The organism is Bradyrhizobium sp. CB82, from assembly GCF_029714405.1.
Lineage (GTDB): Bacteria > Pseudomonadota > Alphaproteobacteria > Rhizobiales > Xanthobacteraceae > Bradyrhizobium.
Genome location: NZ_CP121650.1, coordinates 9183845 through 9240160, shown reverse-complemented (window position 1 = coordinate 9240160; position 56316 = coordinate 9183845). Strand labels below are relative to the sequence as shown.

Here is a 56316-nt window from a genome sequence, read left to right as displayed (position 1 = left end):
GTTCGGCCAGTTCTGGAACGATATCCATCAGTCCAGCCAGCAGGCGTTCCGGACCTGGGTCGAGGCCAAGGCTCCATGGCTCTGGACCTCGGTGATCCGCCTGGTGCTGGACCAGCCGGTCTTCGCCGTGCTCGGCATTCTCGGAATCCTCCTGATGATCCTGTTCCGGCCGCGGAAACGCCTGATCGGCTATTCGCGGGATTGACCGCCCCTGGAAAGGAGGCGGCGTAACAGGGCTGCCTCTCCAAGCGTAAATGCCTATATTCAACTGGTATCGCGAGCACGTCGCCTGAGCGCCCTGCTTGGGCGACGGACAGCTCGTTTCGGAGATCCGACCATGCTGTTCATGCGCAAGACCACTGCACTCCCGAGCGCAGCCGAGGCGCTGCCGGGCCGTGCGCAGCCCTTACCGACCGCCACCACCCATTTCGTCAACGGCGCGACGCTCAAGCCGCCTTACCCTGCAGGTCTCGAGCAGGCCGTCTTCGGGCTCGGCTGCTTCTGGGGCGCCGAACGCAAATTCTGGGAGCTCGGCGAGGGCGTCTACGTCACCGCGGTCGGCTATGCCGGCGGCCATACGCCCAATCCCACCTATGAAGAGGTCTGCTCGGGCCGCACCGGCCACACCGAGGTGGTGCTGGTCGTGTACGATCCGAAGAAGATCTCTTACGAGCGGCTGTTGAAGGCGTTCTGGGAGAACCACAATCCGACGCAAGGCATGCGCCAGGGCAATGACGTCGGCACGCAATATCGAAGCGCGATCTACACGTTTGGCGATGCGCAGAAGAAGGCGGCCGACGAGTCCAGGGCGCTCTATCAGAAGGCGCTCGCCGCCAAGGGCCTCGGTGCCATCACCACCGAGATCGCGGCCGCCGGCGAGTTCTATTTCGCCGAGGACTACCACCAGCAATATCTCGCCAAGAATCCGGCCGGCTATTGCGGCCTCGGCGGCACCGGCGTGTCCTGTCCGATCGGCGTGGGTGTGAGCGCGTGATCTAGCCGCGCACTCTCAGCTCCCTCTCCCGCTTGCGGGAGAGCGAGCGCGCCGAGACTTTTGGTTGCATCGTCCGCCGCATCGCCTCGAAACGCTTTGTTAACCATAACGGGTGCAACACTGGAGCTATCTCGGTTCAAGGGATGGCTCCGGTGCGGGTTGCGCGCGCGTTTCGATGGTCGATCTTGGCAGCGTCCGCCGCGCTCGTCCTTGGCGGCTGCATGCAAACCGTCGGTCCCGTTGCGGTCGCACAGCCGCGCAGCGATCTCGATTACATGGCCTATGGCCAGCCCGCCGGGCCGCAGCCGGTCGCCGTCGTCGACAATTCCGGTGGCGGCGCCATCAGCGCGCTCCGCAATTCCTTTGCCGCAGCTCCCGGGCCCGTGGCGGTCGGCTATGCCGCGCCGATGCCTGCGCCCATGGCCGTGCCGGTGCGCTACGATGCGTCCTATCATCTCGATGCCGGCGACAAGCTGCGCGTCGTAGTCTACGGCCAGGAAGGTCTCACCAACACCTACGCGATCGATGCCGGCGGCGCGATCACCATGCCGCTGGTCGGCGCGGTGCCGGCGCGCGGTCGCACCACGGCGGGGCTCGCCTCCGAAATCGCCGCGCGCCTGCGCAACGGCTATATCCGGGAACCGTCGGTGGCGGTCGAGATCGAAGCTTATCGTCCCTTCTTCATTCTGGGCGAAGTCGCCGCGCCCGGCCAATATCCTTACGTGCCGAATATGACCGTCGAGAGCGCGGTCGCGATCGCCGGCGGCTTCTCGCCGCGCGCCAAGCGCGACGTGGTCACGGTGACCCGCAGCGATGCCGGTGGCGCAATGCGTGCCGTGGTGCCGCTCGGCACCCCCGTCGGCCCCGGCGATACGGTCTACGTCGGCGAGCGCTGGTTCTAATCTCATCTCGCCCGACGGGCGGCTCGGACGTGTGCCTCTTCACCAGGGCGGGCCGTCGCAGCACGAGACGCCTGACGCGCCGCCATCCCAAGGCAGTGCATCGTTTGCGGAGGTCGAGCGTGCCACCTATGAGGCGGCACTGGCGCGCGCCGGCGGCAATGTTTCGGCCGCCGCGCGTGCGCTGAAGATCAGCCGGGCCCAGCTCGACCACCGGCTGCGAAGGCTGGGCCTGCGCAGCTAACCAACGACGTCTGCGACGTCACGTCAAATGCGCCGCGAAGAACGCCATGCTGCGCGGCCAGGCGACGTCGGCGCTGGCCTTGTCGTAGCTCGCGCGCTCGTCGCAATGGAAGCCGTGCTGGGCGCCGGGATAGATGAACACCTCGACCTCCGGGCGCTTGCTCTTGATGGTCTCGACGTCGGTTAAGGGAATGCCGGCGTCCTTTTCGCCGAAATGCAGTTGCGTCGGCACCTTCGGCTTCTCATCGGCGAAGCGCACGACGGCGCCGCCATAATAGCCGATCGCGGCCGAGAGACCGGCGAGCCGCGCAGCCGCGACATAGGCGATGCTGCCGCCCAGACAGAAGCCGATGATGCCGACCGGGCCGACGGTCGTCACCGCATCGATCGCGGCCTGCGTATCGCGGAGCATCGCCGCCCAGTCGGGGTTGGCGACGAATTTGCGCGCCTCGGCGATCTCGTCGGGGGAATAGCCCGACTGGAAGTTTGGCGCGGTGCGATCGAAGATCGATGGCGCGAGCGCGACATAGCCTTCCCTGGCGAGCCGGTCGCAGACCGAGCGGATATGATGGTTGACCCCGAAGATCTCCTGGATCACCACCACCGCGCCCTTCGGCGCCCCAGTGGGATCGGCGCGATAGGCGCCGAGCTGGAAATTGTCGGAGGCCGTCAGTTTAATGTCGTGTCCCACGAGGTTGTCCTTCGTTGTTGGTTGTGGACTTGTCGTCTGATTCAAGAATCTCGCTCTCTCCCCTCATCCTGAGGAGCTTGCGAAGCAAGCGTCTCGAAGGATGAAGGCCGAGCTGCGAGAGCCGGGCGCTCATGGTTCGAGACGGCGCTTTCGCGCCTCCTCACCATGAGGATTGAGAGTTGCACCTACTCCCACATCCAGTTCTCGCCGTAGTCCTCTTTCCAGCCTGCGAGGCGACCGTGGCGGAATTGCAGGAACAGGCGGTGGCGGTACGGGATCAGCCGGCTGCCGCCGAGATTGCGCAAGGCGAGGTAGATCTCGTTGCCGGGTCGTCCGCGAACATATTGCAGCGGCTGGCCCAGCGCCTGCGCCGCCTGGGCGGCATCCATCCCGAACGCCAGCGGCGTGGTGTTCGACAAGGTCATGACGAAGGGCAGGCGCGGCGGCGCCCATTGCTCGGCTTGCGCCGCGGCCGTCGTCATGCCCAGCGCTATCGTGACAGTCGCCACCATCGTCGGCTTCATCATTCGGGGCCTTTCGCGGACTCCGCAGTGAATGGCAACTCCATCTCCGTCGATCCGTAGCATCGCGCCCACCCCTGTTCGCGTGAGCTCCATCCTAGCGTGGTGGGTTACTCGGAGGAAGCCAACAAACCATGATGGCATTTCATGATGGGATTCATGCGTCACGTGAACTCTGCCGCTTATTCCGTCAGGTGGTTGCGTCAGCGCCCTGTCGCAAACGCACAACATTCGCGCGAAGATGACGTTGGTTTCCATCAGTTCAGAAGCCGTGAAGGCGAACATGAAAGCGTAAGACCGGCCGCAATTTGCAATCGAGACGATCCGCCGGAGGGCAACCTCCGGCGGATTTTTTTGCTTGCGCGTATAGTTGCGTGAGGCGGTGCACCGCGTTCACATATTCGCTGTCATGCCCCGCGAAGGCGGGGCATCCAGTACGCGGCGGCCTCTCCGTATCTTCGCGCTGCCTCTGGAATACTGGATCACCCGCTTTCCGCGGGTGATGACGGCGGTGAGTTTGGCGGCGTCCCCCCATTTCTCGAAAGCCGCGGCAAAATCCCTCAAATTTGAACAATCCCCGCAGGTTCCCGTTCAGTAAGCGCATTAAGGGCCGGAGAACCTGATTGCAGCTAGGATGGTGCAATCGAGCGCAGCGCTCTTGCCAGTTGCTCTCAGTGCCTCTTGGGGAAGCCATGACCGCCTCAACCAAACCCGCCGCCAAACGCAGGCTCCTGCTGGCCTCCGACCGCAGCGACCAGAGCATCGAGCTTGCCGACATCCTGCAGTCGGTCGGAGAGGTCACGACGGTCTCGACCCAGGAAATCCCCGAGCAGCCGGCGCGCGATGTCTCCGGCATCGTCGTCGATATCAACCTGCGCGCGTCCGAGAGCGTGCAGCGGGTGCGCAACAAGCTGCGGGGTGATGCCTATCGTTCGATGCCGCGGCTGTTCGTGCTGGCGGATGCGCTTCACCACGGCACCATGCAGGCTTGGGCGCTGGGCGCCACCGATACGATCTCGCGGCCGCTGCAGCCCGAGGCCATTTTGCAGCGTATCCGCGCCGCGTTTCCGGACACCACCACCTACGACGCCTCTGATCGCGGCAAGACGTTGAACCGCGGCGTCGAGGCGGCACATGCGGTGCTGGCGAAGATGTTCGAGAAGCTGCCGCTCGGCATGCCCCTGACGCTCGACGACGTGGTCGCGGCCGAGAGCAAGATTCTCAAGGCGATCAAGCATTCCTCGCTGCGCGAGTGGCTCACCACCGTCGGCTGCCACCATGTCGGCAGCTACCGGCATTGTCTGTTCGTCACCGGCTTTGCAGTCGCCTTCGCGCAGCATCTCGGCATGCGCGAGGACGACCAGCGCCGCCTGACCCGCGCCGCTCTGCTGCACGATGTCGGCAAGGCCTTCGTGCCAACACAGCTTCTGGACAAGCCCGGCAAGCTCTCCGACGAGGAGATGGATGAGGTCCGCCAGCATCCGCGCCGCGGCTACGAGGCGCTCGCGGCGCAAGGCGGCTTCCCGCCGGAGATGCTTGACGTGGTGCTGCATCACCACGAATTTCTCGATGGCACCGGCTATCCGAACAAGCTCTCCTCGAACCAGATCAGCGACATCGTCCGCCTGACAACCATCGTCGACATCTATGCCGCGCTGGTCGAGAAGCGTGCCTATCGCATGCCCTTTACCCATTCCCGCGCATTTGCGATGCTCGAGAGCATGAGCGGCAAGCTTGACCAGCAGCTCGTGCAGGCCTTCCGCCCGGTCGCACTCGGATCGTTCTGACGAAACATTCTCCGCTGCCGTAGGGTGGGTTAGCGAAGCGTAACCCACCACTTTTCTCGCCCGTGGCGTGGTGGGTTACGCCTTCCGGTGTCGTGTGTTGAGGCAGCTACAATGTAGTCGGCTAATCTTACTGCGTCATAACCCGACCTACGAATTCTACCGGCCGCCGTCCTCTTCGCTGCCGGCGGTCAAATGGTCCGCGGCGAACCGCTCAACCTTGTCGGCATCGCGTGGCCGGACCTTGATCTTCTGGTTGCCGAACTGAAGCGAGGTCCGCGGCGCTTTGCCGCCGCCCGGGTCGAACACCCTCACTTCCATGCCGAGGATTTTGCGGTACCACTCGGCGGTGCGCGCGAGGTCGGCGACCTTGATGACAAGGGGATCGATGGCCTGGACCTTCACGGACATGCCTAATCCTTTCGTCACGATGCAGGGTGCGCACTTCTCGTCGCCGGGCGGCTTTGTTACAACGCGCCGCATTCAAGAACAACAAACTGGGAGAAGACTTCAGATGATCACACGCCGCACTGCGCTCGGCCTGCTCGCCGCCAGTCCGCTTGCAACCGCGCCGCTGCCTAAGGCCTTTGCGGCGGATTATCCGGCCAGGCCGGTGAAATGGGTCGTCGGCTATCCGCCGGGAGGCGCCACCGACATCCTGGCGCGGCTGATCGGCCAGCGGTTGTCGGAAAAGTTCGGCCAGCAATTCGTGATCGAAAACAAGCCCGGTGCCGGCAACAACATCGGGACCGAATCTGTCGTCAATGCCGAGCCAGACGGCTACACGCTGCTGCTGGTCAACCCGGCCAACTACATCAACGCGTCGCTCTACGCCAATCTCAAGTTCAACTTCGTGCGTGACATCGCGCCGGTTGCCTCGTTCCAGCGCGTGCCGAACGTGATGACCGTCAACAAGGACGTGCCGGCAAAGAACGTCGCCGAGTTCATCGAATACGTGAAGGCCAATCCCGGCAAGGTGAACATGGCCTCCTCGGGCAACGGAACCTCGGTGCATCTGTCCGGCGAGATGTTCATGGCGATGACCGGTTGCAAGATGCAGCACGTGCCTTATCGGGGTGCTGCGCCCGCGATTACGGACATGCTCGGCGGCCAGGTGCAGGTGATCTTCGACAACATGCCATCGATCATCCAGCACATCCGCTCCGGCTCGCTTCGGGCGCTCGGCGTCACCACGGCCGATCGCTCCTCGCAACTGCCCGACGTGCAGGCGATCGCGGAAACCGTTCCGAACTACGAGGCGAGCGCGCTGTTCGGCATGGGCGCGCCGAAGCACACTCCGAAGGAGATCATCGCCAAGCTCAACGGCGAGATCAACGCGATCATGAAGGAGCCCGACATGACCAAGCGCCTGGTCGAGCTCGGCGGCGAGCCGCTCGTACAGACGCCGGATGGGTTCGGCGACATGATCAGGGCCGAAACCGACAAGTGGAAGAAGGTCGTCGAGTTCGCCGGCCTGAAGGTCGAGTAGCGATCTCGGCTGGCGCATCACGGCGCTGACGAAGCCCGCCCCGAGGCGGGCCTTTCTTCGTGAGCGATCCAGAACGGGTTTCCAAGCCAGCGCGCGATCACGCACTCGTGCGGAGGATTATGCGTGCGTTCCCGCTTGACGGCGGGCCGCCTCCGCCTATACTAAACCACATGGTTAAGTATCAGGACAACACGCTGGACCGAACCTTTGCGGCGCTGTCCGATCCGACGCGGCGTGCGCTGCTGGCACGGCTCGGCGAGGAGGACAGCCTGTCGGTGAGCGAGCTGGCTGCGCCGTTTTCGATCTCGCTGCCCGCGATCATGAAGCATCTCGAGGTGTTGTCGGATGCCGGCCTGATCGTGCGGGAGAAGAACGGGCGGACCGTCGCCTGCCGACTCACCGCGCAGCCGATGGAGCAGGCGATGAACTGGCTCAATCGCTACGCGCGCTTCTGGTCCGACAATCTCGATCGCCTTGCAGCTTTTGTGGAGGAAGACCCATGGCCATCAACCAGGCAGCCACCCGCGCCGACGAGCGGCCGAGCCTCACCCTCACGCGCCGGCTCCGCGCGAAGCCGGAAAGGGTCTACGCCGCGTGGACGCAGGCCGAGCAGCTAGCGCAGTGGTTCGGTCCGCCGAACATGAAGCCCGCGACGGTGCAGGCCGAACTCGACGTCCGTAGCGGCGGCCGTTACCGGATCAGCTTCACCCGCGACGACGGCGAGTATTTCGAAGCCGGCGGGATCTACCGCGAAGTCGTGCCGAATGAGCGGCTGGTGTTCTCCTGGGCCTGGCACTCGACGCCGGAACGCGAGTCGCTCGTCACCATCTCGTTCAAGCCCGACAACGGCGGCACGCTGATGATCTTCCATCATGCCCAGTTCTTCGACGAAACCGCACGCGACAACCATCAGCGCGGCTGGAGCTCTTTCTTCGACAAGCTCGAGGCCTTCGTCGCCTGATCAACGGAGTTCATCATGCAGCAACATCAGATCGTTTCCCGCCAAGAGTGGATCGCGGCGCGCAAGGTGCATTTGGCGCACGAGAAGGAATTCAGTCAGGCGCGCGAGCGCCTCGCGCAGGAGCGTCGCCGGCTGCCCTGGGTCAAGCTCGACAAGACCTATGTGTTCGACGGACCGGCCGGGAAGGTTACGTTCGCCGATCTATTCAGGGGACGTCCGCAGCTCGTCGTTCAGCACGTGATGTTCGCGCCCGACTGGGAGGCGGCTTGCAAGAGCTGCTCGTTCTGGGCCGACGGTTTTGAGCGCATGGTGCCGCATCTGGCCGCGCGCGACACCACCATGGTCGCGATCTCGCTCGCACCGGTCGCAAAGCTCGAGGCGTTCAAGAAACGCATGGGCTGGACGTTCGATTGGGTCTCCTCGGGCGGCAATGACTTCAACCGTGACTTTGGCGTGACGTTCACGCGCGAGGAGATCGACAAGGGCGAGCCGAAATACAATTTCGGCACCACGCCGTTCTACGGTCCCGAGCTGCCCGGCATCAGCGTGTTCTTCCGTGACGAGTCGGGGGCCGTCTTCCATACTTACTCGTGCTATGCCCGCGGGCTCGACATGATGAATGCGGCCTACCAGTATCTCGATCTGACCCCGCTCGGCCGTCACGAGGAAGGTCTGCCCTATCCGATGGACTGGGTGCGCCTGCGCGACCAGTACCAGCCCGACGCGACGAAGGCGGGGTGTTGCCATAACTGAGCGATCTGGCCGGTCGCGCCAAAAGGAGCGAAGCGAAATCCGGGGTTCTCTCCCAGTGGCGCCAATCCCGGATTACGCTGCGCTCTATCCGGGCTAGAGCATTGTGCGCCCGCCTTATCGCTTCGCGTCGGCCTCTTCGGTTCCGGTGCACGTGATCAACATGGTGTAGGCGCGGGCGTTGCCGGCGATGTCGGTGGTCTTGAGTTCGCCTTTCGGCTCGGCGGTCTGATAGGGCACCACGGAATTGTCGAGGAAGTCGCGCAGCGCGCCGGTCTTGATCGCGAAGTTGATGTTCTCAGGGATGGTCCCGGTCGCCTTGATCACCGTCCTGGCATCGAGCTTCGCCACGACGACGCCGACCAGCTGACCGGACGTGTCGAACAGCGGGCCGCCGCTGTTGCCCGGCTGGACGGCCGCGCTGATCTGGAGGTGACGGGTGTCGTTGAGAATGCCGCTGAGAGAGCTCACGATCCCCGTCGTGACCGTGAAGTCGGAGGTCAAAAGGCCATGATAGGGAAAGCCGATCGCCACGACGGAATCGCCGGAACGGATTGAACGATCGCGGATTCTCGCAAAATCCTTGAACGTCGCCGTCGCGGGCGCCTGGAGCAGCGCCAAATCGTTGGTCGCATCACGCGACACCACGCGCAGCACCATCTGCGCTTCGCCAGTGAGGTTGCCCTTGATGTCCCCGACGCAACCGTCGATGACATGATGGTTGGTGACGATGTGCCCGCTGCCACTGACCACGAAGCCCGTGCCGCTGTAGGTTCCGGTCTTGCCGGGCTTGCCGCTGGGCGGTGTCGGCTTCTCGCCCGCTGCCGGCTTCGCCGCGACCTTGCTGAAATCGCCGGCCTTGCTGAGCCCGTCGGCCTTGATCTTGGTGACGCAGTTGGCCAGCGCTGCGATCACGGGCCCGCTTGACGTCAACTGGAATTGCAGGACGGTGCGACCTGCCGTTGCGACCATCAGGCTCGCCTTCTGAAACGAACGAACGACATTCGGCGGCATGATCGCGGTGAGCATGTCGGATTGATTGGCCGTGGCAAACACGCGCGCTTGCTCCTGGCCGTCGAAGGTTACGTCGATCGCTGCGTTCTCGCCCTTGTTGAATTTGTAGCCGGGACTGGCGAAGCTCAGCAGCCACGAGCCCGCCGCATTCTGGGCGACGACCAGAATGACGCCGTTGGCATAGGGCGCCGTTGCTGCGCAATGCGAGAACGCGCCGGACTCATCATTGCTGAACGCGCCGCCGATCCAGTTGCCGATCTTGATTGAGCCGAACGGTCCCGCGGCATTGGCAACCCCGACAAGAACAACCTGCAAGACGCACGCAACTGCCCACTTCAACATCGCAAAAGCCCCCGGGACGATTCCAGTGCCCGCATCTTACCCGCCCGGTCCGGCCGAGTGCAACCGGCAGTTGTCCGGCGCAAGCCGTCGCCCAACGGCCGCCCTTGCTTTTACTTTGCGGCGCGGTATACTTTGCATCACAAAGTAAGCGGCGTCGCCCCGAACGGGGGCGACGGTGGAACGAGGTTCGACGTTGCAGATGCGCGATCTCGACAAGGCGCTGGCGGATATTGTTGCGATCCGCAGCCAGATCGCAACCGGTACCGCCTTTCGCGGCTATGGCCCCGCGACGATGGCCGCAACCGGCGCGCTCGCGCTTATCACCGCCTTCCTGCAATATCTTTTCATCGACGACCCGACCACTAATCCGCTCGTATTCTTCCTCGGCTGGGGTCTGGCGGCGGCGCTCGCGGGCTCCATGATCTGGATCGAGATGCGCGCGCGCTCGCGCCGCCATCACTCCGGTCTTGCCGACGCCATGATCCATCAGGCGATCGAGCAGTTCTTGCCGGCCGGCGCCGCCGGTGTGCTGCTCGCGGTGGTGCTGTGGAAGTTTTCTGCCGAGACGCTCTGGTTGTTGCCGGGCCTGTGGCAAGTCCTGGTGTCGCTCGGCATTTTCGCTTCCATCCGTTCGCTGCCACGCAGCGTAGCGCTGGCGGGCGCCTGGTATTTCGTGTCGGGCTTTGCCGTCGCCGTGCTGGCGAGCCAGACTCACACGCTTTCGCCCTGGACCATGGGCCTGCCCTTCGTGATCGGGCAGTCGGTGATGGCTGTCATTCTCTATGTTGCGTCCGGAGACCTTGATGTCGAAGATTGAAAGCGCGCCCTTCTCCTATGAAGGGCTCGATCGCGTCATCCACGAGAAGGCGAGGCTCGGCCTGCTGACCTCGCTGATGGCGCATCCGAAGGGACTTGCCTTCGCCGATCTCAAACAGCTTTGCGGCCTGACCGACGGCAATCTCAGCCGGCATCTCGCCGTGTTGCAGGAGGCCGGCCTCGTCGACGTGACCAAGGGTTACGAAGGCAACCGTCCTCATACCACCTGCCGGCTGACCAAGGCCGGCCGGCGCCGCTTCCTCGATTATCTCACCGTGCTCGAACGTCTGGTGCGCGATGCCGCCAAGGCCGCCGGCCGCGAGGCCCCGCCGCTCGGCCGCCTCGGCATCATCTCGACCTGATCAGCCCTTTTTTGACCGGAGACTTTGCGATGCAAAGTGACGTCACGCTAGCCAACGAAATGCTTCACGTCGGCATCATCATGGACGGCAACGGAAGGTGGGCGACACGGCGCGGCCTGTCGCGCGTCCGCGGCCACGAGGCCGGCGTCGAGACGATCAGGCGCATCGTCGAAGCCGCACCCAAGCAAGGCATCGGCACGCTGACGCTCTATGCGTTCTCGACCGACAATTGGCGCCGGCCCAGGGCCGAGGTTGCAGCCCTGATGACGCTGCTCCGCTTCTATCTCGCCAACGAGGTGCAGAGCCTGGTCAAGAACGGCGTGCGGCTTTCCGTGATCGGTCGCCGCGACCGCCTGCCCGAGGGCATTGCCGCGGCGATTGCCGGCGCTGAGCGCGCGACCGCCCAAGGCAAAGTGCTGCATCTGCGCATTGCCGTCGACTATTCGGCGCGCGACGCCATCCTCAACGCCGCCGCGAAAGCGGCCGCGCTGACGAGCCTCACCCGCGAGGCCTTCTCGCAGCTCGTCACCGGCGAGGTCGGTTTGCGCGACGTCGATCTCATCATCCGCACCTCGGGCGAAAAGCGGCTGTCAGACTTCCTGTTGTGGGAGGGCGCCTATGCCGAGCTGCATTTCACCGAGCGGATGTGGCCCGAGTTTGATAGCTCCGATCTCGCCGAGGCGCTCGCCTCGTTCCACCGCCGCGAGCGCCGTTTCGGCGGCCTGCAGTCCCTGCCGCTGGAGCCCGCGCCGAGCCTGTGATGCACTGCGGTATGGTGCTGATGCCGAAGAGTTGAGCAAGCTCGCCGTTTTTATCCCTTCGACGCCGGCTGCGTCGGTGCCTAGTCTGACGCGGACGAGGATATCAACATGCGCACTGTGCTGGACTATTGCAGTGGTGGAACGCAGCAGCGAGTCGCAGCCGGGACGCTGATCCTCTCCGAGGGCGGCGCCTCGGGGCACCTCTACGTGCTGATGGAGGGCAAGCTCGAGGTGATCAAGGGCGGCACCGTGGTTGCGACCATCACTGAGCCCGGCGCCGTGTTCGGCGAGATGTCTGTACTGCTCCAACAGCCGCATACCGCGACCGTACGTGCCTGCGCCGATTCCGTCATCTACGAGTTCGACGATGCCGCCTCGTTCCTCATTCAGAAGCCCGAGGTCGCGCTGCTGCTCGCGCGCCTACTGGCGCAGCGGCTCAATGTCGCCAACGCCAGTCTCGCCGATCTCAAGCGCCAATATGCCGGGCAAGGCAACCATCTTGCGGCGCGGCACTGACGAGCCAGTCGAGCTGCGGTAGCTGTCCGGTATCGCAGGGCTGGATCTTCCCGGTGAAGTCTGATGACGTAACGCGGCCTCATGGCAGGTGATCGAATGACCTCGTTCAAAACCATTCGCGCCCGCGCCGAGAAGCGCAAGGGCGGGCCCAAGCAGTTGGAGAAGCTGCTGCCGGCGAAGCCTGATGCAAAGGCGCTGGCAAAACTGCCTGATGATCGCATCCTCGCGGAGATGACCAAGCGGGTGTTTTGCGCCGGCTTTGCCTGGAGCGTGATCGATTCGAAATGGGACGGCTTTGAACGGGCTTTTCTGCGCTTCCAGCCGGCCAAGCTGAGCTTTCAGCCCGAGGACTACTGGGAAGGCCTGATGCGCGACCCCAGCATCGTGCGCAACGGCGCAAAGATCCTGTCGGTGCGCGAGAACGCGGCCTTCGTGCAGGATATCTCAAAGGAGCACGGCAGCTTCGGCAAGTTCCTGGCGGAATGGCCATCCTCGGACGAGGTCGGCCTGCTCGATCTCCTCACCAAGCGCGGCAGCAGGCTTGGGGGCAACACTGGCCAGATGCTGCTGCGCTTCGTCGGCTGGGACGGTTTCGTCACCTCCAGGGACGTCGTCGCGTGCCTGCGCGATACCGGCCTCGACATCGCCGAGGAGGTGAAGTCGAAGGCCGATCTCGCCAAGGTGCAGGCGCAGTTCAATGCCTGGGCCACGGAAACGGGCCTGCCCTACGCGCACCTGTCGCGCATCTGCGCGCTGTCGGTCGGGGAAAGTCGCGGCGAGTGACGGCCGCCGCGCGAAAGCCCTAAGCAGCCTGGCCGCCTCGAGAAGAATAGAAAAGAACGTTCCAATATTGGAGCAATGAAGAGAGGGAGGAAGGCCATGGCAGGAGATCTGGAGGGGAAGGTTGCCGTCGTGACGGGGGCTGCGTCGGGCATCGGATTGGCGAGCACCGAGGTAATGCTGGCCGCAGGTGCGCGCGTGGTGATGGTCGATCGCGACGCCGCCGCGCTGAAGGCGATCTGCAACAGGCTCGGCGACGCCGCGACCCCGCTCGTCATCGACCTGCTCGATGCCGCCGACTGCGCCACCCTGCTGCCGCGCGTCCTGGAGAAGACCGGTCAGCTCGACATCCTGCACGCCAATGCCGGCACATATGTTGGCGGCGACCTCGTCGATGCCGACAGCAGGGTGATCGACCGGATGCTGAATCTGAACGTCAACGTCGTGATGAAGAACGTTCACGACGTGCTCCCCCACATGATCGAGCGCCGGACTGGTGACATCATCGTCACGAGCTCGCTGGCGGCTCATTTTCCGACGCCCTGGGAGCCGGTCTATGCGTCGTCCAAATGGGCGATCAACTGCTTCGTGCAGACGGTGCGGCGCCAGGTGTTCAAGCACGGCATCCGCATCGGGTCGATTTCGCCAGGTCCCGTCATCACCGCGCTGCTCACGGACTGGCCGGCCGAGAAGCTGCAGGAGGCGAGGGACTCCGGAAGCCTGCTCGAGGCCAGTGAAGTTGCTGATGTGGTGATGTTCATGCTGACGCGGCCACGTGGCATGACCATCCGCGACGTGGTCATGCTGCCGACCAATTTCGATCTCTGAAGCGAGATGAGATTGGTGTGAATCGTCATCGCGCTTCAGGTTGCTGTTTGAGCATGATCTCCGCGCAAACGCGTTCCGCGTTTGTCGCGAGCGAAAACCGCGGCGCACTTTGCGCTGACGCGGCGCTTGCGGTCCGCATCGTGCTCTAGCGTGTTGTGGCTATCCCGCGGCGGATCGTCCCAATCGTGCACATGGCACGGCAATCTCGTGCCATTAGCGCGACGAAAGCAGCTGCCGACTCCTTGGAACGCATCGTGCAGGAACATTTGCCCGCGCGCTTTGTTCGGGACTCTGAGCCGGGCGGACAGGCCTATGGGCCGAGGCCCGCCATGGACAAGCCGAAAACTGTATCAGCGCGAAATGGAGCGGCTCATGAAGCTGAATGCCATCCAGATCAAGGAGACCATGAAACAGTTGGGCGCCCAGGTGCTTCCAGATGGACACCCGGCCGTGCCTCAACTCAACAGCCTGTTCGGAGACCACACGTTCTTCGTTGACGAGAGCGGACTGAAGGTTTTGGAGCCCGCCGACTCACCCGAAATGGCGAGCCGGACCGGTGAAGTCATAAGTCTCGCCGACTGGAGCGATCCGGAACTGACGAGCCTTCGGGCGCACGAGCCGGAGCCCACCGGCGTGATCGTGGTGCTCGAACCGAGCAAGCACTGAGCGAGGCTTTGGGCGGCTCGATGGTGTTTCGGCCAGCCTGCCGGCGCGCCACTGCCGATGAAGATGGGCACTAATGTTTCGCCGTGGCGCTATGATGCAGGGGCCGCCGACGCGATCCGGATGATCAACGGACTGCGATCTTGCAGCTGCGCCTCATGGGCGAATGCCTGCCCGGTTTCACAGCTGTCCGCTCACCCGTCGATTGTGGCTATTTCGATCAGTCCTGGGAGCTGCGCCGGATCCGGAATGGCAATCGATCCGGCTTGCCGGGAATTGACGCGGCTGATGGCATTGCGGATGTTGCCAGCAGGGCTGCTGCCTGCCCGCGGCAAGGGAAAACTCCCACCTGCTCGATCTGAGTGCGCGTGTTCAACCACCTTCTTTCAGCCTGATTCAGCGGGTCGGGCGCTATGACGCTATGAAAGGAGGTCGCCATGACGACGTCGAAGTCCCTTCCTGCACGTCCCTCACTGGAATCACTGCCCGCCTGGGGCACGGCCTCCTCGCCATCCCGCAATCGCGCCGATCCGGCGCTGCCGCAAGCGCGCTCGCTACAAAAGAACACACGCGCTCGCACGTCCGCTGCCCGAGCCGGGTAACCAGGCGCCATATTCAACAAATAGGGAGAATTTTTCGTCTCTGACAATTACAGGTTGACTCGCGATCCAAACAATCTAGAGTTGATTTGCCAAGCAGATACCTCTCGCGAATAGGCGAAGGTAATGTCGATCCGCAGCCATCTGGAACAGCTTCAGCGTTCGCGCCGCGCACTGGGTGGCACCAGCGATGCCGCGCCCGGCCAGGACAAGCCTTCCATTCGGCCGCTGGGATCTTTCCCGCCGGAGGAAGTCGACTGGCAGTCCGTCCGTGCACATTTCGTCTTACCGCCCGGCATGATCTACATGAATTCGGGATCGGAAGGGTCGATGCCGCGTCCGATACTCGATCGCTATGCGAGCGACAATCTGACTTGGGCTCAGAATCCCAGCTATTGCTTCTTCGACAGCCCCCGGTTCGGGGAAAATCAACAACTCAACCGCGCCGCCATCGCGAAGTTCGTTGGCGCCGCTCCACTTGAAATCGTCCTGACCAACAACACCACAATGGGACTAGCCATGGCGCTGCTCGGGCTGCCATTGGCTGAAGGAGATGAGATCCTGACGACCGACCAGGAGCACTGGTCGCTGCTGGCGCCCCTCACACTCCTGCAGAAGCGCTGGAACGTCATCTTCAGGCAGCTCCCGGTGCCGACACCTTTGAATAACGCCGAGAGCGTCGTTGAGCTCTTCCGTAACGCCGTCACCCCGCGAACCAAGGTCATCGCGCTGTCCCACATCACCTGGACTACGGGCACCCGATTTCCGGTCGAGCAGGTCTGCGCGTTCGCCAGGAGCCGCGGGATCCTGACAGTCATCGACGGCGCGCATGCGCTTGGCACGCTCGCGCTCAACCTTTCGGCGATCGGCTGCGATTTCTACGCCTGCTCGGGGCACAAATGGCTGAACGGTCCTCCCGGCACGGGCGTGCTTTATGTGCGCGATGCCGTCCTGAACCCGACGAAGCTGTGGCCGATCCTGACGGAATACACCCCCGTCCTGGGTCAGTATCCGATCAGCACGGATCTTCAGATCCGCGGCTGCAACAACACCCCGGGGTTTGCTGCCATGGTGGAAGCAGCGAAGTTCGACGCTGATATCGGCCGCGAAGCGATCGAGCAGCACATTCTGGCAATGAATACCTACGCCAAGCGCCGGATCGTGGAGACCTGGGGAGAGACGGCCTTGTTCAGTCCCGCCGCCGAGCACCCTGAGTTGAGCTCGGGAATGGCGAGCTTCGTCCCGTCGGTCAATCCCGCGGCCGGGCTGGATTCGAATTTCATCAACGCCGTGGTCAGCGCCTTGTGGAGCAAGGATCGCATCTACGTGCGCAGCACCCAGTTTCCGGCTCCTCCCGGAATGTCCGGCTCGACGCTGTATGCAATTCGCGCGTCGACCAACATCTTCAACGATATGTCAGAGATCGACACCTTCATCGACGCGACCCGCACCATCGCCGCTTCGCTGGCGCCGGGTTAACCCTCCAAGGGAGGCAGTAGCATGCCATCCAACACCCCAAAAGATGATGCCAAGGCGAGCAGGGAAGCGGCCACAGGCGAAGCTGCGAAGAGCGCAGCCGAGACGCCGCCAGTTCAACCGCGGGATGCACCCGCAAGCAGCCAACCGACGAAGGAAGGGGAAGTGAACATGATGCACTCTGCGTGTGCTATGCCCACCGGTTCGGCCTGCGCAATGCCGATGTCGGCTTGCGCGATGCCCTCGGCCTGCGCACCGCCGATGTCCGCCTGCGCGATGCCCTCGGCCTGCGCACCGCCGATGTCCGCCTGCGCGATGCCTTCGGCCTGCGCACCGCCGATGTCCGCCTGCGCGGTGCCCTCGGCCTGCGCACCGCCGATGTCCGCCTGCGCGATGCCTTCGGCCTGCGCACCGCCGATGTCCGCCTGCGCGATGCCTTCGGCCTGCGCAATGCCGATGTCGGCTTGCGCGATGCCCTCGGCCTGCGCACCGCCGATGTCCGCCTGCGCGATGCCCTCGGCCTGCGCACCGCCGATGTCCGCCTGCGCGATGCCTTCGGCCTGCGCACCGCCGATGTCCGCCTGCGCGATGCCCTCAGCCTGCGCACCGCCTGCGCCGCAGCAGTCGATGTGGACGCGCGCGACCTATTGAACCGACCAAGCCCTGGAGCAAAAGAGATGGTCAGCCTGCGAACAATGTGGCTTGGCGATTCCGAATGCGTTCTGTTCAATTCCAAGCACAAGCGCATCTCCAACAGATGCCCGGCCGTGGTCGGCCGGGTTGCCCAGCGGGTCGAGCGGGGCGCCAATCTGTACGCCGCGATGCGCGAGGAGGCGGTGCCGCTGGCTGACCGGCCGCGCATCTTCGAGATCGTCAGATTTGTGATGGGAGACGTTCAGGACGAGGCGCCGGCGACTTTTCCGGAAGGCAAGTTCCACAATGTGCTGGTGCTGTGCCCGTCCTCACACTGCAACCTCAAATGCGGCTATTGCACCGGCATCACCGCGGAGGGACCAGGAGGGGTCGAGGGATGGATGACCCCGGAAATAGCCGTCGATGCCGTCGATTTCTATTTCGCCAACGCGGCCCCCTACCCGAGCTACACGTTGCAGTTCCATGGCGCGGGCGAGCCGTTGGTCAACTTCAAGGCAGTCAAGACCGCCGTCGAACACGCGCGAGCGGTTGCGAGCAAGCGGGGTGCCCAGCTGTTCTGCCGCGTATCGACGAACGGCGTCTATTCCCGCGAACGTGCCGAATGGGTAGCGGAAAACTTCGACCACATCAGCCTCTCCCTGGACGGGCCGCCTGAGATTCACAATCACCAGCGCCCGCGACAAAACGGCGGCGCGACGTTCGACAACACGATGCGGAGCCTCGAGATTTTCCAGGCGGCCGGGAAGCTCAAGCGGATGAACGTGGTGATCACGCCATTCAGCGTCGATCAGATGCACGAGATCGTGCATTTCCTCGGTGGAATCGGCGGCCTCACCCAGGTGCGCCTCTTGCCCATGGCCTATGTTACGGCCTGCTCGATGAACAACATGGACCCACTCAACCGCGAGCACTATGACCGGCTGTTTTCGGAAGCGGTGCCGATCGCCCAGACCTATGGCATGGAGATGATCGGGGTGACCGATGAGGTCGATTATTTCACCGATCTGTATTGCGGCGCCTGCGGACTCAATATGGTGGTCGGGCCGAACGGAAACGTCAGCACCTGCGTGGAAGTGCTGAACGAGCACAATGGTGTGCCGGAATTGCTGATCGGCAGCTACGACCGCGCGACAAGGAGCTTCAATCTCGACTGGGATCAGGTGGCGCGCCTGCGCACGCGCACACACGAGAATACGAACGAAAGCTGCAAGAGCTGCTCGTTCCGGACCAACTGCTCCAGCAGCTGTCTGGTTCGCGCCGCCCGTCACAACGGCACGGTCTTCTCGAAGGATCCCGAGAGCTGCGCCCAGACCTACCGCGAGCTCACGCACATTCTGTCGACGCTGGCGGACGGGAAGAGTTATGCCAACAAATATGGCGTAACCGATCTGGCTCCGACTGTCGGCGCGGGGGAGCGCGGAAATGAACTTTCGTCCGCACAATCCTGACGGCAATCTCGCGACGGGAACGCGCTTCGCCGACATGGTGGAGCTCACTCGCCAGGTGATTGCTGCGTTCGACCGGGTGCAGCGTCGTCCTTGGTCCGTCGAGGTCGCGGCGCTCGAGTTGAGCAAGCAGGTGGGTGATCTCGCGCGCCGAATTCTGACATTTGAACGCTACTACCTTCCGGACCGCGACCATCATCCGGCCTACGCGACCGACAAGGACGACGTTGCGAACGAACTCGCGGACATCCTGCATTGGCTAATTCGGCTGTCCCTGCACTACGGAATTGACCTTGAGCGTGCACATTACCAAGCGCGTTCCGCAGAGCTGGGCTATGCCGGCCACGCCTTGTCCCAGCTCGGGGCCGTCCACGCCGATCCGGCAACGCCAGGAGTTCTCAACATGGAGCCAGCGCCGACCGCTTTCCCGCCTACCTGCAGCGTCTCGGCACAATCCGTTGTCACCCATTACGACAAGCTGCTGTGCAAGTACTACGACTGGATGCTCGGCGGCTTCGACCAGGCGGCCGATGCATCGGCCAGGCTCTTTACCGAGTTGAAGATCATCGGCGCCGACGGCGCCACCGCGCTCGATCTCGGAGCCGGAACCGGAGTCCAGTCGGTGCCGCTCGCCACGGCCGGATTTTCGGTGACCGCGGTCGATCTAAGCGCATGCCTGCTGGCCGAGTTGGAGAAGCATGCCAAGGACCTGCCGGTGCAACCGGTCCAGGGCGACATGCTCAATCCGGCAACCTACGCCAAGGCCGCGCCGTTCGACATCGTCGTGTGCATGGGCGACACGCTCACGCATCTGGGCAACGAGCAGGAGGTGTACCGGCTGTTTGCCAACGTGATGTCGGTCCTGAAGTCCGGCGGGCCACTTATCCTATCCTGGCGCGACATGAGCGGGCCGGTCAGCCCGACGGGTGCGCCCCAGGCTTATCCCGTTCGGCTCGATCAGGACCGACTGTTCACGACCGTCATTGCCGAGGCGGGCCCGTATTTCGTGTCTTCGACCGACATCATCACGGTGCGCGGCGAGAAGGACTGGGAATTTGGGCAGGACAGCTACTACAAGATCCGCCTCGGCCAAATGCGCTGCGTTCAGATGCTGCTGGCCTGCGGTTTCTGGATCCAGACGGTGTTCAAGAGTGAACCCTTGACCTATGTGGTCGCAAGGCGCGGCTAGAGCGGGATCGGAACGGCGGAAACCGGTGTGGTGGAGACGGCGACATGGCGCGAGAAAACTTGGCAGCCCTGACTCTGACAGCTCCGGAATTCGGCCCGATTGCGTCCGCGGGACTTGCGGCGGACGCAAGCGCGCGGTTCGACGCTCTCCCTCTGGTCCAGGAGGGCGAGTCCAAGATTCTGCGTGAACTCGCGCCGGGCCTTGTCGCTATCAAGTTCAAGCCGACGATCTATTCGATGAGCGCCAATCGGTATGAATCGGTCGAGGGGACCGAGGCGCTGCGACTGTCCGCCAGCGCCATCCTGTGGCAAGTGCTGCGCGATGCGGGTCTCAGCATCGGAGTGCTCGACGTCGCCCATGACTGTTACGTCGCCCCCTATGTCGACGCGCCTCCGGTCGAAACCATCGTCAAGGCAGCCCTTGTCGGCACGCCTGTCCACCTCTACCACGGCATCACCGAGCATCGGACTCGCGACGGCCTGCCACTCCGGATCGGAGCACAACATCCGGCCTATGTGCGTTTCGATTGGCGAAATCCGCTGCCCCACAAGGACGAGTGCATGCCGCTCTGGCTGGCGAACCGGTTCATCGACATCGAGGCCGCCACGGAAACCGCGCTCGCCGCCTTCGGGGCGTTGCGCTCATTCCTCTCCAAGCGCCGGATCGAAATCCTGGATATCTGCTTCTTCATCGACGCCAGCGGACGCACCATTTTCGGAGAAGTCTCTCCCGACTGCATGCGTTGCAAATATTTGGGCAGCGACCTTGACAAGGATCTGTGGCGAAAGGGCCGCTCCCGGGCCGAAGTAAGCGACGGCTGGCGGCAATTTCTGGACCTGATCGCCGCATAGAGCGGCGGTCGGCGTGCCGCATTTTCCGATCATGCCATGCATCCACAGAGCATCATCATCGATGGCCATGCCGGCTCCGGCAAGACGACGCTGGCCCGTTCCATCGCCGCAAGCCTGGGCTTGGCCTATGTGAAGCCGTTTGATGGTGTGACGGGCGAGGTCAATGCGTGGCTTTATCGGAAGGGCCGGACCACCGATTTGCTGGCGTTCCGACGGATCATCAGCGATCACGCCGTTGAACAGAACGCGGAACGCCCGACGGTGTTCGATCGACTGATTCCCTCGACACTGTCCTTGCTCGATGGCAGCAACTGGCCCGATCGCCTACCATTCGCGGAGCGGACGGTGATTTGCTGGTCTCCAGCCGATCTGACGGTCGTGCGCTTAGCGGAGCGCGGCCGCGATATCTGGTCTGCCGAGGACCATGGGCGGTTCTGCAGGATATTTGCCGACATCGCCGCAAGGTACCGGCTGTTCATTGTGGACACCGGCACTCTTGGCCCGGATGCTGCGCTTGAGCGGGTTAGCCGACATTTCTTTTCGGGCAAGTGACAACGCGGCCGCGCAGCTTCTCGGTTCAACGCCGCTCGCAATGATCATGAGAGTTGGGGAAATGGCGCACCCGACACGATTCGAACGTGTGACCTTTGCCTTCGGAGGGCAACGCTCTATCCAGCTGAGCTACGGGTGCAGTGAGGCCTCATTTAGCCGATTGGCGCGGGGTGGGCAACCTCGGCTCGGCGTTCTTGTCTGCCCCGGCCGGACCTGCGCGCCGCCGGGGCCGGAACCCCCCGAATCCCGCGACGAGGCGGGCGAATTCGGCCAGCATGGCTTCGGCGGAGATGACGGGGTTACGGCCGCCCCGAGCTGCTCGGGCAGATCGGGGCGACGAGATCAGCCAGGCAATAGCGCCAGGCAATAGCACTTCATCTCGTGGAAGGCTGCCAGAGCTTGCTTGTCCGGTCATTTCGGAGGCGGCAACGCCGGCCGGGCGCGCCGCTGGTCTCCGCCGAACGCGTCACGCCTTCTTGGTGCCGGCATTGCGCAGACGTCCGACCACGCCGGTCGGAAAGAAGTAGACACTCGCAATGAACAGCAGCCCGAGCCACAGCAGCCAGCGATCCGGGTGCAGCAGACCCGGCAGCAACGGCAGGCCGGCCTCAGCCGCGGCCTTCGAGGCAACGCCCATCAGCGACTGAAGATAGTTTTGCGCGAGGATGAAGATGGTCGCGCCGATGATCGCGCCGTAGATCGTGCCCATCCCGCCGATCACGACCATCAGGAGAATGTCGAGCATGATCGAGAAGCTGAGCGAGGTGTCGGGCCCTGCGTAACGTAGCCAGAGCGCATTCAGGATGCCGGCACTGGCGGCCACCAGCGCCGCGAGGCAATTGGCATAGGTAAGGTGGAAGACGGTGCGGAAGCCGAGCGCCTCGGCGCGAAAGCGGTTCTCGCGGATCGCCTGGAGCACGCGGCCGAACGGCGAGTTCACCACGCGTAAGAGCGCGAGGATCATCAGGGCCGACGCGGCGAAGACGAGGTAGAAGGTCAGGGTCCGGCCGTTGAACTCGAAGCCGGCAAGACTCTTCGGGATCAGCACGGTGCCCGGCCGCAGCAATTCCGGAAGCTGAAAGCTCCGTCCGTCCTCGCCGCCGGTCAGCCAGGAGAGCTGCGAAGCGAGCACCTGGAAGGCGGAGGCGACCGCGAGCGTGATCATGGCAAAGAAGATCGCCGCGACGCGCAGCGAGAACAGCCCGATTGCAAGCGCCAGCAGCGCCGCGAGCGGCAGGCCGATGACGAAGCCGGTTGCAACCGCGCCCCAGTTCGGTCCCATGGAATAGAGCGCGATCGCGATCGCGTAGCTGCCGATGCCGTAGAACATGGTGTGGGCGAACGACACCGTACCGGTGTAGCCGAGCAGCAGGTCGTAGGAGGCAACGAGCGCCGCAAAGATGCAGATCTTGGCCGCGACATTCATCGCTTTCGCGCCAGGAAACAGATAGGGCGTCGCCGCCAGCGCCAGGATGATGACGACGAGAATGAGGGTGAGAACGCGGCTCCGCGGCGGGTCGCCTGACAGGATCATCATCGGCTGGTCACCGCATAGAGGCCGCGCGGCCGCCACATCAGAACGGCGACCATCAGCAGGATGTTGGACACGAGGGCGAGCTTCGGCACCAGGAAGCCGCCGTAATTGGCGACCATGGCGACCAGAAGCGCGCCGATGAAGCAGCCGCCGATCGAGCCTAAGCCGCCGATGATGACGACGATGAAGATCAGCACGGTGAGATCGTCGCTCATGGAGGCGTGGACCTGTTCGCGATAGAGCGCCCACATGATGCCGCCGAGGCCGGCCAGCGCCGATCCCGTCATGAACACGCCGAGGAACAGGCGGCGGATGCGATAGCCGAGCGCCTCCACCATCTCGCGGTTCTCGACGCCGGCGCGGATCAGGAGGCCGAGCTTGCTGCGGTTGAGCACGAGCTGGATCGCGACGAACACGACGAGGCCGACCAGCATCGCGAGCAGGCGGTATTTTGCGATCGCGACGTCGCCGATGATGAACGAGCCGCGCAGCGAGGTCGGCAGCGGCAGCGGGATGATCTGCGGGCCCCACGCGGCATAAAGCGTCTGCTCGGCGACGATCAGGCCGCCGGTCGTCATCAAAATCTGCTTCAGGTGCTGGCCGTAGACAGGGAGGATCAAGACGCGCTCGACGACCAGGCCGAGGGCGCCGGACACCGCCATCGAGAGCAGCGCGGCCGGCGTCAGCACCGCAAGGTTCATCAAAAGCGAATCCGCCTGCATCGCGGCCGCGAACGGCAGCAGGATCAGCGTCGCCACATAGGCGCCGACCGCGATGAAGGCGCCGTGGCCGAAATTGAGCACGTCCATCAGGCCGAACACCAGCGTCAGCCCCGAAGCCATGATGAAGATCATCATGCCCATGGCGAGACTCGCGGCGGTCAGCGTCAGCCAGGAGCTGGTCGAGCCGACGAAGGGGATCATGGCGAGCGCGAGGGCAATCGGCAGCAGGATCGGCGCGATGTCGCGCCTGGGCTTCGGCAGCGGATCGGTTGCGGCAAGGTCGGTCATTGATGCGCCTCCAGGCTCAGGCCGAGCAGCCGCTCCTGGAGCGGTACGTCGGCGGCGAGCGCCGCCATCTCGCCGCGATGGACGATGGTGCCGTTGTCCATCACCAGCACTTTGTCGCCGAGCTCGCGGGCGGCAAAGAAATTCTGTTCGACCAGGAGAATCGTCGCGCCCTTGCGCTTGATCTCCTTCAGACACTCGATCAGCGCCACGACGATGGCGGGCGCGAGCCCCTTGGTCGGCTCGTCGATCAGGAGCAGCTTGCGCGGCTCGATGATGGCCCGCGCAATCGACAGCATCTGCTTCTGTCCGCCCGAGAGACTGCCGGCCCGCGACAGCCAGAAGCGGCGCAGCGCGGGGAAGAAGCCAAAAATCCAGTCGAGCTGGGTGTCGTCGAGCGGGCCATCGCGCGCCGCCAGCACCAGGTTCTCCTTCACCGTGAGATCGGAGAACACCGCCATGCTTTCCGGCACGTAGCCGACGCCGAGCCTCGCGATATCGGGCGTGGCGCGACCCTCGATGCGCTCGCCGGCGAGGCTGATCTCGCCGGAAGAGGCCTGCCACAGGCCCATGATGGTGCGCAGCGTCGTGGTCTTGCCGGCACCATTGCGGCCGAGCAGCATGGTGGTCTGCCCCTGCGGGACCTCGAGGTCGATGCCCTGAAGGATGTGATAGCGCCCGATATGGGTGTGCACGCCGGACAGTGTCAGAAGGTCGGTCATACTGCGCTCTCATGTCGCTTTCTTGGGGGCGACGCCGAGATAGGCTTCCTGCACGATCGGCGAGGCGATCACCTCGGCAGGCATGCCGTCGGCGACGAGCTGGCCGTTGTGCAGCACGATGATGCGGTCGGCGAGCGAGCGCACCACGTCCATCTTGTGCTCGACCAGGAGGATGATCCTGCTCCTGTCCTGCTTGAGCTGTGCGATGAGATTGAGCACCACCGGCACCTCGTCGATGCTCATGCCCGCGGTCGGCTCGTCGAACATGAAGACCTTTGGCTCCAGCGCGATCATCAGCGCGACCTCGAGCTTGCGCTGGTCGCCGTGGGACAGCGCGGTCGCGGTGACGCCGCGACGGCTGCCGAGCGCGACCTGGTCGAGGATGCTATCGGCGCGCGCGATCAGGTCGCGCCGCACCATCCAGGGACGCAGCATGTCGTAATGCGTGCCGTTCGCTGCCTGCACCGCGAGGCGGACATTCTCTTCCACCGTCAAGTTCGGAAACAGGTTGGTGAGCTGGAACGCGCGGCCCAGACCCGCGCGGGTGCGCAGCGGCGCCGAATGCTGGGTGATGTCGGTGCCGTCGAACAAGATGCTGCCGCTCGAGGCGCGCAGCTGGCCCGAGATCAGGTTGAAATAGGTGGTCTTGCCGGCGCCGTTCGGGCCGACGATGGCGGTGAGCTCGCCCGGGCGGAAGCTGCAGCTCACATTGTTGACCGCGACATGGCCGCCGAAGCGGATGGTCAGGTCGCGGGTTTCGAGGGTGAGAGACATTGAACGTCTGGAAATGATGAAACTGGATTGATCCGCGGTCGCGGTGCGCCCCCCCGCTTGCGGGGGAGGGCAGGGGAGAGGGTATCTCCGCAGGCGAGAACCCCCAAGAGGTGAGAGGCCTCTCCCGGCCTCTCCCGCAAGCGGGAGAGGTGCCGTAAGACACCTACCGCTTGTTCTTAACCGGAACGTCCATGTCCTCGATCTTGAGCTCGCGCACCGGCTCGAGGATGGCCCAGGCGACGTTCGGATCGACCTTGACCCTGAAGTGATACATGCTCTGGAGCGCCTGATGGTCTTCTTTCCGGAACACCATCTTGCCCTTCGGCGTGTCGAACGCCATGCCTTCCATCGCCGCGATCAGCTTCTCGGTGTCGGTCGACTTCGCCTTGGTGACGGCGGCGACGACGGACATCGCGGCCGCAAAGCCGCCGGCGGTGAAGAAGTCCGGCGGCGCGTTGAAGCGCTTCTGGTGCTCGGCGACCAGCCAGTCGTTCACCGGGTTCTTCGGGATGTCATAGTAGTAATAGGTCGCGCCTTCCATGCCGGGCAGCGCTTTGTAGGCCGCGAGTGCCGGCAGGATATTGCCCCCGGTCGAGAGTTCGATGCCGTATCGCTTCGGATCCATGTCCTGGAGTTTTGCCAGCGGATTGCCGGCGCCGGCCCAGATCACCCAGATCACCTTGCGGCCCGGCTTGTCTTTCAGCGCGTCGAACAGCCGCTGGCCGACCGCGGTGAAGTCGGTGGTCGAGGTCGGGGCATATTCTTCCGCAGCTAATGTCGCGCCGGTCTTGGCCAGCGCCTCTTTGAAGGCGGCGACGCCGTCGCGGCCGAAGGCGTAGTCCTGCGCCAGCGTCGCAACGGTGACGCCAGCCTTGCCGATCGCGACCGCGTTGGAGATTGCGTCCTGCGAGGAGTTGCGCGCGGTGCGGAAGATGTAGCGATTCCACTTCTCGCCGGTAATCTGGTCCGCGACGGCGGGCTCGACGATCAGTATCTTCTTGTTCTCTTCGGCAACGGGCAGGATCGCCAGCGCCGCGGCCGACGACGTCGTGCCAATGGCGATGTCGGCCTTGTCGTCCTGATAGGCTTCGGCGAGCGCTGCTTTCGCGAGGTCCGGCTTGCCCTGGTCGTCCTTGGTGATGATGACGATCTTGCGACCGTCGAGCGTCATGGTGCCCTTGGTGGCATATTCAAAACCCATTTGCAGGCCGGTCTCGGTCTGCTTGGCATAGGCCTCCAGCGGGCCGGTCTTGCCGTAGATCAGCGCGATCTTGAGGTCATCTGCGCGCGCTGTGGTGGCCGCTGCGAGGCCGAGAATGGTTGTTGTTATGATGACTGGTAAACGCAAGATGATCCCTCCTGATTCATTTTGTTGGGCAATAGCGATTTGCACAGCGCGGCGAACATTGCAATTCAACCTTCCGCCTGAGGGCGCGCACGCGAGGTCTGCATCATTCTTGAGCCTGCCGCGCGCCGCGTGGCGCGCCATCGTCCTGTGCGTCAGTCCCTTCGACCTGCCGCCAATCCGACTGCGCCTCGGCGGCGCTCTCGAAGATGTGCGGCGCCACGCCGCGCTTCTCCAGGGCCTCGCCGAGCTTGATGCGCAGGAACCCTGACGTCGTGTAGCGCGACACGCCGGAATAGAAGCGGTCGACAAGGCTGCGGACCATGGCCGAATAATCGTCCATCAGCTCGGGGAGGATGGAGAAATTGTCATAATTGACGATGGCGTAGACGCGGCGGCCGTGCGGGGCGAGCCTGGCCTCGACGATGCGCGCGATGGCGTCGATATCGGCCTTGCTGCGCAGCGGATAGCGTTCCAGATTGACGAAGAACAGGTTCTGCTGCTCGTCCAGCGTGAAGCGCTGGTCGAGCGGGATGGTCAGAAGCCGCTCGCGCAGCTCCATCAGATCGTCGCGGAAGATGCGCGCATCCATCACGGCGGGATCACGCGGGATCAGCGGCTTGAAATCCATCAGGCGCAGGATGTCGCGCTCGATGTCGATGCCTGGCGCGACCTCGACGAGCTCGAGGCCGTCGGGACGCAGCACGAAGACGCAGCGCTCGGTGACATAGAGCACGCGCTGCCCGCGCGCCGCCGAGACGGCGCCGCTGAAGGTGACATGCTCGACATGATCGACGAACTTGCGCGACGTCGCCTCCGCGACGATCGACAGCTTGCCACCCTCGACCGCAATGCTCTGCTTGCCCGCGCCGAAGGTGCCGACGAATACGACCTCCTTGGCGTTCTGGCTGATGTTGATGAAGCCGCCGGCGCCGGCAAGCTTCGGTCCGAACTTGCTGACATTGAGGTTGCCTGAGCGGTCGACCTGGGCGAGGCCGAGGAAGGCGGCATCGAGCCCGCCGCCATCATAGAAATCGAACTGGTAGGGCTGGTCGATCACCGCCTGCGTGTTGATCGCCGCGCCAAAGTCGATGCCGCTGGCGGGAATGCCGCCGATCACGCCGGGCTCGGCCGTCAGCGTGATGAGGTCGATGATGCGCTCCTCGTTGGCGACCGAGGCGATGCCCTCGGGCATGCCGATGCCGAGATTGACGACGCTGTTGGCCTTCAATTCGAAGGCGGCGCGGCGGGCGATGATCTTGCGCTCGCTCATCGGCATTGTGGGCAGCGATGCGGCACGCACCCTGATCTCGCTGGAGAAAGCCGGGTTATATTGCGTGCCAAACGTCTGCCAGTGGTGCTCTGGTCTCGCCACCACGACGCAGTCGACGAGGATGCCGGGGATCTTGACCTGGCGCGGATTGAGGCTGCCGATCTCGGCGACGCGCTCGACCTGGGCGATGACGATGCCGCCGGAATTATGCGCGGCCATGGCGATGGCGAGCGCTTCCAGCGTCAGCGCCTCCTTCTCCATGGTGAGGTTGCCGTCGGGATCGCCGGTGGTGGCGCGGATGATCCCGACATGGATCGGGAACGTCCTGTAGAGCAGGCATTCCTCGCCGCCGATTCTGATCAGCTCCACCATGTCCTCGGTGGTGCGCGCATTCAGCTTGCCGCCGCCATTGCGTGGGTCGACGAAGGTGCCCATGCCGACGCGGGTAACGTGGCCGGGCCGGTGCGCCGCGATGTCGCGGAACAGGTGCGTGATCACGCCCTGCGGCAGGTTGTAGGCCTCGATCTGGCCCGCGATCGCGAGCTGCTGCAATTTGGGTGCAAGCCCCCAATGCCCGCCGATCACGCGCCGGACGAGGCCTTCATGCGCGAAATGGTTGAGGCCGCGATGCTTGCCGTCGCCCTGACCCGCCGCATAGACCAGCGTCAGGTTGTGCGGCTTGCCTTGGGTGTAGGGCGCGTCGCCCTCGTTGGAGAGATAGAGCTCCTCGAGCGCGATCGCGATCTCCTCGGCAAAGCCGATGCCGACGAAGCCGCCGGTGGCGACCGTGTCGCCGTCGCGGATCAGCATGACGGCTTCCGCCGCCGTGACGATCTTGCCCTTTTCGGAATTGCGCAGGTAAGGCAGAGCTGGGTGCTGGCTCACGGCGTTCCTCCCGATCCCTGGACCGCATGCCTGTTGTTCTTTGCGTCGATCTTATCGCGAGGAGCGGCCCTGTAACAGGCCGCTCCTCGCGGCGCGAGACGTGACCCTCGCCAGTCAGGCCTGAACTATCTTGCGTGTTTCGGTCGCGAAGTAGACCGACACGATGGTGATGATCGCGAGCGCGATCATGTACAGCGAGATCGGCCAGGTCGCCGGCGCAAAGGTCGTCATCAGGCCGGTCGCGATCAGCGGCGACAGGGCGCCGGCGAAGATCGAGGCGAGGTTGTAGCCGAGCGAGACGCCGCTGTAGCGCACCTTGGTACCGAACAGCTCGGACAGGAAGCTCGCCTGCGGGCCGTACATCGCGGCGTGACCGATGGCGAGGCCCAGCACGATCGCGATCCAGGCAGCCTGCGGATTCTTGGTCGACAGCAGCATGAACAGCGGGAACGACATCAGCGCGGAAAAGACCGCACCGAAGATGTAGATCGGCCGTCGCCCGACGCGGTCGGAGAGCGCGCCGAAGACGGGAATGGTGAAGGTCTCGATCGCGGCCGCGATCAGGACGCCGTTCAGCATGTCCTGCTTGTTCATGCCGAGCGATTGTGTCGCATAGGCGAGCACGAAGGTGGCATAGATGTAGAAGAAGCCGTTCTCCGCAAAACGCGCGCCCATCGCGAGCAGGATGTTCTTCGGATACATCCGGATCGCGTCGACGATCGGCATCTTCACTTCCTGCTTGGTGTCCTTGACCTTCTGGAACTCCGGCGATTCCGCGATGGTGAAGCGGATCCACAGTCCGACCAACACCAGCGCGATCGAGAACAGGAACGGGATGCGCCAGCCCCAGGCATAGAGCTGCGCGTCGGTCAGCAGCGACGACACCACCGAGAACACCAGCGTGCCGAGCACGAGGCCGAGCGGCGCCCCGAGCTGCGGCCAGCTTCCATAAAAGCCCTTCTTGTCCTCGGGCGCATGCTCGACTGCCATCAGCACCGCGCCGCCCCATTCGCCCCCGAGGCCAAAGCCCTGGATCAGGCGGCAGGTGACGAGCAGGATCGCGGCCCAGATGCCGGCGGTCTCATAGGTCGGAAGGAAGCCGATCGCCGCGGTCGCGGCGCCCATGATCAGCAGCGTGAGGTAAAGCATGGTCTTGCGGCCGATCTTGTCGCCGTAATGGCCGAACACGACGCCGCCGAGCGGGCGCGCGATGAAGCCGAGCGCGTAGGTCGCAAAGGCCAGCAGCGTGCCGACCATGGGGTCGAAGGTCGGAAAGAACAGCTTGTTGAAGATCAGCGCGGCTGCGGTGCCGTAAAGGAAGAAGTCGTACCACTCGATCGCCGTGCCGATCAGGCTCGCGGTGGCGACGGTGACGTGCGACGGTTGTCGTGCTTGAAGCTGATTGACTGCGATCGCTCCACTCATCTGGCGTCCTCCTGGTTTGCGAATGCGCATGTGCAGCATGCGTCATTGTGCAAAGCGAAAAGCAAGCTCCGCGCCAGATGCGGTAGAGATGAGCAAAGTGGCTGAAAACCCGGCAATTCGCGCATTCGCGCCGCGGAGGACGCGGCGCGTATCCTGTCTGGAGTCTGAGATTCCGGACGCTCTCCGTCTCGAAACTCAGACGGAGGCCGGTCCCGAGGCGAGGCCGAACTTGGCGAGCTTCTTGTAGAACGTCGCACGTGAGATCTGGAGCATTTTGGCGGCTTCCGAAATCTGGCCGTTGCTGGCGGCGAGCGCCTGTTCGAGCGTGTGCTTCTCGAATTCGGCCTCCGCTTCGGCATAGGGGATGACAGTGCCGCCAGTCCGGACCTGCGCCACGGGTCTGGTGTCGACCCCGACGGGCAGGATGCGGGCAAAGTCCTCGCCGGTCAGCCGTCCCGAGTCGCTCAGGATCAGCGCGCGCTCCAGGATGTTGCGGAGCTCGCGGACGTTGCCGGGCCAGTCGTAGCGGGCAAGGGCGGCGAGCGCGCTCGGCGTGATCCTGGCGTTGACATAGTCGCCGGTGGCGCTGATGTCCTCGAGCAGCCGCGCGCAGATATCAGGAAGATCGTCGAGGCAGTCGCGCAAGGGGGGCAGGCCGATCGAGAGCACGTTGAGCCGGTAATAGAGATCGGCGCGGAAGGCGCCCTCGCTGACGCGCTTGTGCAAATCGACGTTGGTCGCGGCGACCACGCGCACGTCGATCTTGGTGACCTTGTCGGAGCCGAGCGGCTCGATCTCGCGCTCCTGCAACACGCGGAGCAGCTTGGCCTGGAGCTGGAGCGGCATCTCTCCGATCTCGTCGAGGAACAGCGTGCCACCATCGGCGATGCGGAACTTTCCCTCGCGGCCCTTGCGGTCGGCCCCGGTATAGGCGCCGGGCGCCGTGCCGAAGAATTCCGACTCGATCAGCGTGTCGGGAATGGCGGCGACGTTGACGCTGACGAACGGCTTTTCGGCGCGGGAGGAGGCGTTGTGGATGGCCTGCGCCAGCATCTCCTTGCCCGTTCCGGTCTCGCCGGTGAGCAGCACGGTGACGTTCTGACGCGCGGCGCGCGCGGCCAGCTCCTTGGCCTGCGCGATGCCGGACGTCGTGCCGACGTAGTCGGCAAAAGTGAAGCGCGCAGCGCGGGGGTGAGACAATTGCCGCCGCGCCAGCCGCAGATCGTTCTCGAGCTGGGCGACGCGGGCAAGCAACGGCTTCAGGCCTTCGAGGCGGTCATAGAGCACGAAGCCGATGGCGCCAATGATGTTCCCGCGCTCGTCCTCGATCGGCATACGGGTGACGACGAGCTGCTGGCCGCCGAGCTCCATGATGTCGAGGATGATCGGCTCGCCGGTCTCCACGACCCGCCGCAACAGGCTGTTGGGAATGATCTCCTCGATCGGACGTCCCAGCGCCTCGGATTCATGCGAAAGGCCGATCGCGGTGACGTATTTCTCGTTGACATAGACCACCCGCCCGTTGCGATCGACCGCAATGGCGCCCTCGCACAGATGCTCCAGCCGCTCGAACAGCGTCTCCATGGCGCGGGCGCGAATATAGGCGGGATCGCTGACGACGGAGGAGGGAGCGGACATGGCGTACCTCGGTGGCTGCCAGGCGAGGCAAGCCCGGACGTTCGCCTGCTTCTTAGCAAAAGGCCAGCAATTTCAAAGGGCGAAAACGTGGTTCGGGGGTGGCACGATTGGTCCGCTCCCTCCCCCGCTTGCGGGGGAGGGCTGGGGAAAGGGTGGTTCCGCATCGAGAGCCTTCACGTGGAGAGAGCCCCCACCCGGCGCTTCGCCATAGAGAGAGTACGGCCGCCGAAGGCGGCCTATGCCTCCCCCGCAAGCGGGAGAGGTGCACCGAGTTCGTGGCTCGGTTGGGCTCTATGAAAACTACCGCCGGTATCCGCCCGCGCGTGAATAGCCCTGCCTGTTCTGCTGCGCCGGGCGGCTTGCGATGCTGACCCGTGCTTCGCTGGCCGCGGGCGTCGCGAGCTTCAGCTCCTCCAGGAAGATCGGCCGGGCGAAATAGTAGCCCTGCGCATAGCGGATCTTGGTCGCGGCCTGCAGGTAGGCCAGCTCCTCATAGGATTCGAGACCTTCGGCGATGACCGTCATGCCGAGCGCTTCGCTCAAGGATTCGATCGCCCGCAAAATGCCCTGGCTGCGCGGGCGCTTATGGATGTCGGTGATGAACGAGCGGTCGATCTTGATCTCGTCGGCCGTGACGTCGGCAAGGGCCGAGAGTGAGGAAAAGCCGATGCCGAAATCGTCGATGGAGATGCCGACGCCGAGCTTGCGGAATATCGGCAGGATCTCGGACTGGAAGTGATTGGTGGCGACGAAAGCGTCCTCCGTCACCTCGATCATGAAGCGTTTCGGGAAGCCGGTCTGCTCGAGCGCTTTCGCGAAGGAGCGCATGAATTCGGGATTGCCGGCCTGCTTGGCGGCGACGTTGATGCTAATGCTCGCTTCGGCACCAAAGGTGTCATTGATGAGGTCGATCGACCTCACGATCTCGGTAAGCACGAGATGGGTGAGCTCGTCGATCAGCCCGAGCTCGACCGCGAGGTTGATGAACGAGCCCGGCGCCTGGATCACGCCCTCATCGTCGCGCAGGCGCACCAAGGCCTCGATGCCCTTCACGGCCTGGGTCCTGATGTCGACCTTGGACTGGAAAGCGCAGCAGAAGCGCTTCTCGAGGATGGCGAGCCGCAACGACTGCTCGATCTTCATGCGCGCGAGCGCCTCGCGCTCCATGCCGGAGTCGAAAAACGCGGCGGAGCCCTTGCCGCCGTTCTTGACGCGGTACATCGCGATGTCGGCATTCTGACGCAGCACCTCGAAGCTGCGGCCGTGATCCGGATAGAGGCTGACGCCGACCGAGGCGGAGCCGAAGATCTCGGAGGAGTCGATGAAGAAGGGCGCGGTGAGGCGCTTCAGCGTCGCCTGGATGAATTCGGCGACCTCCTCTTCGCTCTTGATCGGCGAGAGCAGCAGCAGGAATTCGTCGCCCGAGATCCGCGACAGCATGTCGGTCTCGCGCAGGTCGCGGCCGAGCCGCTTCGACAGCTCGACCAGCAGCGCATCGCCGACCGAATGGCCGTAATAGTCGTTGATGTGCTTGAAATTGTCGATGTCGAGAAAGGCGAGTGCAAAACGTTCGTTGCTGCGCTCGTGCGCCAAGATGCCGTTGACGCGATGCTCGATCACGCGCCGGGAGGGCAGGCCGGTGAGCTCGTCGAAATAGGCCGAGCGAAACAGCTGGTCCTCGAAATTCTTCTGCTCGGTGATGTCGGAGGAGGCGGAAAGGAGGAGGTCGCGGCCGGCAAGGCGGATCGGGCGATGGGTGGTGAGCAGAACCTGACGCGCGGTGCCGTCATGGACGGATTCCTCGGCTACCACGGGGTGGCCGGCCTGCATCGCCTGCCGGCAGGCTGCCTGGCGCTGGGTCAGGTCCGGCGTCGGCCGACTGCCAACCATACCGAGATGGCGGGCGGCGGCATCGTTGACCAGAATGAGATTGCCGCGCGCGTCCTGCACGGTCACGCCGGCAGGCAGCATTCTAACGATCTCCTTGAGAAATCCGAGCTCGGCATCAGTCGCGCCGTGATATTTGCTGTCGTTCATAGAAATCATGAATCTTGTTGTTCAGGCGCGGCTTTGTAATGGCGCGATCTTGCAGAAGTGCCTCTTAGTTTTGGTTAAGGGATACGCAGAAATACGGGTTCGGTTCGCAACAACTTGCTGCGCCGGCACGAGCCGTGCCGATCGTCATTAACAGAGCGTCAATGGCACTTGCGAAACTTGCGCGCGTCGCATTCTCGCTTTGTGCGCGACGTGTCAGGCTTTGGGAATGCGGCATTGCATGATGCAATGGACGCCGCTCTTCAGGTAGGAGATTTCAGTCTTGCCGTCGAAGGCGAGAAGCGCCGATTTCAACAGCTTGGTGCCGAAGCCCGGCGCCGAAACCTTGTCGACGCTCGGTCCTTCGGTTTCGTCCCAGGTGATGGTGAGACGGTCGTCAGAGACGGTCCACGACACCTGCAACAGGCCGCGCGGTGCGGAGAAGGCGCCGTATTTGCTCGCATTGGTGGCGAGCTCGTGGAACATCAGCGACAGCGTCACCGCGAGCTTCGCCGGCAGGAACAGCCGCTCGCCGTTCAGCGTGAAGCGGACATGGCCGTAGGGACCGAGCTCGGAGATCAGGAGGTCGCGGATGTCGCAGCCTGAATTGTCGACCCGCGCGATCAGATCGTCGGTTGCCGCAAGCGAGCGCAGCCGCGGATCGACGCGGGCCCAGACCTGCGGCTGGTCATGCAGCACCTGATGCAGGACCGCGTGCACGGTGGACAGCTTGTTCTTGAGCCGGTGTTGCAATTCGTCGACCAGGAGCTTGCGATACTCCTCTTCCTCGATCAGGCGCTTGGAAATCCGCCGCTGCTCGATCAGCAGCGAGCGATAGTGCTCGACGCCCCAAATCGTGAGCGCGCTGACGGCCCAGTATAGCACCAAGAGAACGAAGCGCGCGCGGTCGGCATGCACATCACCGAAATTCAGGCTGACGCCGAGCACGCCGCCGAGCAGCGCCGTGACGACGCCGATGCGCAGGCCGCCGAATGCGGCGGCAAAGAACACGGCCGGAAAATACGGCGTGAAGAAGATGTCCGGCCGCACCTGGGCGAGGCCCCAGCGCACCAGCGTCGCGAGCACGAGACAGATGGTCGCAAAGCCGACGCTGAGCGCCAGCGAAGGCGACGAGATGCCGAGCCAGCCTTTCCGGAATTCCTCGACCAGTTTCACCATCTGCCGTTCAACCGCAAAGCAACTCGAAAGGCCGGCTGCAAATGAAAGCGATGCGCGGGCCGCCTGCGCAAGCATAGCTTGCCTCGGCATTGGCAGGCGGGAATTTTGGCCGTTGGAACGACGGCGCCGCGCGATGCCGGCCGGTTGGCCTTAAATCATTCGAAAACAGGAACATCCCATGGGCAGGCTGGACGGCAAGGTTGCGGTGATCAGAGAGCGGAATCGGTTTGCGGACAGCGGAAGTCTTCGTTGCCGAAGGTGCCAAAATTGTGATCGCGGGGCGGCATATACCGGAAGGCGAGGCGGGTAAGGGGCTTCCGCATTCTCCGTCATTGCGAGGAGCGAAGCGACGAAGCAATCCAGACTGTCTCCGCGGCAAGAGCCTGGATTGCTTCGCTGCGCTCGCAATGACGGGATGTGGCGCTCACACCGCCTTCACCACCACGCGCAGTCCGTCGCGCGGCTTCGGGATCGGCCACATCTGCCAGTCCGGCTTGTAGCCGGGCTCGAGCGACACCTCGAGATTCTGCAAAAAGTGCCGCGCAAAGCATTTCGCCTGCATGTAGGCGAAGTGCAGGCCAAGGCACATATGCGCGCCACCGCCAAAGGGTATCCAGGCGAAGCGGTGGCGGTTGCGCTGCGCCTCTTCGGTGAAGCGCATGGGATCGAAATGATCCGGCTCCGGCCAGATGTCCTTCATGTGATGGGTGTAGAGCGGATTGACGCCGACCGCCGTGCCGGCCGGAATCGTAAACCCCTTGAACGTGAAGTCGCGCATCGCGCGGCGCGGCATGGACGGCACCGGCGGCTTGATCCGCAGCGCCTCCTTGAACGCCATCTCCGATAGCGGCATCTTTTCGAGGGCGTCAAAGCTCGTCGGCGCGTCGGTCGACAGCTTGAGCGCCTCGTCGCGCAGCCTGCTTTGCCAGTCCGGATGGGCCGCGAGCTCGCCGATGAAGGACGTCAGCGACGAGGTCAGCGTGTCATGCGCGGCCATCATCAAAAAGCTCATGTGGTCGATGATGTCCTGCTCGGAGAGCAGCGCGCCGTCCTCATGGGTGGCGTGGCAGAGCTGCGAGAACAGGTCCTCGCCGCCCTGTTTCGCGCGGCGCAGCGGAATCTGCTCCCTGAAATAGGCGACGATGCGCTTGCGCCCATTGACGCCGCGCGCCATCTGCGTGCCCGGCAGGGGACGGCGGATCGGGGTGACGGCGGCGGCCACCATGTCGACGAATGCGCGGTTGATCTCGTCGACCTCCGGCCCGATGTCGGCGCCGAGGAACGACGTCGCAGCGAGATCGAGCGTGAGCTGCTTCATGGCAGGATAAAGCTGCATCACCCCTCGCTTGGCCTTCCACTGCGCGACTCGCGCCGAGATGCCCCGGTCGAGATCGGTGAGATAGGACTTCATCGGCCCGGACTTGAAGGCGACCGACAGCGCCTTGCGGTGCAGCCGGTGCTCGTCGAAATCGAGCAGCATCAGGCCGCGCGGAAACAACAGGCCGAGCACCTTGTTCCAGCCATGGGTCGAGGAGAACAGCTTGTGCTGGTCGAACAGCACGAGCTCGTTCGCCTCCGGCCCGAGCAGCACGATATTGGTCTCGCCAAAAATGTGGGTGCGATAGACGGGACCATATTTCGCCCCGTTTTCTTCGACATGGCCCTTGGGGTCGGCCAGCACCTGGAACGTCTTGCCGATGATCGGCCAGCCCTCGTCACCGGGGATATGCTTGAGCTCGTTGCGCCTGGGCGCGGTCCAGCTGATGGCAGGCGAGGCCACACTCTGCATCGACATGGCGTTGGCTCCGGTTATTGAACGAACGGGGTCACGCGACCACGCGCCCGGCCGATGTCGACAGCATAGCACAGTTGGAGCGGAAATGATGCGACGGCACTCGCAAGCAGATGCCGGACGCAGGCCTCAGGCCTGCCGCTTCGCCGCCTCCTTCTGCAAATCCGGCGCGTTGACGGCGGGTATCGCGACGCGGCCGGGGCCGGTCTGCTTCAGGGCCTCGGCGGCCTTTTCGTTCTCCATGATCTTGGCCATCACCGCCTGTCCCGCGCGCTCGAAGACCGCGCGGTTCTCGATCACGAATTTTTGCGACCTGCGAAGTCCGTCGATATAGCCGTTGATCTCGGGCACAACATAGCGCGCGACCATGTCCCAGCTCCGGCGCGTGGCTTCCGGATTGGCCCAGTCGTGCACGAAGCCGATGATGGCGCCGATGCCGCCGGACACCTCCATCACGTTCTTGATGGATCTGACGAGATCGTCGGGTGTGCCGATGGTCGAGGCCGCGCCGTCGACGAAGGCGGTCTTGTCCACGGCCTCGTCGGGCGAGGCGAACGCGGTCAGGCCCGGCCGCTGCAGCGTGCCGACATTATATTCGTTGTGCCAGCGCATCAGTCCGGCTCCCGCCTCGCGGCGCGCCTGCTCTCGGGTCTCGGCGATGTGCCAGGTCAGCAGCACCCGCCAGTCGGCGCGGCTGACCTTGGTGCCGTGCTTCCTGGCGGCATCCTCGGCGAATTCCCATTGTTGCCGTAGCGACATCAGGCCCTGCGTCGTCATCGAGCCCAGCGAGATGATGCCGATGCCGTATTTGCCGGCGAGCGTCATGCCGGACGGCGAGATCTGCGAGGCCACCACGAACGGCATCTCCTCCTGGAGCGGCAGGAGCTGGAGCGCGGCGTCGTTCATGGTGAACCAGTCGCTTTTGGCGGTGACGCGCTCGCCATTGAAGAGGCGGCGGATGATGGCGATCGCCTCGTCCTGGCGGTCGCGCTGCGTCATCGGATCGATGCCGAGCGTATGCGCGTCCGAGGCGAGCGCGCCGGGGCCGGAGCCGAAGATCGCGCGTCCGCCGGTCATGTGGTCGAGCTGCACCATGCGCTGCGCCACGTTGAAGGGATGGTGATAGGGCAGCGAGACGACGCCGGTGCCGAGCCTGATGCGCTTGGTGCGCTCACCGGCTGCTGCCAGGAACATCTCCGGCGAGGCAATCATCTCCCAGCCGGAGGAATGATGTTCGCCGCACCAGAACTCGTCATAGCCGAGCGCATCGAGCTGCTCGACCAGGTCGAGATCGCGCCGGAACTGGAGCGTCGGATGCTCCCCGATCGGGTGATGCGGGGCAAGGAAGGCCCCGAACTTCAGGCGCGCCATGGCGTTCTCTCCGCTGAATTTTCTGTTCGTTGAGGCAGCGAGGCTAAGTGCTCGCGCTTGCGAAGGCAATCGCGCCGTCTCCCGCGCGGCGGAATGAAGCCATGTGTCTCTCGTCTCCCTCTCCCCGTCCTTACGGGGAGAGGGAGGGGTGAGGGGCTTTCTCCGCCATCACGGTGCTAGACGGACTCGCGGAAACTCCCCCTCACCCGGATCGCATCTTGCGATGCGATCCGGCCTCTCCCCGCAAGCGGGGCGAGGCAATCCTACCTCTGAGGTAATCGCGGCGGCGCATCCGATCTGAAACCATCCAGACCGAGTTCGAAAGAGGTCCGCGCCAAATGCATCAGATCGTCGCAAAACAGCTGGATTCAACCCGCCGCTGGTGGGTGCTGGCGATCGTGGTGGCCGCGCAGTTCATGTTCGGCGTCGATGCCTTCGTGGTCAACGTCGCCATTCCCACCATCGCGGTCGATCTGCATGCGACACCGACGCAGATCGAATCCGTCATTGCGATCTACCTGATCGCCTATGCGACGCTGGTGGTCACGGGCGGCCGGCTCGGCGACATCCATGGCACGAAGAACGTCTTCCTGGCCGGTGTCGCCGGTTTCACGCTGACGTCGCTGTGGTGCGGACTCGCGCAATCAGGCTTCGAGCTGATCACCGCGCGGCTCGCGCAAGGCGCAACCGCGGCGCTGATGGTGCCGCAAGTATTGGCGACGCTGCATCTGCTGTTCACCGACGAGTCGCGCAGCCGCGCCTTCGCCATCTACGGCATCGTGCTGGGACTGGCCGGTGCAGCCGGCTTCCTGCTCGGCGGCCTGCTCGTGACGATCGATCTCGCCCACGCCGGCTGGCGCGCGGTGTTCTTCGTCAACGTGCCGTTCGGCCTCGTCATCGTCGCCGCCGCGATGCGCATCATGCCACGGGTGCCGCGACGCGCCGGTACGCGGCTCGATGTCGCCGGCAGTTTTGTCCTGTTCGCGGGCCTGTTGTGCCTGATCGGGCCGCTGCTGTTCGGCCATGATGCCGGCTGGGCTCCGTGGCTGTGGGGCGTGATGGCCATCGGCGTCGCTGTACTCGCGGCCTTCCTGCGCCTCGAGCACGCGGTGGCGCGGCGCGGCGGCATGCCGCTGATCGATCTTGCGCTGTTGTCGGATGCCGCTTTCCTGCGCGGACTTGGCGCGGCGTTGTTTTTCTTTCTCGCCAATCTGTCCTTCTACCTGATCATGACGCTGTTCATGCAAAAGGGGTTGAAGATCCCGCCGCTCGCGGCCGGCAGCGCCTTCATTCCGCTTGCGCTCGCCTTCGTGGTGGCGTCACGCCACAGCGGCGCGCGGGCGCGGCATCGCGGCACCAAGGTGCTGATCGAGGGCTGCGCGCTTCAGATCGCGGGCCTTGCCGCGCTGGCGCTCCTTGCCTTCTCCGCCGATGCGCCGGCGCCGATTTCGCTCGCGCTCAGCATGATCATCTTCGGCTACGGCCAGGGCCTCGTGATGGCGCCGCTCTCGGGCGCGGTGCTCTCGACGGTGAAGCCTGTCGCAGCTGGCTCCGCATCCGGCATGTACGGCACGACCATACAGATCGGCAATGCAGCCGGTGTCGCCGCCATCGGCGCTCTCTATTTCGCGGTCGAATCCATGCACTCAACACGTGCAGCGTTCTTCGTCGCACTCGCCTCGTTTGCGACGTTAATCATGATCTGCGTCTCATTTCTGACATGGATGCGTCGTGCACATGCTCGAAGTTGAGGCATTTCGGGGAATCCCGGTGGATTCCCGGGTGACCGAACGGCACACACACTTTTTATTTTGCGCCGCAGCAACTATTTGCTTTGGGGTGAAGTTGGAAGTCGCCCCATCAGGAGCTGTCGGTGTCGTTAACCAGGAATGTCGATCTCTTAAGACGTCTGCCAAAGCTGAATGCTCTGCACCTTGCCGAAACGGCACGCGGCGCGGGCGAGCTCAGCCCACTCGCGGAAGTCGCCGGATTCGGCTCCAATCCCGGAAACCTGCGCATGTTCGCGTTCGTGCCGGCGCAATTGCAGCAGCCGCGCGCGCTCGTCGTCGTGCTGCATGGCTGCGGACAGACCGCGGCGGCCTACGATCTCGGTGCCGGATGGTCGACGCTTGCAAAGCACTACGGCTTCGCGCTGTTGATGCCGGAGCAGCAGCGCGCCAACAACGCCAACACCTGCTTCAACTGGTTCAGTCCGGAAGATACTGCACGTGACAGCGGCGAGCCGTGCTCGATCCGCGAGATGATCGCGCACATGGTCACGACGCACGGCATCGATGCGCGCCGCATCTTCATCACCGGTCTCTCCGCCGGGGGCGGCATGACCTCGGTGATGCTCGCGACCTATCCGGAAGTTTTTGCAGCCGGCGCGGTCATCGCGGGACTGCCCTACGGCGTGGCGTCGAATCTGCGCCAGGCGCTCGACGGCATGTTTCATTCGCCCGAGCGTCCCGCGCGCGAGCTCGGCGATCTCGTGCGCAAGGCGTCCGACCATCGCGGTCCCTGGCCGAAGATTTCGGTCTGGCACGGCAGCGCCGATCGCACCGTCAATCCCGGCAATGCCGATGAGATCGTCAAGCAGTGGCTCGACCTGCATGGCCTGCCGCTGACGCCGATGGCGGAGACCGTCGTCGACGGCTATCCGCGCCAGGCCTGGTGGAATGCGGACGGCGAGACCATCGTCGAATCCTTCGCCATCACCGATATGGCGCACGGCACGCCGCTCGGCGTCGCCGACAACGATCACCGCTACGGCATGGAAGGCGCCTTCCTGATCGAGGCCGGCATCTCGTCGTCGTACCACATCGCAAAGTTCTTCGGCCTGACCGACTGGATCCGCAGCCTCGCGCCGGCGAAGCCGGCGCTGTCGCCCGCGCCGCATCTTGCAAGGTCGATCCGTGCCGCCGTCGCCGAGCCGCAACCGAACGCCAAGCTCAAGGCCAAGCCCAACGGCAAGTCCAGCGCCAAGCCCAGCAAGAAGGCCAAGCGTGGCCTCGACATCAGCGCCGTCATCACACGCGCCCTGACGGCGGCGGGGCTGATGAAGTAATCAAGAGCACGACGAGATCGAGTGCAGCCGGCTGCGCGGTTTCACCTCGCCCTATGGGAGAGGTGAAGTAGCGTCGATCAGCTCGATCGGCGTCACCGTGACCTCGCCGCCGGCGACCTTTCGTGTCATCTCGGTAGAGTGCTTGAAGACGTCGCGCGATTGCAGCGTCTTCAAGGGCATGAGCTTCGTGCCCGTGATATCAGCGGTCCATGATTGGAGCGAGAAGCATTTGAGCGATCCGGCGGCGTTGGCGGACGCCGCCGAGTAATGGCGTTACAGCTCGCCGGTGATGAACGGATTGGTCATCCGCTCATGGCCGATGCGCGAGCCCGCGCCATGGCCGCAGATGAAGCCGACGTCGTCGCCGAGCGGCAGGAGCTTCGTCTTGATCGAGGTGATCAGCGTTGCGTGGCTGCCGCCGGGCAGGTCGGTGCGGCCGACCGAACCTGCGAACAGGACGTCGCCGACATGGGCAAAGCGCAGCTCCTTGTTGAAGAACACGACGCTGCCGGGCGAGTGGCCGGGGCAGTGCAGGATGTCGAAGGAGAGATCGCCGATCGAGACGGTGTCACCTTCCTCCAGCCAGCGGTCCGGCGCGAAATTGCGCACGCCGGTCATGCCGAAGCGCGCGCCGCTCTCGACGACATTGTCGAGCAGGAACTTGTCGGCGACGTGCGGCCCTTCGATCGGCACCTTCAGCGCGTCGCGCAGGTCGGCGGCGCCGCCGACGTGGTCGATATGGCCGTGCGTCAGCCAGATCTTCTCCACGGTCACGCCGGTCTGGCCGATCGCGTCCAAAATTTTTGGAACGTCCCCGCCGGGATCGATCACCACCGCCTTCTTGCTGGGCTCGTCCCAGATGATGGTGCAGTTCTGCTCGAACAGCGTCACGGGTACGATGATCGCGCCCGCTTTCGCCGCTTGGGATTGTTCGGTTTGCTCGGTCATGGCCTCACAATGCCGATTTTTGGCGGCCCGCCAAGCAAAAGATTCGTTTCCTTGGGCGCTGGAACAAGCGCTTGCGCGGTCACACGGACGTCTCAAAGGCCTGCTGGTCTGAACCTTAGGCGATGCCGGCGCGTTGCTTGGCGCGAGCAGATTTCAGGGTGGCGATTCCGGCATGGCAGAGAACGACGAGAACTGGTGGCGCGACGGCATCTTCTATCAGATCTACCCGCGCTCGTTTCTGGACACCGACGGCGACGGGGTCGGCGATCTCGCCGGCATCCTCCGGCGCCTCTCTTACGTGAAATCGCTCGGCATCGACGCCATCTGGCTGTCGCCGGTCTTCCGCTCGCCGATGGCCGATTTCGGCTACGACATCTCCGATTACACCGGCATCGATCCCCTGTTCGGCACCATGGAGGATTTCGATGCGCTGTTGCAGGCCACCCATGAGAGCGGGTTGAAGCTGATCCTCGATCTCGTGCCGAACCACACCTCCGACCAGCATCCCTGGTTCATCGCCAGCCGCTCCTCGCGCGACAACCCGAAGCGCGACTGGTACATCTGGCGCCATGGCCGGCCCGACGGCGGCCCGCCGAACAACTGGCTGTCCGAGTTCGGCGGCAGTGCGTGGGCGTATGACGAAGCGACCGGTCAATATTACTACCACGCCTTCCTCGCCCGGCAGCCGGACCTCAACTGGCGCAATCCCGAAGTCCGCGAGGCCATGTACGACGTGATGCGGTTCTGGCTGGCGAAGGGCGTCGACGGCTTCCGCGTCGACGTCATCTGGCACCTGATCAAGGACGCGGAATTTCGCGACAACCCGCCGAACCCGCATTACGTCGAGGGGCGGCCACCGAACGAAAAGATCCTCACGCAATACTCGACCGATCAGCCGGAGGTGCATGACGTCATCGCCGAGATGCGGCGCGTCACCGATGCGTATCGCGCGCGCGTGCTGATCGGCGAGATCTATCTTCCGCTGCATCGCCTGATGGCGTATTACGGCAACGATCTCGCCGGCGCGCAGATGCCATTCAACTTTGCGCTGCTCTCGACCTTCTGGAGCGCGCGCTCGATCGAGAAGATCATCGAGGACTATGAGAAGGCGCTGCCGAAGGGCGCCTGGCCGAACTGGGTGCTCGGCAATCACGATCGGCCGCGGGTCGCGAGCCGCGTCGGGCCGGAGCAGGCGCGGGTGGCCGCCATGCTGCTGCTGACACTGCGCGGCACGCCGACGCTGTATTACGGCGACGAGATCGGGATGCACCAGGTCGCGATCGCGCCCGAGGACGTCCGCGATCCCTTCGAGAAGAACGTGCCCGGAATCGGCGTCGGCCGCGACGGCTGCCGCACCCCAATGCAATGGGATTCTTCGAATTTTGGCGGCTTCTCGGAGGTCACGCCGTGGCTGCCGCTGCCGGATATCCATGTTCATGAGAACGTGGTCAATCTGGAAGCCGACAAATTCTCGATCCTCAATCTCTACAAGCGCCTGATCGCCTTGCGGAAGGCGCATCCGCCGCTGGTCGCAGGCGACTATCATCCGATCGCCGCGCAAGGCGACCTCCTGATCTATCGCCGGCAGGCCGGCGACGACGCGCTGGTTGTGGTGCTCAATCTCGGCCCCGACCCCGTCGCCGTCACCACCAGCGCCATCCGCTTCGGCAGCGCGATCCTGCTCTCGACTTTCCTCGACCGCGAGCGCGAAGAACTCGAAGGCGTTCTGGACCTGCGCGGCAACGAAGGCGTGGTGATCGGACCGGCGCGTTAACTCCGTCGTCCCGGGGGCGCCCCCGGAATGACGGTCACCGTGCACGCGCATTCTTCCGCATCGACTTGGTATCGATATCGCTGCGCTTCAGGAGATAGTCGAGCCCGCCGACGCGGTACCAGCGATAGCCGTAGGGCTCGAGCACGACGCGGTGCCGGCCGCGCTTGTCGGCGCGGCTGTGATCTTCCGCCAAGAGGTTGATCAGGAGCCGTCCGTGTCCTTCCGGCAGCCTCGTCGAGAACGCGATCTCGCGCGGCTTCTCATCGAGATTGTGGATGAACAGCACCGAATTGTTGCGCCAGTCATAGCGGATGATGAAGACTGCCGGATCCTGCACGGCGATGACCTCAAAGTCGCCCCAGCCGACCTCCGGCACCTCCTTGCGCATGCGGATGATGCGCTCGGTCCAGTTCAGCATCGAGTTCGGATCGCGCCGCTGCTTGGCGACGTTGACATGTCCAAAGCCATACGGTCCTTCGTCGATCACCGGCGAGACCGGCTTGTTGCTGTCGGTGAAGCCGCCATGCGGTTCGGTCGACCATTGCATCGGCGTGCGCGCGCAGTCACGCTCGGGCAGCGACAGGTCGTCGCCCATCGCGATCTCGTCGCCATAACGGATCACCGGCGTCCCCGGCAGCGTGCACATCAGGCTATAGGCAAGCTCAAGCCGGCGGCGGTCGCCGCCGAGCATCGGTGCGAGCCGCCGGCGGATGCCGCGGTCGTACAACTGCATGTCCTTGTCCGGCCCGAAGCATCTGAAGACGACGTCGCGCTGGGCCTTCGTCAGGCGTCCGAGATCGAGCTCGTCATGATTGCGCAAGAACATGCCCCATTGGGCGGACGCCGGCCGCGGCTTGGTCACCTTCAGCGCCTTGGCGAGCGCGCGCGAATCGGCCGAGGCCAGCGCATAGAACATGTGCTGGTTGACCTGGAAATTGAACATCATGTGCATCCGGTCGCCGTCGCGGCCGAAATATTCCATGTCGGTCTTGGGCAGTACATTGGCTTCCGCAAGGATGATCGCGTCGCCCTCGCGCCATTGCAGGAATTCGCGGAACGAGCGCAGCATGTCGTACTGCTCCGTCGGCGTCTTGACCCTTGGCCCCTTGGTGGCGATCACGAACGGCACGGCATCCATTCGAAAGCCGGAGACGCCGAGCTGGATCCAGAAGCCCATGATCTTCAGGAGCTCGGCCTGCACGTGCGGGTTCGAGGTGTTGAGATCGGGCTGGAAATCGTAGAACCGGTGGAAATACCAGGCGCCCGCTTCCTTGTCGCGCGTCCAGGTCGATTTCTGCACGCCCGGAAACACGACGCCCTTGGCTGCGTTCGCAGGCTTCTTGTCGGACCACACATACCAGTCGCGATGGGGCGAGTCCTTCGAGCTGCGCGCGTCCTTGAACCAGGGATGCTGGTCCGAGGTGTGGTTGACGACGAGATCGATGATGACGCGGATGCCGCGCTGCTTGCAGCCGTGGGTGAACTCGACGAAGTCGCCGAGCGTGCCGTAGCGCGGATCGACACCGTAATAGTCCGATATGTCGTAGCCGCCATCGCGGTGAGGCGAGGGCTGAAACGGCATCAGCCAGATCGCGGTGATGCCGAGGCCGTGCAGATAGTCGAGCCGCCGCAACAACCCCTTGAAGTCGCCGACGCCGTCGCCGTTGGCGTCCATGTAGGTGGCAACGGAGAGGCAGTAGATGACGCCGTTCTTGTACCAGAGGTCGTCGATCATCTGGGCACTGCCTCTCTCCCGTCCACCCGTCGGCTGCCAGATAAGTGTTGGGAAGAGGCGAGGTTCCCGACGCAAGGTTTGCTGTCGTCGGGGCGCGCGAAGCGCGAGCCCGGGAATGACGGCTGAGAATAGCGCTGCGGCTCGCCTCCATCGAACGGTGTGCGCACTTCGGGGAATCGGCTAGACTTGCCACATGGACAACGCCGCCCGCCACATCGCGCTCGTGCCGCCGACCGACGGCCGCCAATCTCAGACGGCGCTCGCGGTCGCGCGCGGCACGGCGCGGCTGTTGCGCTCGCTCGGCTTCTCCTGCATCAGCGAATTGCCGCTGCCGTCGGGCCGCCGTGCCGATCTCGTCGCGCTGAACGAGCGCGGCGAGATCTGGATCGTCGAGATCAAATCATCGGTCGAGGATCTGCGCGCGGACCAGAAATGGCACGAATACCGCGCCCATTGCGACCGGCTGTTCTTCGCCTTCACGCAGGACCTGCCTTGCGAGATCTTTCCGGAAGGCACCGGCCTGATCATCGCGGATGCCTATGGCGCGCATCTCCACTGCGAGGCGCCCGAGCACAAGCTGCCGGCCCCGACCCGCAAACAGATGACGGTGCGTTTTGCGATGGCCGCCGCGCTCCGGATCAACCGGCTGGTCGATCCGCAGGGCCATGCAGATTTCTGGGAGTAGCTGGGAAACAGCCAGACCCTCATCCTGACGAGCGCGCTCTTGCGCGCGTCTCGAAGGATGAAGGCCGAGCTGCTATAGCCGGGCCATCATGGTTCGAGACGGCGCTGACGCGCCTCCTCACCATGAGGAGATAGATCGAATCCGCGAAAGAACTACCTTGGCGCGCGCTTGGCCAGAATGCGCTGCAAGGTGCGGCGGTGCATGTTGAGGCGGCGCGCGGTTTCCGAGACGTTGCGGTTGCACATCTCGTAGATGCGCTGGATATGCTCCCAGCGCACGCGGTCGGCCGACATCGGGTTCGCCGGCAGCTCGGACTTTTCAGTGCCGGTCGAAAGCAGGGCAGCGACGACGTCGTCGGCGTCGGCCGGTTTCGAGAGATAGTCGATCGCGCCCATCTTCACCGCGGTCACGGCGGTAGCGATGTTGCCATAGCCGGTGAGCACGATGGCGCGCGCGTCGGGGCGCTTCTTCTTCAGCGCCGAGACCACGTCGAGGCCGTTGCCGTCGCCGAGCCGCAAGTCGACCACCGCGAAAGCGGGCGCGGCCTTGCCGATCTCTGCCAATCCATCCGAGACGGTATCGCAGGAGGTCACCGTGAAGCCGCGCGTCTCCATGGCGCGCGACAGCCGCTCCAGAAACGGCTTGTCGTCCTCGACGATCAAAAGCGAGCGGTCGGCCTGGTCATTCAGTTCGGCGATGGCGTTCAAGGTCCTGTCCTCTCTCCAACGCCGGAACATATGGCGTTGCAATCGGGCGCTGCCAAGGTCGCCGAAAGTCGATCGGCTATGCAGTGCGACGCAACGTCGCGGCCTATCCTATTGTTTCTTCAGCCGTTTCGGCAGCCTCGAAACGCTCGCGCGGCCATGCGATCTGCACCACGGCGCCATGCTCGGGGAACGTCCGATTGGTAAACGAGACCTTCGCACCCGTGCGTTCCAGCAGCGTGCGCGCGATGAATACGCCGAGCCCGAGGCCACGACGCTCACCTCCGCTGTCGTCCTGCGCGCGCCGCCGCGACAGATAGGGTTCACCGATCCGGTTCAACAGATCGGGCGGAATGCCGGGGCCGTCGTCGGAGATCACGATCTCGATGGTATCCTTATTCCACCAGGCGTTCACCTCGACGGTGCTGTGGGCGAAATCGACGGCATTTTCGACGATATTGCCGACACCATACAGGATCGCGGGATTGCGTGAGCCGACCGGTTCCACGGTCGCCGCCACCGCGATCCGCACCTTGATGGCGACACCGAAATCGCGGTGCGGCGCCACCACCTCCTCGATCAGCTCCGACAGCTTCATGCGGTCGAACGGCGCGCCGGTGGAGGAGAGCTGGGTGATCTTGCTCAGGATGTCGCGGCAACGCTGCGTCTGCTCGCGCAGCGTTTTCAGGTCGGCGGCGAAGCTGGCGTCCTTCACCGTCTTCTCCAGTTCGCGCGAGATCAGGAAGATGGTCGCCAGCGGCGTGCCGAGCTCATGCGCGGCCGCGGCCGCCAGGCCATCGAGCTGGGTCAGATGCTGCTCGCGCGCCAGCACCAGCTCGGTCGCGGCGAGCGCGTCGGCGAGCTTGCCCGCCTCTTCCGTCACCTGGAAGGAGTAGAGGCTGGTGACGCCGATCGCGAGCACGATCGAAAGCCAGACGCCGACCAGATAGATCGGCGGCAGCACCAGGGGATCGTCGGTGTCCCAGGGCAGCGGCAGATGAAAGAAGACCAGGATCGAGGCGCAGGCGACCGCCAGCAGGCCGAGGCCGAAAGTGAGCCGGGCCGGCAGCGCGGTCGCGGAGATCAGGACCGGAGCCAGGAACAGGAATGAGAACGGGTTCTGCAATCCGCCGGTGAAGAACAGAAGACCAGCCAGTTCCACGATGTTCAGCGCCAGCAGCGCGGCCGCGTGGATCGGCTCCAGCCGCTGCATCGGGTTGACCGCCGTTTGCAGGGCAAGGTTGAGCGCCGCCGACAGCGCGATGATGCTGATGCAGGGGATGATCGGAACGTTGAATTCCAGTCCCTGCGCGACGATGAAGATGGCGGCGAGCTGGCCGAGCACCGCAAGCCAGCGCAGCCGCAGGATGGTGTCCAGGCGGATATGTCGCCGCGAATGGCGAAACTCGGAAGCGGCAATTTCGGTCATATCGGCCAATTGGGCATTGCCTTCTCAGGTCACAAACACGCTGGCTCACACAATCCGCCTGGTTACAAGTCTTGCGCTTGCCCCCGCAATAGCAGAAGAACGCCCAGCATGACCGAGAATGACAAGGCTTCAAGCCGGCCGACTGTCGCGGACCGCGCCCCGTCCGCGGCGATCGAGGTCGATCATCTCGTCAAGGTCTACAAGCAGACCCGCGCAGTCGATGGCATTTCCTTTTCGATCACGCGCGGCAGCATCACGGGCCTGCTCGGCGGCAACGGTGCCGGCAAGACCACCACGATCGCGATGATCATGGGCCTCGTGCTGCCGACCTCGGGCCGTGCGCGGGTGCTTGGGCACCCGATGCCCGAGGAAAGCGCCGATGTGCTCGGGCGGATGAATTTCGAGAGCCCCTATGTCGACATGCCGATGCGGCTCACGGTGCGGCAGAATCTGACGATTTTCGGCAAACTCTATGCGGTGAAGGATCTCGCCGGTCGCATCGCGCAGCTTGCCGAGGATCTCGATCTCAGCGAATTCCTCGACCGGGCCAACGGCAAGCTCTCGGCCGGGCAGAAGACCCGCGTTGCGCTTGCGAAGGCGCTGATCAACCAGCCCGAGCTGCTGCTGCTGGACGAGCCGACGGCCTCGCTCGACCCTGACACGGCCGACTGGGTGCGGGCGCATCTCGAGGCTTACCGGAAAGCGCACAATGCCACCATCCTGCTCGCCTCGCACAACATGCTCGAGGTCGAGCGGCTCTGCGACCGCGTCATCATCATGAAGCGCGGCCGCATCGAGGACGACGACACGCCCGACGCCATCATGGCCCGCTACAACCGCGCCACGCTGGAAGAGGTCTTCCTGGACGTCGCGCGCGGCCGGGTGAACGGCGTCAGAGAGGAGGCGGCGCGATGAGCGAGCTCGCCCTCCATCGCGGCATCTCGATGCATCGCATCAACGCGATGATCCTGCGCTACTGGTATCTGTTGATGTCGTCCTGGCCGCGACTTCTGGAGCTCTTGTACTGGCCGGCGCTCCAGGTCATCACCTGGGGCTTCATCCAGTATTATGTCGCGCAAAATGCCAGTTTCTTCGCGCGGGCCGGCGGCACGCTGATCGGCGCCGTCATCCTCTGGGACATCCTGTTCCGCGGCCAGCTCGGCTTCTCCATCTCGTTCCTGGAGGAGATGTGGGCGCGCAACATCGGCAACCTCATGATGAGCCCGCTCAAGCCGATCGAGTTCCTGCTCGCGCTCATGATCATGAGCCTCATCCGGCTCGCGATCGGCGTCCTCCCGATGACGCTGCTTGCGCTGTTTCTGTTTCACTTCAACGTCTACAGCCTCGGCCTGCCGCTGATCGCCTTCTTCTGCAATCTGATCTTCACGAGCTGGTCGGTCGGCATCTTCGTCTCGGGCCTTGTGTTGCGGAACGGGCTCGGGGCCGAAAGCATCGTCTGGACCCTGATGTTCGCGATCATGCCGCTCGCCTGCATCTACTATCCCGTGGACGTGTTGCCGGGCTGGCTGCAAGTTGCGGCCTGGACGCTGCCGCCGACCTACGTGTTCGAGGGGATGCGGGCGCTGCTGATCGACCACACCTTCCGGGCCGACCTGATGCTCGATGCGCTCGGCATCAACGCTTGCCTTCTGGTTGCATCTTTCGGGGCATTTCTTGCCTTTTTGCGCAGCGCCAAGAAGAACGGCTCGCTCCTGTCGAGCGGCGAATAGCTTCACTTTCCAGTGGATTTAGGCTCATTTTTGTGTGTGAAGCCCGTACATGTACGGAACTGGTGCATTGACGCAATATTACGCATTCGGCAGTATGCTGCGATGCGAGAGGATGTACGATAATGCCCATTGGTGAGTTTGGCGGCGCACCGCCCCTGGTGGCCGAAGGCAGTCCGGTCTTAACGACGCCGATGTACTGGATGTACGAGATGGCGCACGCCTCTCTCAATCCGGCGCGCGCGGTCACGGACGCCACCAAGATCCTGTTTCAAAATCCCCTGAATCCGTGGTCGCACACCGATATGGGCAAGTCGCTGGCCGCGGCCTGCGAATTGTTCGAGCGCACGACGCGCCGCTACGGCAAGCCGGAATGGGGCCTCGACGATACCGAGGTCAACGGCATCCGCGTCCCCGTCGAGGTCCGCCCGGTCTGGGAAAAGCCGTTTTGCCGGCTGCTCTATTTCGATCGCAAGTTTACCCGTCCGCTGCGCAGCCCGCAGCCGCGCGTGCTGATCGTGGCGCCGATGTCCGGCCACTACGCGACGCTGCTTCGCGGCACGGTCGAGGCCCTGCTGCCCGCGCACGAGGTCTACATCACCGATTGGGCCGATGCTCGCATGGTCCCCTTGAGCGAAGGCCGCTTCGATCTCGACGACTACATCGACTACGTCATCGAGATGCTGCATGTGCTCGGCGGCAACACCCATGTGATGGCGGTGTGCCAGCCTTCCGTGCCCGTCGTCGCGGCCGTCTCGATCATGGAAGCGCGGCGCGACCCGTTCGTGCCGACCTCGATGACGCTGATGGGCGGCCCGATCGACACCCGTCGCAATCCGACCGCGGTGAACAAGGTCGCTGAACAGCGCGGCATCGACTGGTTCCGCAACCACGTCATCACCAAGGTGCCGTTCCCGCATCCCGGCATGATGCGCGACGTCTATCCGGGCTTTTTGCAGCTCAATGGCTTCATCAGCATGAATTTCGACCGGCACATGGATGCGCACAAGCAGCTGTTTGCCAATCTGGTGAAGGGCGACGGCGATCTCGTCGACAAGCACCGTGACTTCTACGACGAATATCTCGCGGTGATGGACCTGACCGCGGAGTATTACCTGCAAACGGTCGACACCGTGTTCGTCAAGCACGCGCTGCCGAAGGGCGAGATGACCCATCGCGGCACATTGGTTGATCCCTCCAAGATCACGCGCGTCGCGCTGATGACAGTGGAAGGCGAGAAAGACGACATCTCGGGTCTCGGTCAGACCGAAGCGACGCATGGTTTGTGCAGTTCGATCCCCGAGCATCGTCGCGTGCATTACGTGCAGAGGGGCGTCGGACATTACGGCGTGTTCAACGGCTCGCGCTTCAAGTCGGAAATCGTTCCGCGCATTCATGATTTCATGATTTCGGCGGCGAATCCGAAGGCTTCACTGGCGCTCGCGGCCGAATAGGCCGCTTTTTCGGGTTTCCCGTGTCCCGCCGCAGCCTCCGGGCGGGCCGGGTTCCCGCCAGATTCGCGGTAATTAGGTAGCTTTCTAGGAGTGAGCGAGGCCTCAGATTTTGGGGCCCCAGCATGCGTCCGGCGGGGGCGAAAAATTGCGGTTCCAACCCCAGTCTGTAGGGGCTCCCGGGCTGCCAACCCCTGTATATTGGGCAAATGATTTGTTTTTGCGCCGAGCGCTTTCCCTGGCGGCGGTTATGGCAGAATCCGGGCGAACTCCTGCTCCCCGGACTGACAGACATGGCCACTCGCGCGCTCCTTTATCGGCGGCCTCACGAACCCAAGACCTTTGTGATCCACCACGGATCACAATTCTTCGCGATCCGGCTGCGCCGGCACCGTCGCGCGCGGCGTTATACGCTGCGAATACATCCGAGCGATCGCGAAGCGATCCTCACCATGCCGCCGCGCGGCACGCTCGCGGAGGCAAAAGACTTCGCGCAGCGTCACGGCGCATGGATTGCCGCACGCCTTGGCCGCTTGCCGAAGGCCGCGCCGTTCCAGGCGGGCACCGTGATACCGCTTCGTGGCGTGCCGCACCGGATCGTGCATCGCGCCGGCGTGCGCGGCACGGTGTGGACCGAGACGCGCGATAGCGGCGAGCGCATCGTCTGCGTTGCCGGCGGCGTCGATCATGTCGATCGCCGTGTCCACGACTTCCTGAAGCGCGAGGCGCGCCACGATTTGCAGCGGTCGGCGGAAGCCTATGCCGCCGAGCTCGGCGTTCGCGTCAGGCGGCTCTCGATCCGCGACCAGTCGAGCCGTTGGGGTTCCTGCACGTCGGCCGGTTCGCTGTCGTTCTCCTGGCGCCTGATCCTCGCGCCGCCCTACGTGCTGGACTATCTCGCGGCTCACGAAGTCGCCCATCTTGTCGAGATGAACCACTCGCCCCGTTTCTGGCGCGTGTGCGCGAAGATCTGCCCCTCCGTCGAGCGTGCCAAGAAGTGGCTCGACACGCACGGCAACGATCTGCATCGGTTTGGGGTCGAGGACTAGTCGCCTCTGCCGATCACACTTGACGCCGTCATCGCCCGCCTTGTGCGCAATTGCGCATCGGAGCGGGCGATCCAGTATTCCAGAGGCCGTTACGTAACACGGAGAAGCCGCGGCGTATTGGATTCCCCGCTTTCGCGGGGAATGGCAGTTGAGAATGAGGTGAGGCCTGCGCGCCTGGCTCGACTTATCCCGCACGCTGCAATGATTGCGCCGTGCCCCCGATTTGCGCCGAGGTATCAATGGTTTCGTACAATCCGCCTCGCATCACGCCGGCGCTCGCCGACTCCTTTGCATGGGGTTGTTTTCGAGATTTGAGTTGGACGGTCGGGGCGAGGCCACTTTAATCGCTACCTGTTCCCGCCGAACAACCGGTCCATCAGCCAGCCGTCGAGCCCCGCGGCCGGCTCTGGTCGGACATTGGCGCGCGTCGGGGGCGGGCGCGTGCCGCCGTTGCTGACGGGAGCGGGCGGCGTCGGTGCGGAGACTTGCGAGGCCGCCTGCGCGAGGTTGGACAGGCCCCAGCCGACTTGCGAATTCGGCAGGCTTGCCACCGGCACGCCTTCGTGCGCGGTGCGCATGAAGCGCGACCAGACTTCCACCGGCAGGCCGCCGCCAGTGGCTTTCTTCGTCGGCGAGTTGTCGTCATTGCCGAGCCAGACGCCGGTGACGAGGTTGGCGGTATAGCCGATGAACCAGGCGTCGCGGTAATCCTGGCTGGTGCCGGTCTTGCCGGCCGCCATCCAGCCGGGGATCTCCGCCTTCTTGGCGGTGCCGGAGATCAGCGTCTCCCGCATCATCGTGTTCATCATCGCGACATAGCGCGGCTCGATCACCTGGTTGCGCTCGTCGGGCTGGCGCATGTAGAGCAGCTTGCCCTCGAGCGTCTTGATCCGCGTCACCACATGCGGCGACATCGCGAAGCCGCCATTGGCGAACGGTGCATAGGCGCCGACCAGCTCGACGACCGAGACTTCGGAGGTGCCGAGCGCGATCGAGGCGTTGGGCTCGAGCTTCGAGGAGATGCCGAGGCGGTGCGCGGTGCGCACCACGTTCTTCGGTCCGACTTCGAGGCCGAGGCGAATTGCGACCGTGTTGAGCGACATCGCGAGCGCCTGCGTCAGCGTCACCGCCCCGAAATACTCATGGGTGTAGTTCTCGGGCTTCCAGCCCTTGACCTCGATCGGCGCGTCCTGGCGGATGGTGTCGGGCGTCAGCCCCTGTTCGAGCGCGGTCAGATAGACGAACGGCTTGAACGAGGAGCCCGGCTGGCGCTTGGCGGTCACCGCGCGGTTGTACTGGCTCTCGGAATAGTTGCGCCCGCCGACCAGGGCCCGCACGGCACCGTCAGGCGTCATGGCGACCAGCGCACCCTGGCTGACGTTGAATTTCACGCTTTTCGCGGCGAGTTCGTCGATGATGGCGGCTTCCGCCACGTTCTGGAGCTTTGGATCGATCGTGGTCTCGACCGTGATGCTCTGGTCGATCTGGCCGACGAGATCGTCCAGGACTTCGCCGATCCAGTCGGCGACGTAGTTCACGGTGCCTGCGCCGGCCGGCTTCACGTTGGTCGCGGGATGGCCGATCGAGGCCTGCGCCTGCGCTTCGGTGATGAATTTGGCGTCCGCCATTGCGGTGAGCACGACCTGCGCGCGCGCTTCCGCGCCTTCGGGATTGCGGTTGGGCGCAAGGCGCGAGGGCGATTTGACGAGGCCCGCGAGCATCGCGGCCTCCGCGATCGTCACGTTCTTCGCCGACTTGCCGAAATATTTCTGGGCCGCGGCCTCGACGCCGTAGGCGCCGGAGCCGAAATAGACGCGGTTGAGGTAGAGCTCCAGAATCTCGTTCTTGGAGTGCTTGCGCTCCAGCCAGATCGCAAGCTCGGCCTCCTGCAGCTTGCGCTGCATGGTGCGCTCCTGCGTCAGGAACAGGTTCTTGGCGAGCTGCTGCGTCAGCGTCGAGCCGCCCTGCGAGACGCCGCGATGCAGAACATTGGTGACGGCGGCGCGCAAGATGCCGACCGGGTCGATGCCGAAATGCGAATAGAAGCGGCGGTCCTCGATGGCGATGAACGCCTTCGGCAAATAGGGCGGCAGATCCTTCAGCGAAACATTGGCGCCGGCCATCTCGCCGCGTTGCGCCAGCACGCTGCCGTCGATGCCGACGATCTGGATCGTCGGCGGGCGCTTGGGAATCTCCAGCGATTGAATGGGGGGCAGATGGGCGCCGACCCAGATCACGACGCCGATCACGGCGATCACGCCCCAGAGGCCGAGCACCGCGCCCCAATAGAACAAGCGGCCGATGCCAAAGCCGATCTTCGACTTCGACCTTCGCTTTGCGCCGCTGCGGCTCACGGGCGCCTTCCTTTCGCGCGGCGGCTCCTCATCGCCATCGTCGCTCTTGCGCTTGGCCTTGGCCTTTTTCGGCTTGTCATCTGCGACATTGGGGATGCGATCTGCAGCCGTCAGGCGCAAATCGGCCAGCGCTGCGGGCAAGCCAAACAGCGGCTCCTTGCGCCCGCCTCTTTTCTTTGCCCACGCCATCTACAAAACGCCCAGTCAGCCCGCCCCGCCGCACGCTAGCTGCGGCTGTTTAAGGCCCGGTTACGCAAAGCTTAACGCGGGATTAGGAGGTGCGGCGGGCGCGTGCCGGTGGTTCCGCGAGCCAAGCGGCAAAGCTAGGATCCAGACATCAACGAAAGGGAATGCCCATGGGCCATATCGATCCGACCAAGGAAGTTTTCGCGCAATTCCGGGAGAACGACCGCCCGGGCCCGATCCACATGCTCAACCTGGTCCGGCTGCGAAAGCAGGCGGCCTATCCGGATGGCCGGAAAGCGACCGGCGCTGAGGCCTATGCTGCTTATGGTCGCGACAGCGGCCCGGTGTTCACGCGCCTCGGCGGCCGCATCGTCTGGCAGGGCAAGTTCGAGATGATGCTGATCGGCCCGCAGGAGGAACGCTGGGACCACTGCTTCATCGCCGAATATCCAAGCGTTGCCGCCTTCGTCGAGATGATCCGCGATCCCGTCTATCGCGAGGCGGTGAAGCACCGCCAGGCGGCCGTCGAAGACTCCCGCCTGATCCGTCACGCGGTGCTGTCGTTGGGAAAGAATTTTGGCGAGATACCGGAATAGGTGAGGGAACCGTTAGCTGATCTGCTCGGCGCAGTCACCGCAACCTCCGCTGCGTTCCCTCCCCGTGCGGGGGAGGGAACAAGAGAGCGAGTGCCTTTGCCTGACGAGACTAACCGGACGGACCCGTGTCTTCCATGATCGGGCCGAACAGCTCCCAGCGTTCGCCGTTGAACTTCATCATCTGCATCTGTTTGTTGACGCGGAAGTCGTTCGGCCCGGTGTTGATCTTGATGCCGGGCAGCGCGAAGCTCGGGGTGAAGTCCTTGATGTTGGCGACCTGCTTCATGACGTTCTCACGCGTCAGGTCGTCGCCGCACTGCTTTAGCACCTGGACCAGGAGCTCGGCCACCGAATAGGCGTAGGTGTTCACCGTGTTGAGCTTGTCGCCATCGGGAAAATACTTGTCCATGAAGGCGAAATAGGCTTTCACGCCCGGATCGTCCTTCCACTGC

General features: G+C 64.0%; 52 protein-coding genes, 1 tRNA gene and 2 pseudogenes (2 of these 55 only partly in view). 31 read left to right on the top strand and 24 right to left on the bottom strand.

The annotated features are described in order from the left end of the window. From QA640_RS43740 to QA640_RS48495, 4 genes are all read left to right on the top strand, one after another. Positions 1 to 205, top strand: the 3' portion of a protein-coding gene (locus tag QA640_RS43740) for a hypothetical protein (RefSeq protein WP_283038769.1). 113 nt of this gene lie to the left of the window's left edge; 205 of the gene's 318 nt are visible here — the last part of the coding sequence; the start codon falls outside the window, past its left edge; its stop codon occupies positions 203 to 205. Between the two features lie 132 nt (positions 206 to 337). Further along, positions 338 to 994, top strand: a complete 657-nt coding sequence (gene msrA / locus QA640_RS43735; protein ID WP_283038768.1) for a peptide-methionine (S)-S-oxide reductase MsrA — start codon at positions 338 to 340, stop codon at positions 992 to 994. 143 nt (positions 995 to 1137) lie between these two features. Then, positions 1138 to 1896 carry a polysaccharide biosynthesis/export family protein gene (locus QA640_RS43730; protein ID WP_283038767.1) on the top strand — a complete coding sequence of 253 codons (759 nt, stop codon included), beginning with the start codon at positions 1138 to 1140 and terminating at the stop codon, positions 1894 to 1896. Positions 1897 to 1927: 31 nt separating this feature from the next. After that, complete coding sequence (locus tag QA640_RS48495) at positions 1928 to 2137, top strand: helix-turn-helix domain-containing protein (protein WP_349253684.1); 210 nt, start codon at positions 1928 to 1930, stop codon at positions 2135 to 2137. Between the two features lie 18 nt (positions 2138 to 2155). On the opposite strand, the gene QA640_RS43720 is transcribed toward QA640_RS48495, so the two are convergent. Further along, positions 2156 to 2827 (bottom strand): dienelactone hydrolase family protein, encoded by a 672-nt coding sequence (locus QA640_RS43720; protein ID WP_283038766.1) that lies wholly within the window; start codon positions 2825 to 2827, stop codon positions 2156 to 2158. Between the two features lie 185 nt (positions 2828 to 3012). Then, complete coding sequence (locus QA640_RS43715) at positions 3013 to 3351, bottom strand: hypothetical protein (protein ID WP_283043071.1); 339 nt, start codon at positions 3349 to 3351, stop codon at positions 3013 to 3015. A gap of 689 nt (positions 3352 to 4040) precedes the next feature. On the opposite strand from QA640_RS43715, the gene QA640_RS43710 reads away from it, so the two are divergent. After that, on the top strand, positions 4041 to 5135 hold the full coding sequence (locus QA640_RS43710) for an HD domain-containing phosphohydrolase (protein ID WP_283038765.1): 1095 nt from the start codon (positions 4041 to 4043) through the stop codon (positions 5133 to 5135). A gap of 171 nt (positions 5136 to 5306) precedes the next feature. On the opposite strand, the pseudogene QA640_RS43705 reads toward QA640_RS43710, so the two are convergent. Next, positions 5307 to 5543: pseudogene (locus QA640_RS43705) on the bottom strand (VOC family protein); the annotation flags it as partial. Between the two features lie 103 nt (positions 5544 to 5646). Here QA640_RS43705 and QA640_RS43700 point away from each other — a divergent pair. The 4 genes from QA640_RS43700 to QA640_RS43685 all read left to right on the top strand — a co-directional run bounded on the left by QA640_RS43700 (position 5647) and on the right by QA640_RS43685 (position 8335). After that, the gene (locus QA640_RS43700; protein ID WP_283038764.1) at positions 5647 to 6621 is read left to right on the top strand and encodes a tripartite tricarboxylate transporter substrate binding protein; all 975 of its coding nucleotides are present in this window, start codon (positions 5647 to 5649) and stop codon (positions 6619 to 6621) included. A 170-nt stretch (positions 6622 to 6791) separates the two neighbouring features. Further along, the gene (locus tag QA640_RS43695; protein WP_283038763.1) at positions 6792 to 7238 is read left to right on the top strand and encodes a metalloregulator ArsR/SmtB family transcription factor; all 447 of its coding nucleotides are present in this window, start codon (positions 6792 to 6794) and stop codon (positions 7236 to 7238) included. Further along, a complete protein-coding gene (locus QA640_RS43690; protein ID WP_283038762.1) occupies positions 7121 to 7582 on the top strand; it encodes an SRPBCC domain-containing protein in 462 nt (153 codons plus the stop codon). Before QA640_RS43695 ends, QA640_RS43690 begins: the two co-directional genes overlap by 118 nt. A gap of 15 nt (positions 7583 to 7597) precedes the next feature. Then, on the top strand, positions 7598 to 8335 hold the full coding sequence (locus QA640_RS43685) for a DUF899 domain-containing protein (protein WP_283038761.1): 738 nt from the start codon (positions 7598 to 7600) through the stop codon (positions 8333 to 8335). 114 nt (positions 8336 to 8449) lie between these two features. On the opposite strand, the gene QA640_RS43680 is transcribed toward QA640_RS43685, so the two are convergent. Next, on the bottom strand, positions 8450 to 9688 hold the full coding sequence (locus QA640_RS43680; protein WP_283038760.1) for a serine protease: 1239 nt from the start codon (positions 9686 to 9688) through the stop codon (positions 8450 to 8452). A 199-nt stretch (positions 9689 to 9887) separates the two neighbouring features. Between QA640_RS43680 and QA640_RS43675 the strand changes: the two genes are divergently transcribed. The 12 genes from QA640_RS43675 (at position 9888) to QA640_RS43620 (ending at position 21180) form a co-directional block, all read left to right on the top strand. Beyond that, positions 9888 to 10505, top strand: a complete 618-nt coding sequence (locus QA640_RS43675; protein ID WP_283043070.1) for a hypothetical protein — start codon at positions 9888 to 9890, stop codon at positions 10503 to 10505. Next, on the top strand, positions 10492 to 10866 hold the full coding sequence (locus QA640_RS43670) for a transcriptional regulator (RefSeq protein WP_283038759.1): 375 nt from the start codon (positions 10492 to 10494) through the stop codon (positions 10864 to 10866). Before QA640_RS43675 ends, QA640_RS43670 begins: the two co-directional genes overlap by 14 nt. A 29-nt stretch (positions 10867 to 10895) precedes the next feature. Further along, positions 10896 to 11627: a di-trans,poly-cis-decaprenylcistransferase gene (locus QA640_RS43665; RefSeq protein WP_283038758.1), complete on the top strand. Its 732-nt coding sequence runs from the start codon at positions 10896 to 10898 to the stop codon at positions 11625 to 11627. 108 nt (positions 11628 to 11735) lie between these two features. Further along, entirely contained in the window at positions 11736 to 12143 is a 408-nt protein-coding gene (locus QA640_RS43660) for a cyclic nucleotide-binding domain-containing protein (protein WP_283038757.1), read from the top strand. Positions 12144 to 12239: 96 nt separating this feature from the next. Beyond that, entirely contained in the window at positions 12240 to 12926 is a 687-nt protein-coding gene (locus tag QA640_RS43655; RefSeq protein WP_283038756.1) for a DNA-3-methyladenine glycosylase I, read from the top strand. Positions 12927 to 13022: 96 nt separating this feature from the next. Then, complete coding sequence (locus QA640_RS43650; RefSeq protein ID WP_283038755.1) at positions 13023 to 13751, top strand: SDR family oxidoreductase; 729 nt, start codon at positions 13023 to 13025, stop codon at positions 13749 to 13751. Positions 13752 to 14123: 372 nt separating this feature from the next. Beyond that, positions 14124 to 14417 (top strand): hypothetical protein, encoded by a 294-nt coding sequence (locus QA640_RS43645; RefSeq protein ID WP_283038754.1) that lies wholly within the window; start codon positions 14124 to 14126, stop codon positions 14415 to 14417. Between the two features lie 722 nt (positions 14418 to 15139). Continuing rightward, positions 15140 to 16492 (top strand): aminotransferase class V-fold PLP-dependent enzyme, encoded by a 1353-nt coding sequence (locus tag QA640_RS43640; protein WP_283038753.1) that lies wholly within the window; start codon positions 15140 to 15142, stop codon positions 16490 to 16492. Positions 16493 to 16674: 182 nt separating this feature from the next. Continuing rightward, positions 16675 to 18591 carry a radical SAM protein gene (locus tag QA640_RS43635; protein ID WP_283038752.1) on the top strand — a complete coding sequence of 639 codons (1917 nt, stop codon included), beginning with the start codon at positions 16675 to 16677 and terminating at the stop codon, positions 18589 to 18591. Further along, complete coding sequence (locus tag QA640_RS43630; protein ID WP_283038751.1) at positions 18566 to 19777, top strand: methyltransferase domain-containing protein; 1212 nt, start codon at positions 18566 to 18568, stop codon at positions 19775 to 19777. Before QA640_RS43635 ends, QA640_RS43630 begins: the two co-directional genes overlap by 26 nt. Before the next feature lie 44 nt (positions 19778 to 19821). Next, complete coding sequence (locus QA640_RS43625; RefSeq protein WP_283038750.1) at positions 19822 to 20628, top strand: phosphoribosylaminoimidazolesuccinocarboxamide synthase; 807 nt, start codon at positions 19822 to 19824, stop codon at positions 20626 to 20628. A gap of 120 nt (positions 20629 to 20748) precedes the next feature. Beyond that, positions 20749 to 21180, top strand: coding sequence for a hypothetical protein (locus QA640_RS43620; RefSeq protein WP_283038749.1), 432 nt, complete (start codon positions 20749 to 20751; stop codon positions 21178 to 21180). A 62-nt stretch (positions 21181 to 21242) separates the two neighbouring features. Here the strand turns inward: QA640_RS43620 and QA640_RS43615 are convergent. The 11 genes from QA640_RS43615 to QA640_RS43565 form a co-directional block, all read right to left on the bottom strand. Further along, positions 21243 to 21319: transfer RNA gene (locus tag QA640_RS43615), tRNA-Arg, on the bottom strand. Between the two features lie 327 nt (positions 21320 to 21646). After that, positions 21647 to 22717, bottom strand: coding sequence for a branched-chain amino acid ABC transporter permease (locus QA640_RS43610; protein ID WP_283038748.1), 1071 nt, complete (start codon positions 22715 to 22717; stop codon positions 21647 to 21649). Next, complete coding sequence (locus tag QA640_RS43605) at positions 22714 to 23724, bottom strand: branched-chain amino acid ABC transporter permease (RefSeq protein ID WP_283038747.1); 1011 nt, start codon at positions 23722 to 23724, stop codon at positions 22714 to 22716. The genes QA640_RS43610 and QA640_RS43605 overlap by 4 nt, the downstream gene beginning before the upstream one ends. Then, positions 23721 to 24443, bottom strand: coding sequence for an ABC transporter ATP-binding protein (locus tag QA640_RS43600; protein WP_283038746.1), 723 nt, complete (start codon positions 24441 to 24443; stop codon positions 23721 to 23723). The genes QA640_RS43605 and QA640_RS43600 overlap by 4 nt, the downstream gene beginning before the upstream one ends. Positions 24444 to 24452: 9 nt before the next feature. Beyond that, a complete protein-coding gene (locus tag QA640_RS43595) occupies positions 24453 to 25217 on the bottom strand; it encodes an ABC transporter ATP-binding protein (RefSeq protein WP_283038745.1) in 765 nt (254 codons plus the stop codon). Positions 25218 to 25380: 163 nt separating this feature from the next. After that, positions 25381 to 26565, bottom strand: coding sequence for a substrate-binding domain-containing protein (locus QA640_RS43590; RefSeq protein ID WP_283038744.1), 1185 nt, complete (start codon positions 26563 to 26565; stop codon positions 25381 to 25383). 103 nt (positions 26566 to 26668) lie between these two features. After that, positions 26669 to 28720, bottom strand: a complete 2052-nt coding sequence (locus QA640_RS43585) for an acyl CoA:acetate/3-ketoacid CoA transferase (protein ID WP_283038743.1) — start codon at positions 28718 to 28720, stop codon at positions 26669 to 26671. 114 nt (positions 28721 to 28834) lie between these two features. Beyond that, positions 28835 to 30145 carry an MFS transporter gene (locus QA640_RS43580; protein ID WP_283038742.1) on the bottom strand — a complete coding sequence of 437 codons (1311 nt, stop codon included), beginning with the start codon at positions 30143 to 30145 and terminating at the stop codon, positions 28835 to 28837. A gap of 195 nt (positions 30146 to 30340) precedes the next feature. Beyond that, positions 30341 to 31783, bottom strand: coding sequence for a sigma 54-interacting transcriptional regulator (locus tag QA640_RS43575; protein WP_283038741.1), 1443 nt, complete (start codon positions 31781 to 31783; stop codon positions 30341 to 30343). Between the two features lie 300 nt (positions 31784 to 32083). Next, a complete protein-coding gene (locus QA640_RS43570) occupies positions 32084 to 33820 on the bottom strand; it encodes an EAL domain-containing protein (protein WP_283038740.1) in 1737 nt (578 codons plus the stop codon). Positions 33821 to 34033: 213 nt separating this feature from the next. Then, positions 34034 to 34996, bottom strand: coding sequence for a sensor histidine kinase (locus QA640_RS43565; RefSeq protein ID WP_283038739.1), 963 nt, complete (start codon positions 34994 to 34996; stop codon positions 34034 to 34036). A gap of 178 nt (positions 34997 to 35174) precedes the next feature. Here QA640_RS43565 and QA640_RS43560 point away from each other — a divergent pair. After that, positions 35175 to 35301, top strand: a pseudogene (locus QA640_RS43560) (2,5-dichloro-2,5-cyclohexadiene-1,4-diol dehydrogenase); the annotation flags it as partial. A gap of 119 nt (positions 35302 to 35420) precedes the next feature. Here the strand turns inward: QA640_RS43560 and QA640_RS43555 are convergent. Further along, the gene (locus QA640_RS43555) at positions 35421 to 36791 is read right to left on the bottom strand and encodes a cytochrome P450 (RefSeq protein WP_283038738.1); all 1371 of its coding nucleotides are present in this window, start codon (positions 36789 to 36791) and stop codon (positions 35421 to 35423) included. A 126-nt stretch (positions 36792 to 36917) separates the two neighbouring features. Next, positions 36918 to 38159 carry an LLM class flavin-dependent oxidoreductase gene (locus QA640_RS43550; RefSeq protein ID WP_283038737.1) on the bottom strand — a complete coding sequence of 414 codons (1242 nt, stop codon included), beginning with the start codon at positions 38157 to 38159 and terminating at the stop codon, positions 36918 to 36920. A gap of 338 nt (positions 38160 to 38497) precedes the next feature. Between QA640_RS43550 and QA640_RS43545 the strand changes: the two genes are divergently transcribed. Both QA640_RS43545 and QA640_RS43540 read left to right on the top strand, forming a co-directional pair. Beyond that, entirely contained in the window at positions 38498 to 39910 is a 1413-nt protein-coding gene (locus tag QA640_RS43545) for an MFS transporter (RefSeq protein WP_283038736.1), read from the top strand. 122 nt (positions 39911 to 40032) lie between these two features. Continuing rightward, positions 40033 to 41226: a PHB depolymerase family esterase gene (locus tag QA640_RS43540; protein ID WP_283038735.1), complete on the top strand. Its 1194-nt coding sequence runs from the start codon at positions 40033 to 40035 to the stop codon at positions 41224 to 41226. Between the two features lie 51 nt (positions 41227 to 41277). Here the strand turns inward: QA640_RS43540 and QA640_RS43535 are convergent, their stop codons facing one another. Both QA640_RS43535 and QA640_RS43530 read right to left on the bottom strand, forming a co-directional pair. Continuing rightward, positions 41278 to 41406 carry a hypothetical protein gene (locus tag QA640_RS43535; protein ID WP_283038734.1) on the bottom strand — a complete coding sequence of 43 codons (129 nt, stop codon included), beginning with the start codon at positions 41404 to 41406 and terminating at the stop codon, positions 41278 to 41280. A gap of 93 nt (positions 41407 to 41499) precedes the next feature. Continuing rightward, positions 41500 to 42174: an MBL fold metallo-hydrolase gene (locus QA640_RS43530; RefSeq protein WP_283038733.1), complete on the bottom strand. Its 675-nt coding sequence runs from the start codon at positions 42172 to 42174 to the stop codon at positions 41500 to 41502. Between the two features lie 172 nt (positions 42175 to 42346). On the opposite strand from QA640_RS43530, the gene QA640_RS43525 reads away from it, so the two are divergent. Then, the gene (locus tag QA640_RS43525) at positions 42347 to 43948 is read left to right on the top strand and encodes an alpha-amylase family glycosyl hydrolase (RefSeq protein ID WP_283038732.1); all 1602 of its coding nucleotides are present in this window, start codon (positions 42347 to 42349) and stop codon (positions 43946 to 43948) included. A gap of 34 nt (positions 43949 to 43982) precedes the next feature. Here QA640_RS43525 and QA640_RS43520 read toward each other — a convergent pair whose 3' ends face one another. Next, positions 43983 to 45683, bottom strand: a complete 1701-nt coding sequence (locus QA640_RS43520; RefSeq protein ID WP_283038731.1) for an alpha-amylase family protein — start codon at positions 45681 to 45683, stop codon at positions 43983 to 43985. Positions 45684 to 45876: 193 nt separating this feature from the next. Here QA640_RS43520 and QA640_RS43515 point away from each other — a divergent pair, with 193 nt between their 5' ends. After that, complete coding sequence (locus QA640_RS43515; protein WP_283038730.1) at positions 45877 to 46368, top strand: MmcB family DNA repair protein; 492 nt, start codon at positions 45877 to 45879, stop codon at positions 46366 to 46368. Positions 46369 to 46520: 152 nt separating this feature from the next. On the opposite strand, the gene QA640_RS43510 is transcribed toward QA640_RS43515, so the two are convergent. Further along, on the bottom strand, positions 46521 to 47075 hold the full coding sequence (locus QA640_RS43510; protein ID WP_283038729.1) for an ActR/PrrA/RegA family redox response regulator transcription factor: 555 nt from the start codon (positions 47073 to 47075) through the stop codon (positions 46521 to 46523). 103 nt (positions 47076 to 47178) lie between these two features. Continuing rightward, positions 47179 to 48501, bottom strand: coding sequence for an ActS/PrrB/RegB family redox-sensitive histidine kinase (locus QA640_RS43505; RefSeq protein WP_283043069.1), 1323 nt, complete (start codon positions 48499 to 48501; stop codon positions 47179 to 47181). 108 nt (positions 48502 to 48609) lie between these two features. On the opposite strand from QA640_RS43505, the gene QA640_RS43500 reads away from it, so the two are divergent. The 4 genes from QA640_RS43500 (at position 48610) to QA640_RS43485 (ending at position 52728) form a co-directional block, all read left to right on the top strand. Beyond that, entirely contained in the window at positions 48610 to 49416 is an 807-nt protein-coding gene (locus tag QA640_RS43500) for an ABC transporter ATP-binding protein (RefSeq protein ID WP_283038728.1), read from the top strand. Continuing rightward, entirely contained in the window at positions 49413 to 50231 is an 819-nt protein-coding gene (locus tag QA640_RS43495) for an ABC transporter permease (protein ID WP_283038727.1), read from the top strand. The genes QA640_RS43500 and QA640_RS43495 overlap by 4 nt, the downstream gene beginning before the upstream one ends. Before the next feature lie 122 nt (positions 50232 to 50353). Continuing rightward, entirely contained in the window at positions 50354 to 51682 is a 1329-nt protein-coding gene (phaZ, locus tag QA640_RS43490) for a polyhydroxyalkanoate depolymerase (protein ID WP_283038726.1), read from the top strand. 206 nt (positions 51683 to 51888) lie between these two features. Continuing rightward, complete coding sequence (locus QA640_RS43485; RefSeq protein ID WP_283038725.1) at positions 51889 to 52728, top strand: SprT family zinc-dependent metalloprotease; 840 nt, start codon at positions 51889 to 51891, stop codon at positions 52726 to 52728. A 347-nt stretch (positions 52729 to 53075) separates the two neighbouring features. Here the strand turns inward: QA640_RS43485 and QA640_RS43480 are convergent, their stop codons facing one another. After that, positions 53076 to 55271, bottom strand: a complete 2196-nt coding sequence (locus QA640_RS43480) for a penicillin-binding protein 1A (RefSeq protein WP_283038724.1) — start codon at positions 55269 to 55271, stop codon at positions 53076 to 53078. Positions 55272 to 55438: 167 nt separating this feature from the next. Between QA640_RS43480 and QA640_RS43475 the strand changes: the two genes are divergently transcribed. Beyond that, the gene (locus QA640_RS43475) at positions 55439 to 55864 is read left to right on the top strand and encodes a DUF1330 domain-containing protein (protein WP_283038723.1); all 426 of its coding nucleotides are present in this window, start codon (positions 55439 to 55441) and stop codon (positions 55862 to 55864) included. Between the two features lie 109 nt (positions 55865 to 55973). On the opposite strand, the gene QA640_RS43470 is transcribed toward QA640_RS43475, so the two are convergent. Continuing rightward, on the bottom strand, positions 55974 to 56316 hold the 3' end of the coding sequence (locus tag QA640_RS43470; protein WP_283038722.1) for an ABC transporter substrate-binding protein. The gene runs 884 nt beyond the window's last position; only the last 343 of its 1227 coding nucleotides appear in the window; the start codon falls outside the window, past its right edge; the stop codon is at positions 55974 to 55976.

Excerpts from the sequence above, each read along its gene's own strand:
- msrA (WP_283038768.1), top strand. The coding sequence starts at position 338 with ATGCTGTTCATGCGCAAGACCACTGCACTCCCGAGCGCAGCCGAGGCG.
- QA640_RS43730 (WP_283038767.1), top strand. The coding sequence starts at position 1,138 with ATGGCTCCGGTGCGGGTTGCGCGCGCGTTTCGATGGTCGATCTTGGCA.
- QA640_RS43715 (WP_283043071.1), bottom strand. The coding sequence starts at position 3,351 with ATGAAGCCGACGATGGTGGCGACTGTCACGATAGCGCTGGGCATGACG.
- QA640_RS43710 (WP_283038765.1), top strand. The coding sequence starts at position 4,041 with ATGACCGCCTCAACCAAACCCGCCGCCAAACGCAGGCTCCTGCTGGCC.
- QA640_RS43700 (WP_283038764.1), top strand. The coding sequence starts at position 5,647 with ATGATCACACGCCGCACTGCGCTCGGCCTGCTCGCCGCCAGTCCGCTT.
- QA640_RS43695 (WP_283038763.1), top strand. The coding sequence starts at position 6,792 with ATGGTTAAGTATCAGGACAACACGCTGGACCGAACCTTTGCGGCGCTG.
- QA640_RS43690 (WP_283038762.1), top strand. The coding sequence starts at position 7,121 with ATGGCCATCAACCAGGCAGCCACCCGCGCCGACGAGCGGCCGAGCCTC.
- QA640_RS43685 (WP_283038761.1), top strand. The coding sequence starts at position 7,598 with ATGCAGCAACATCAGATCGTTTCCCGCCAAGAGTGGATCGCGGCGCGC.
- QA640_RS43680 (WP_283038760.1), bottom strand. The coding sequence starts at position 9,688 with ATGTTGAAGTGGGCAGTTGCGTGCGTCTTGCAGGTTGTTCTTGTCGGG.
- QA640_RS43675 (WP_283043070.1), top strand. The coding sequence starts at position 9,888 with ATGCGCGATCTCGACAAGGCGCTGGCGGATATTGTTGCGATCCGCAGC.
- QA640_RS43670 (WP_283038759.1), top strand. The coding sequence starts at position 10,492 with ATGTCGAAGATTGAAAGCGCGCCCTTCTCCTATGAAGGGCTCGATCGC.
- QA640_RS43665 (WP_283038758.1), top strand. The coding sequence starts at position 10,896 with ATGCAAAGTGACGTCACGCTAGCCAACGAAATGCTTCACGTCGGCATC.
- QA640_RS43660 (WP_283038757.1), top strand. The coding sequence starts at position 11,736 with ATGCGCACTGTGCTGGACTATTGCAGTGGTGGAACGCAGCAGCGAGTC.
- QA640_RS43655 (WP_283038756.1), top strand. The coding sequence starts at position 12,240 with ATGACCTCGTTCAAAACCATTCGCGCCCGCGCCGAGAAGCGCAAGGGC.
- QA640_RS43650 (WP_283038755.1), top strand. The coding sequence starts at position 13,023 with ATGGCAGGAGATCTGGAGGGGAAGGTTGCCGTCGTGACGGGGGCTGCG.
- QA640_RS43645 (WP_283038754.1), top strand. The coding sequence starts at position 14,124 with ATGAAGCTGAATGCCATCCAGATCAAGGAGACCATGAAACAGTTGGGC.
- QA640_RS43640 (WP_283038753.1), top strand. The coding sequence starts at position 15,140 with ATGTCGATCCGCAGCCATCTGGAACAGCTTCAGCGTTCGCGCCGCGCA.
- QA640_RS43630 (WP_283038751.1), top strand. The coding sequence starts at position 18,566 with ATGAACTTTCGTCCGCACAATCCTGACGGCAATCTCGCGACGGGAACG.
- QA640_RS43625 (WP_283038750.1), top strand. The coding sequence starts at position 19,822 with ATGGCGCGAGAAAACTTGGCAGCCCTGACTCTGACAGCTCCGGAATTC.
- QA640_RS43610 (WP_283038748.1), bottom strand. The coding sequence starts at position 22,717 with ATGATGATCCTGTCAGGCGACCCGCCGCGGAGCCGCGTTCTCACCCTC.
- QA640_RS43605 (WP_283038747.1), bottom strand. The coding sequence starts at position 23,724 with ATGACCGACCTTGCCGCAACCGATCCGCTGCCGAAGCCCAGGCGCGAC.
- QA640_RS43600 (WP_283038746.1), bottom strand. The coding sequence starts at position 24,443 with ATGACCGACCTTCTGACACTGTCCGGCGTGCACACCCATATCGGGCGC.
- QA640_RS43595 (WP_283038745.1), bottom strand. The coding sequence starts at position 25,217 with ATGTCTCTCACCCTCGAAACCCGCGACCTGACCATCCGCTTCGGCGGC.
- QA640_RS43580 (WP_283038742.1), bottom strand. The coding sequence starts at position 30,145 with ATGAGTGGAGCGATCGCAGTCAATCAGCTTCAAGCACGACAACCGTCG.
- QA640_RS43575 (WP_283038741.1), bottom strand. The coding sequence starts at position 31,783 with ATGTCCGCTCCCTCCTCCGTCGTCAGCGATCCCGCCTATATTCGCGCC.
- QA640_RS43570 (WP_283038740.1), bottom strand. The coding sequence starts at position 33,820 with ATGAACGACAGCAAATATCACGGCGCGACTGATGCCGAGCTCGGATTT.
- QA640_RS43565 (WP_283038739.1), bottom strand. The coding sequence starts at position 34,996 with ATGGTGAAACTGGTCGAGGAATTCCGGAAAGGCTGGCTCGGCATCTCG.
- QA640_RS43555 (WP_283038738.1), bottom strand. The coding sequence starts at position 36,791 with ATGTCGATGCAGAGTGTGGCCTCGCCTGCCATCAGCTGGACCGCGCCC.
- QA640_RS43550 (WP_283038737.1), bottom strand. The coding sequence starts at position 38,159 with ATGGCGCGCCTGAAGTTCGGGGCCTTCCTTGCCCCGCATCACCCGATC.
- QA640_RS43545 (WP_283038736.1), top strand. The coding sequence starts at position 38,498 with ATGCATCAGATCGTCGCAAAACAGCTGGATTCAACCCGCCGCTGGTGG.
- QA640_RS43535 (WP_283038734.1), bottom strand. The coding sequence starts at position 41,406 with ATGCCCTTGAAGACGCTGCAATCGCGCGACGTCTTCAAGCACTCTACC.
- QA640_RS43530 (WP_283038733.1), bottom strand. The coding sequence starts at position 42,174 with ATGACCGAGCAAACCGAACAATCCCAAGCGGCGAAAGCGGGCGCGATC.
- QA640_RS43525 (WP_283038732.1), top strand. The coding sequence starts at position 42,347 with ATGGCAGAGAACGACGAGAACTGGTGGCGCGACGGCATCTTCTATCAG.
- QA640_RS43520 (WP_283038731.1), bottom strand. The coding sequence starts at position 45,683 with ATGATCGACGACCTCTGGTACAAGAACGGCGTCATCTACTGCCTCTCC.
- QA640_RS43515 (WP_283038730.1), top strand. The coding sequence starts at position 45,877 with ATGGACAACGCCGCCCGCCACATCGCGCTCGTGCCGCCGACCGACGGC.
- QA640_RS43505 (WP_283043069.1), bottom strand. The coding sequence starts at position 48,501 with ATGACCGAAATTGCCGCTTCCGAGTTTCGCCATTCGCGGCGACATATC.
- QA640_RS43500 (WP_283038728.1), top strand. The coding sequence starts at position 48,610 with ATGACCGAGAATGACAAGGCTTCAAGCCGGCCGACTGTCGCGGACCGC.
- QA640_RS43495 (WP_283038727.1), top strand. The coding sequence starts at position 49,413 with ATGAGCGAGCTCGCCCTCCATCGCGGCATCTCGATGCATCGCATCAAC.
- phaZ (WP_283038726.1), top strand. The coding sequence starts at position 50,354 with ATGCCCATTGGTGAGTTTGGCGGCGCACCGCCCCTGGTGGCCGAAGGC.
- QA640_RS43485 (WP_283038725.1), top strand. The coding sequence starts at position 51,889 with ATGATTTGTTTTTGCGCCGAGCGCTTTCCCTGGCGGCGGTTATGGCAG.
- QA640_RS43480 (WP_283038724.1), bottom strand. The coding sequence starts at position 55,271 with ATGGCGTGGGCAAAGAAAAGAGGCGGGCGCAAGGAGCCGCTGTTTGGC.
- QA640_RS43475 (WP_283038723.1), top strand. The coding sequence starts at position 55,439 with ATGGGCCATATCGATCCGACCAAGGAAGTTTTCGCGCAATTCCGGGAG.